The following is a 57,671-nucleotide window of genomic DNA, read 5'->3' as shown; positions in this document are numbered from 1 at the left end:
TGTCGCGGTTGAGCGCCAGCAGGCGACGCAGATCGCCGCGCCAGGCCTGGCGTAGCATCGGCAGGGTAATACCGCGCAGGCGCATCACCCGCCACGCCAGCCACAGGCCGAGCAACAGCGTGGCGTATTCGGCGATGGCGGTGGCCGCCGCCGCCCCTCGCACGTTCCAGCCCAGGCCCATCACCAGCCAGATATCCAGTACGATATTCAGCAGGTTGCCGACGATCAGCAGGATCACCGGCGCCCGCACGTACTGCACGCCGAGCAGCCAGCCCAGCAGCACCAGATTGGCCAGCGCCGCCGGGGCGCTGAGCCAGCGGATCTCAAGAAAACGCCGCGCCTGTTCCAGCACTTCGCCATCGCCACCGACAATCCGCAGCGCCAGTTCGATCAGCGGATAACGCAGCAGGACGATCGCCGCTCCGGCCAGCAGCGCCAACAGCAGCGGTTGCATAAAGGCGCGCGCCAGCGCCTGCGGGTTCTGTGCCCCCAGCGCCTGCGCCGCCAGGCCGGTGGTGCTCATGCGCAGGAACAACAGCAGCATGAACAGGAAGCTGGTCGCCACCGCGCCGATCGCCACGCCCCCCAGATAGATCGGGCTGTCGAGGTGGCCGATCACCGCAGTGTCCACCAGCCCGAGCAGCGGCACGGTAATATTGGAGAAAATCATCGGCAGGGCCAGGCGCCACAGAGCTTTATCGGTGTCGCTGGTAAAGGCGGAAATCAAGCGCATGATGAGACGTTCCCGTAGCGGTGGCGAATGGCAAGGTCAGAAACAAAAACGCCCCAGAACAGGGGCGATTGATACAGGAGGCGGCACTGAGGGTGCGACGATTAAATCCAGTCGCCGTTGCGGATCACGCCGACCGCCAGCCCTTCGATAGTGAAATTCTGCTGACGCAGATCGACCACGATAGGTTGGAATTCGTTGTTCTCCGGCAGCAGTTCAACCACGTTGCCGTGCTTTTTCAGGCGCTTGACCGTCACTTCGTCTTCGATGCGCGCCACCACGACCTGGCCATTGCGCACGTCTTGCGTTTTGTGTACCGCCAGCAGATCGCCATCCAGAATGCCGATGTCGCGCATCGACATGCCGTTCACCCGCAGCAGGAAATCGGCGCTCGGTTTAAACAGGGAAGGATCCACCTGGTAGTGCCCTTCGATGTGCTGCTGCGCCAGCAGCGGCTCGCCGGCGGCGACGCGGCCGATCAGCGGCAGCCCCTCTTCTTCTTCCATCAGCAGGCGGATACCGCGCGAAGCACCGGAGACGATTTCGATCACGCCTTTGCGTGCCAGCGCCTTCAGGTGTTCTTCGGCGGCGTTAGGCGAACGGAACCCCAGACGCATCGCGATCTCGGCACGCGTTGGCGGCATGCCCGTTTGCGAAATGTGCTCGCGAATCAGGTCGTAGACCTCTTGCTGTCTGGTAGTTAGTGCTTTCATTCCGCCCCCTGTTTGTTTATACAGTCTTGCTGTGAGTATATACAGGTAAGCGCGGATTGGGAACCGAAGATTAAATAAAAATCAGTCAGTAGGCGCTTTTCGTCAGCCGAAGTGCTGCCATAAGACCGTGCCCCAAACGAACAGCGCCAGCACGATCGCCAGCGACACCGCCGCCGATCCCATGTCCTTGGCCCGGCCGGACAGCTCGTGATGTTCGCTGCCGATGCGATCCACCACCGCCTCGATCGCGCTGTTCAGGATCTCGACGATCATCACCAGCGCTACCGATCCGATCAATAAAATGCGCGCTATCGCACCCACATCCAGCCAGACAGCCAGTATGATAGCCAGGAGGGTGACCACCAGTTCCTGGCGGAACGCCGCTTCGTGTTGCCAGGCGGCGGAAAGCCCTTTATAGGAATAGCCGGCGGCCTTGATGATGCGGGTCAGGCCGGTTGCTTGGTTTGCCATGTTTTCGTGCCTTTCTCAGAGGTCGGTCATAATAAAAAGAGTCTAGAACAGTCCGCGCTGACGGCTCTCGGATTTCGAACACCACAGATCTGCTACCCGGTTTCTGGTATGCTTGCGGCGCATTGCTAACAAGAGGCTTCACGTTGTTATGTCAGGTTGGCGTAAAATTTATTATAAAATATTGAATTTACCACTTAAATTGTTGGTAAGAAGTAAGGTCATCCCTTCAGATCCGGTTACCGAGCTAGGGTTGGATCCCTCACGGCCGATTTTGTATGTTTTACCTTACAATTCCAAGGCGGATTTGCTGACGCTGCGCACCCAGTGCCTGGCGCAGGATCTGCCCGATCCGCTCAACTCGTTGGAGATCGACGGCACCGTGCTGCCGAGCTACGTGTTCATTCACGACGGCCCGCGCGTGTTCCGCTATTACACCCCGAAAGAAGAGTCGGTAAAGCTGTTCCACGACTATCTGGATCTGCATCGCAGCAATCCGGATCTCGACATTCAGATGCTGCCGGTTTCGGTGATGTTCGGCCGCTCGCCGGGCCGCGAAGGCCACGGTACGCCGTACCTGCGTCTGTTGAACGGCGTGCAGAAATTCTTCGCCGTGCTGTGGCTCGGCCGCGACAGCTTCGTGCGTTTCTCCAACACCGTTTCGCTGCGCCGCATGGCCACCGAACACGGAACGGATAAAACCATCGCGCAGAAACTGGCGCGCGTGGCGCGCATGCACTTTTCGCGTCAGCGCCTGGCCGCCGTGGGCCCGAGCCTGCCGGCCCGTCAGGATCTGTTTAACAAGCTGTTGGCGTCCAAAGCGATCGAAAAAGCGGTCGAGGACGAAGCGCGCAGCAAGAAGATCTCACACGAGAAGGCCCAGCAAAACGCCATCGCGCTGATGGAAGAGATCGCCGCCGATTTCTCCTACGAAACCGTGCGCCTGTCCGACCGCGTGCTGAGCTGGACCTGGAACCGGCTGTATCAGGGCATCAACGTCACTAACGCCGAGCGCGTGCGCCAGCTGGCGCAGGACGGCCACGAGATCGTCTACGTGCCCTGCCACCGCAGCCACATGGACTATCTGCTGCTGTCCTACGTGCTGTATCACCAGGGCCTGGTGCCGCCACACATCGCCGCCGGCATCAACCTCAACTTCTGGCCGGCCGGCCCGATCTTCCGTCGCCTGGGCGCGTTCTTCATCCGCCGCACCTTCAAGGGCAACAAGCTGTACTCGACGGTGTTCCGCGAATACCTCGGCGAGCTGTTCACCCGCGGTTACTCGGTGGAATACTTCGTGGAAGGCGGCCGTTCCCGCACCGGGCGCCTGCTGGAGCCGAAGACCGGCACCCTGTCGATGACCATCCAGGCGATGCTGCGCGGCGGCACCCGTCCGATCACGCTGGTGCCGATTTACATCGGTTACGAGCACGTGATGGAAGTGGGTACCTATGCCAAAGAGCTGCGCGGCGCCACCAAGGAAAAAGAGAGCCTGCCGCAGATGCTGCGCGGCCTGCGCAAGCTGCGCAACCTGGGCCAGGGTTACGTCAACTTCGGCGAACCGCTGCCGTTGACGGCTTACCTCAACCAGAACGTGCCGCAGTGGCGCGAGTCGATCGATCCGATCGAAGCCCAGCGCCCAAGCTGGCTGACGCCGACGGTCAACGATCTGGCCGGCCAGATCATGGTGCGCATCAACAACGCCGCCGCGGCCAACGCCATGAACCTGTGTTCCACCGCGCTGCTGGCCTCGCGTCAGCGTTCGCTGACCCGCGAGCAGCTGATCGAACAGCTCGAGTGCTACCTGCAGCTGATGCGCAACGCGCCTTACGCGCGTGACGTCACCGTGCCGACGCAAACGCCGGACGAGCTGCTGGATCACGCGCTGAACATGAACAAGTTCGAGGTGGAGAAGGACAGCATCGGCGACATCATCATCCTGCCGCGCGAGCAGGCGGTGCTGATGACCTATTACCGCAACAACATCCACCACCTGCTGGTGCTGCCGTCGCTGATCGCCAGCATCGTGATGCATCACCGCCGGGTATCGCGCGCCGAGCTGCTGCGCCAAATCGGCATGATCTATCCGATGCTGAAAGCCGAGCTGTTCCTGCATAACGACAAGGAACAGCTGCCGGAGGTGCTGCGGCCGGTGATCGACGAGCTGATCCGTCAACAGCTGATCTGCGACAAAGGCGACGAGCTGGTGCTGAACCCGGCGCGCATTCGCCCGCTGCAGCTGCTGGCCGCCGGGGTGCGCGAAACCCTGCAACGCTACGCCATCACCATGTCGATCCTCAGCGCCAACCCGAGCATCAACCGCGGCGCGCTGGAGAAAGAGAGCCGCATCATGGCGCAGCGTCTGTCGGTGCTGCACGGCATCAACGCGCCGGAATTCTTCGACAAGGCGGTGTTCTCCACCCTGGTGGCAACGCTGCGCGAAGAAGGCTATATCAACGACAGCGGCGATGCGATCCGCGAGCACACCCTCGAGGTGTACAACATGCTGAGCGATCTGATCACGCCGGAGATCAAGCTGACCATCGAAAGCGTCAACATGCCGGAAGAGACCAACGCCCTGCCGCAACCCGATGCGGAAGAAGAGAAAGACGAGTGATTTCGCCCGGCGCGGAAACACAAAAGGCACCCTCGGGGTGCCTTTTTTCTTGCGGAAGGGAAGCGTTACGTCGGCAGATAGCTCAGCGCGATGCCGATGAACACCACCAGCCCCACATAGTTGTTCTGCAGGAAGGCCTTGAAGCAGGCCTCGCGCTCGCGGCCGGCGATCTGTTTCTGCTGGTGAATGAACAGCGCGCCCGCCAGCAGCAGCGACCAGTAAAACGCCCCGCCGAGCTGCGCCAGATAACCGACCCACACCAGCAGCAGCAGCGTCGCGAACTGCAGCAGCCCGACGATCAACTTGTCATAACGGCCGAACAGGATAGCGGTGGATTTGATGCCGATCTTCAGGTCATCGTCGCGGTCGACCATCGCATACAGCGTATCGTAGGCCACCGTCCAGCAGATGTTGGCCAGCAGCAGCAGCCAGCAGCTGAGCGGCAGCGATTCGCTGACCGCCGCATAGCCCATCGGAATGCCCCAGCCGAACGCGGCGCCCAGCACGAACTGCGGCAGGTTGGTCACCCGCTTCATAAACGGGTACGCCCAGGCCAGCGCCAGCGCCGCCAGCGACAGCCAGATGGTCATAGCATTCAGCGTCAACACCAGGCAGAACGAGATCAGCACCAGCACCACGAACAGCACCTTGGCCTCTTTCGCGCTCACCCGGCCGCTCGGCATCGGCCGCCCGGCGGTGCGTTTCACGTAGCCGTCCACCGCGCGATCGGCGTAATCATTCACCACGCAGCCGGCGGCGCGCATCAGGAACACGCCGAGCACGAACACCAGCAAAATCGACAGCGGTGGCACGCCTTTCCCGGCCAGCCACAGCGCCCACAGCGTCGGCCACAGCAGCAACAGCGTGCCGATCGGTTTATCAATGCGCATCAAATGGCTGTAAGCCCGCCATTTACTTTGAGTCACGCTTCCCTCCAAGGTCTTGCTCTCCTCTCTTATGCAGGAACCGCTGAATACAGCGGCGAAGCCGGTAAAAACAGTTCGGTCAGCAACAGCGGTTTGCCCGCCAGCCGCAGCCGTGAACGGCGCGCCCACAGCGCGTCCTGTCGGCCGATATGGATATAGTCGCGGGTCAGCTCGCCGCTGCTGAACAGGTAGCGCCCCAGCGGCAGCGTGCCCAGATCCACCAGCGCCTGGTCGGGGCCGGTCAGCGTATTTTCCGGGATCACCGTGCGCCCCAGCAGCCAGGGCTGGTCATCGCCCAGCAGCACCACTTCGCGCAGCCAGTAGCGCGGGCTGTCGGGCAGGTGCTTCGCCTCGTCGCCCAGCGCCTCGCGCGTGACGAAGCATTCGCGCTGCGGTTCGACGCGCACCTGGGCGCAATGGCGTTCAAATCGGCGGGTCATGGAGCCTAACTCCATCAGCCAGTCGCTGACGGTGGCGGGCGCCGGAGGATCCTGTTCGGACAACCACTCCAGCGGCGGCAGGATGGAATCCCTGATGCCAGACATTGCTTTACTCCTCGCCTGAACCGCAGCCGGTACGGCGCGCCAGACGATACAAACTGTTAACAGGCCCCCATTGTAGCGCAGAAATGCGAAAGCGGCAGGCTGATTCGTGGCGAAAACGGCAGGCCTATCGGCCGGAAAAACCGGGGTTCTGTCATCTTTTTGCCATCCGTATTCTCTATCTTCGTTCCCCGGCACGATGACGATTTTGTGATCGCCTGCAAAGTTTCATCTTTGTCGCGTTGTTTTATCTACGCGCGTAGATACTCTGACACCGCAGCGTTGAATCGCCATGCGTCCGACATCATTTGTCGGCACACCTTTGTTGCCGGCACCAGGGAAACCATCTTTAACCGCGCCCCTCCAGGCGCAGAAAAAAAGAGGATAGCACCGTCATGAGCGAAACAACGCTTGCCACTCCACAGACCGCCGACGCCGCGCTGGCGGCCGATGAACGCCTGGCAACCAAAGAGGGGCGCAGCCAATTTTGGCGCGCCACCTTCTCCTGCTGGCTCGGCACCGCCATGGAATACGTCGACTTCGCGCTGTACGGCCTGGCGGCCGGCATGGTGTTCGGCGATGTGTTCTTCCCCGAGGCCACGCCGCTGGTCGCTCTGCTGGCCAGCTTCGCCACCTACTCAGTCGGTTTCGTCGCGCGGCCGATCGGCGCGCTGGTGTTCGGCTGGATCGGCGATCGCAAAGGCCGCCGCGTAGTGCTGATCACCACCGTGGCGCTGATGGGCATTTCCACCACGCTGATCGGCCTGATCCCGTCCTATGCGCAAATCGGCGTCTGGGCGCCCACCTGCCTGGTGATCCTGCGCTTCGCGCAGGGGTTCGGCGCCGGCGCGGAGCTGTCCGGCGGCGCGGTGATGCTGGCGGAATACGCGCCGGCCAAGCGGCGCGGGCTGGTGGCCTCGATCATCGCCATCGGCTCCAACAGCGGCACCCTGCTGGCGTCGCTGGTATGGCTGCTGGTGCTGCAACTCGACAAGGAAGATCTGATGAGCTGGGGCTGGCGCATTCCGTTCCTCGCCAGCATTCTGATCGCCGGGGTGGCGCTGTACCTGCGCCGTCACGTGCGCGAAACGCCGGTGTTCGAGCGCGAGCTGCAACAAAACCACCAGCGCATGCTGGACGCCGCTCAGGCCGCGCCGGACTCACGCAGCTACCTGCAGCGCACCAAAGCGTTCTGGGTGATGCTCGGCCTGCGCATCGGCGAAAACGGCCCCTCCTATCTGTGCCAGGGCTTTATCGTCGGCTACGTCGCCAAGGTGCTGATGGTCGATAAATCGGTGCCGGCGCTGGCGGTGCTGATCGCCTCGCTGTGCGGTTTTCTGGTGATCCCGCTGGCCGGCTGGCTGTCCGATCGCTTCGGCCGCCGCGTCACCTACCGCTGGTTCTGCCTGCTGCTGGTGCTGTACGCCTTCCCGGCGTTCTGGCTGCTCGACAGCCGTGAACCGGCGATCGTCATCTCGGTGATCGTGGTCGGCATGTGCATCGCATCGCTGGGGATCTTCGGCGTGCAGGCGGCCTACGGCGTCGAACTGTTCGGCGTGAAGAACCGCTACTCCAAGATGGCGTTCGCCAAGGAGCTCGGCTCGATCCTCTCCGGCGGCACCGCGCCGCTGATCGCCACCGCGCTGCTCTCCGGCTTCGGTCACTGGTGGCCTGTCGCCGCCTATTTTGTTGTAATGGCGGGCATCGGCTTAATCACCACCTTCTTTGCTCCCGAAACCCGCGGCCGCGATCTCAACCTGCCGCAGGATGCCGCGTAGCGAGAAGGCGAACAGGATCTCAATTTGGATAATCACTCCGCGCGACGCGTTACCCGCGCCGACGTGGCCCGCGTAGCGGGCACCTCCGTCGCCGTGGTCAGCTACGTGATCAACAACGGCCCGCGCCCGGTGGCGGAAGCCACCCGGCTGCGCGTGCTGGCGGCGATCGAGCAGACCGGCTACCGGCCGAACGACATCGCGCGGGCGCTGGCCTCCGGCAGCACGCAAACCTACGGGCTGGTGGTGCCGGATATTTCCAACCCGTTCTTCGCCACTCTGGCGCGGGCGCTGCAGCAGGAAGCCTTCAGCCGCGGCCGCGTGCTGCTGCTGGGCGATGCCGGCGACGATCGTCAGCGCGAGTATGAGCTTATCAACAACCTGCTGCGCCGCCAGGTCGACGGCCTGCTGTACACCAGCGTCGATCGCCACCCGTGGTTCGATCTGATCCGCGCTTCCGGCACCCCCTGCGTGATGATAGACACCATCGACAGCCAGGCCGGCGTCTGCGCCATTCGCGTCGACGAACGCGACGCCGCCTGCCAGGCGACCCGCCATCTGCTGCAGCACGGCTATCGCGACATCGGCATTTTTATCGGTCCGCTGACCATGCTCAACGCGCAGGATCGCCTGAACGGCTGGCGCGATGCGCTGCTGGAGGCGGGCATCGCGCCACGCGACGCGTGGATTTTCGAAGCGCCCTACACCCGCCAGGGCGGTTACCAGGCCACCCAGCGCCTGGTGCAAGGCCCGCGCCCGCGCGCCGTTTTCACCTCCAACGAGCAGCAGGCGCTCGGCTGCCTGTCGGCGCTGGCGGAGCATGGGCTGCGCGCGCCGGACGATCTGGCGCTGATCTGTTTTAACGGCACGCAACAATCCGAATTCAGCGTGCCGCCGCTCAGCGCGGTCGAGCAGCCGATCGACGCCATGGCCAAGCGGGCCATCGCCATGCTGGCCGCCGGCGCCGCGCCCGCCGAGCTGCATGAATTCGCTTTTCAACTGCGCATCCGCCGTTCGTGCGGCTGTTAGCGGTTTTTCAGGACACCTTATATGCGTTTAATCATTGATTGCGATCCCGGCAACGGCGTTCCCGGCGCCAACGTCGACGACGGCCTGGCGCTGGCCCTGGCGCTGGCGGCCAAACCGCAGCTGCAGCTGGAGTTGATCAGCATCGTGGCCGGCAACACCCCGCGTGAAGTGGGCTTCGCCGTCGCCACCGATCTGCTGGCGCAGAGCGGCTATCAGGTGCCGGTCGCCCTCGGCGCGGCGCGCGCCCTGAGCGAACCGCCGGAGCCGTGGCGCGCACACCTGGACCGCCCGATCGCCGATCCTAAGCTGGCGGCGCTGTGGCGTGACCTGCCCGCGCCCTCGCTGGCCAACGCGCCCGCGCCGGACGCCGCCATCGCCATCGGCGAACTGATCTGCCGGCATCCCGGCGAGATCACGCTGGCGGCGATCGGCCCGCTGACCAACGTTGCGCACGCCATGCAGCTTTACCCGCAGATGGCGCAGGCGGTGAAAGAGATCGTGATCATGGGCGGCGTGTTCAACGTTGAGGGATATATCAAGGACACCAATTTCGGCCTGGATCCGGAAGCGGCGCGGCTGGTGTTGAACAGCGGCGCCGCTATCACGCTGGCGCCGCTGGATGTCACCACTCAGACCATGCTGACCCAGGCGGATCTGGCCGCGTTGACCCAGCCGGATACCCCGCTGTGCCGCTATTTGCGCGCCACGACGCAGCCGTGGATCGACTATTCGCGCCATACGCGGCGCCTGCCGGGCTGCTGGATCCATGATGCGCTGGTGATCGCCTGGCTGCTGGCGCCGCAGCTGGTCACCACCGAGATGTTTCATGTGGATGTGGCGCTGGAAGGGGCGTTGACGCGCGGCAGCTCACGCCGCTGGCGGCCGGACAGCCTGCGCCTGACGGTCGGCATGCCGGCGCCGCAGGGCAAGCCGGTGCGCGTCATGCAGCAGGTGGACAACGCCCGTCTGCTGGCGTTGATCGGCGCAACGCTGGCCCGCGGATGAAAAAAGGTGCGCCAAAGCGCACCAATCATCGAGCCAGCATCGGCAGCGCCGGGTGTTACCCCTTGCCTTTAACGCTGCTGATAAACGTTTTACGCGCGGTGGTCGAGCCCAGTTTCTCGGCCTCATTCATCAGCTTCAGCGCCTTGTCGATATCGCCCGCCTTCACCGCCTGCTTGATGCCGTTATTGAAGTAGCTTTCGGTATCGTTGAGCATCGGCTCCGCCGGTTTCTCCGGCGCAGGCGCAGGCGCCGCCACGGCGGCCGGTGCGGTCGAGCCCACCACCACCGGCGCCACGGTCGGCGCAGGCTGCAGCATGCCGATCATCACGTTGCCGGTGCCCTGTTCCGCGGTGACCTTAAGCTTCAGCGTGCCGGTCGTCGCGTGGCCGGCGATCGGATCCGGGATATCCGGCACCGCGTTGCCCACGCCCTGCGCATAGGCCTTGGCCGGGTTGGTCAGCTGCGTGGTTTTCGCCAAGTCCTGGCGGGTGGTGTACACCAGCAGGTAAATCTGTTTTTGACCGAGCGCCGGCGTCAGTTTCAGCGTGCCTTCGAGGCGATCGGAGGACATCGCCCCCGGCGGCTGATACGGGAAATAGCTGCTCGGGTAATACGCCGCCGGGCGCAGATGCTCGTCCAGCACCAGCACGCTCGGCGCGTACAGCGAATTGTTTTTGGCGAGGCTGCTCAGCGTCACTTCCAGCGAACCGCGATCGGCCGGCAGCGTATAGGCGGCGATCGCTCCCTGAATCTCGCCCTGATTGAGCTGCGGGCTGACGGCGTCGAGCTTCACCTCTTGCGACACCGGCGGCTGCAGCGGCTGCCACGGCAGGCTTTGCAGCGTGGCGGCGCTGATGGCCGGCGCGACGGAAACGTTGGCCGGCGTGTCGGCGTTGGCCGCCAAAGGCGCGCCGACGGTCAGCGCCAGCGACAGGCAGAGTGACAGCAGATTCTTTTTCATCGTTATATCCTCTTTCAGCGCCGCGGCGGATCAGGCAAGAGATCCGGCCGCGGCGAATGCGGTTGGGGGAGAGCCGATAGCCCTCCCCGCCCTGTCGTCGTTACCACCAAATTTCCATCTGGGCGCCGAAGGTGACTTCGTCATCCTTGCCGCGGCTGAAGGTATGCATGCTGGTGTCGTTGTAAGCGGTGCCGGTGTTATACCCGGTGTCGTCACCGGTGGCGTAGCCCCACTTCTCATCCCACTTGGCGTAGGTGGCGAACAGGCGGATGGCCGGACGCGACCAGATGCTGTTGCCCGCCTGCCACTGCTGCGCCAGGGTCACTTTATACTGGCCGTTGCGATCGCCGGTGCGTTGGGATTTGACGTTGTCATAGCCGGCTTCCAGCAGGGTGCTCATGATCGGCGTCCATTTGTACATCGGGCGCACGCCCACGGTGTACCAGGTGGTGCCGTTGTTGTTATCGCGGTCGATGTCCTGGAACATGGCGACGTACATCAGCGCCCATTGATCGTTGAAGTCGATGGCGCCGTGATCCAGCACGCGGATCATCTTGCCGTTGTTATCGATGGTGGCGCCTTCGTTGCGGCCGTTGTTCTGCGAGGTCATCGAGTCGGTGGCGTACTGCAGCACGAATTTGTTGTAGCCGCTCAGGATGCTCTGCGTGTGTTCCGCGGTGAACATCCAGCCGTCTTTGCTGGCGCCGTCGGCCAGGCGATAGTTATCCTGCGCATTGGCGCGGCCGTAGTCCACGCCCAGCTCCAGGGTGCCGCCCGGGTTCAGCTCCAGGCCGGCCAGACGCAGGTCGAAGGTGTCGTTGACGGTTGGGCGCTGTTTCCATTCGTTATCCAGGTAGCCGTAAGAGCCGCCGGATTCGGAGTTGCGGGTCACGGCGGCGGACAGCTTGCCGAAGCCCAGATCGATGTTTTCCAGACCGGCGCCCGGGCCGGAGATATCCCAGTAGTAGAAGTCGATCATGTGAACGTCATGACGCTGATAGAAGCGCTTACCGGCCCACAGCGTGGAGCCCGGCAGCCAGTCGATCAGGTTTTTACCCTGCACGTTGACTTCGCGGAAGCCCGGGGTCACGTCTTCCCAGTCGGAACGTTGCGAGACCGAATAGGCCAGGTTGGTGTCGAAATAGAAGCTCTTGTCGCCTTCTTTCCACACTTCCTGCCCCAGTTTCAGTTCGGCGTAGGTTTCGCATTCGTTGCCGAGACGGTATTTGCTCGCGGCACCGGTGGCCTTGAAGCACTGTTGCTCACCGCCGCTGCCGGTCCAGCCGATGCCGGAACGGGCGTAACCGTGAAAATCCACGGCCAGCGCCTGGGTAGAGAGAACACCGGCGGCGACAGCCAGTGCCAGAGGAAGTTTGCGCAGAGTAGTCATCATTATTCTCCTGTTATACCGACTTTGATGCTTTAAACGCCCGGCTCCTGGTGCAGCCGTTTACATGCCGTACCGTCTTCACGGAACAGGTGGCAACGATGAGGCGGCAGGCCGATGGCGAATGTGGCACCTTCTTCTACCAGCACCACGTCATTCTGGCGGTACACCAGGTTTTGACGGATGGCCGGGATTTGGATGTGGATTTGCGTCTCGTTGCCGAGCTGCTCCACCACCTGTACGTCGCCGGTAAGCCGCACTTCTGAGGCTTCGCCGGGCAGCAGATGTTCAGGGCGAATGCCCAGTGACAGGTTGGCGCCGGGCTGAACGCCCTCACCTTCCACCGGCAGCCAGACCAACTGGCGGTTGGGCAGTTCGACCTGCACCTGTTGCGGCTGCGCCGCGGTCACCTTGACCGGCAGGAAGTTCATCTTCGGCGAGCCGATAAACCCGGCGACGAAGCGGTTGGCCGGGTAGTGATACAGCTCCAGCGGCTTGCCGACCTGCGCCACGCGACCGGCGTCGAGCACCACGATCTTGTCGGCCAGCGTCATCGCTTCAACCTGATCGTGGGTGACGTAAATCATGGTGCGCTGCAGGCGCTTGTGCAGACGGGAAATCTCGATGCGCATCTGCACCCGCAGCGCGGCGTCGAGGTTGGACAGCGGTTCGTCGAGCAGGAACACGTCCGGCTCGGCCACCAGCGTGCGGCCGATCGCCACGCGCTGACGCTGCCCGCCGGACAGCGCCTTCGGCCGCCGATCGAGCAGGTGCGCCAGCTGCAACACCTCGGAAACCTGATTCACCCGTTGATTGATTTCCGCTTTCCTGGCGCCGGCCAGCTTCAGGCCGAACGACATGTTGTCCGCCACCGACAGGTGCGGATACAGCGCGTAGGACTGGAATACCATGCCGATGCCGCGCTCGGAAGGCGGCACCTCATTCATGCGTTTATCGCCGATCAGCAGGTCGCCGGAGGTGATGTCCTCCAGCCCGGCGATCATGCGCAGCAGCGTCGATTTACCGCAGCCCGACGGCCCGACAAACACCACAAACTCGCCGTCTTCGATGGTTAGATTGACGTCTTTGGAAATCACGGCCTCACCGAAGGCCTTATAAACGCTGCGCAGTGTCACGCTAGCCATGCGTTACTCCCCTGCTTTCGCAGTTAACATGTCGTGTGAAAATGGCGGAGGCAAAGCCCGCCAAAACCCATTGATGACCCTCTTGCTGCGCGCCGTGCTGCCATGCCAACGGCAAGGTCGCCTCAGACGGCGCGGCCGCCTGAGTATAAGGCTGCAGGTTTATCAGCGCTTCAAGGCATTGATCCTGATGGGTAATAAGTAAGCGCACCATGCCGTCCCGCTGGCTGATCGCGTTCAATTCGCCGCGCTGGATGAGCGGCGAACGGCGCAGGGCCAACAGCGCCTGGCAGTAACGTAAGGTGGAGTGGCTGTCGTGCTGTTGGCGGCTGATGGCCAATGCGCGGTGTTCGATCGCCACCTGTTGATACCAGCTGATTTCGCCGGCGGTGACCTGTTCGGGGGCTTCATGCCACGGCATCGGCGTTTGCGCGCCGCGCGGATCCTGCAGCCCGGCGGCATGCGGCAGCCCCAGCTCCTCGCCCTGGTACAGGCAGATCGGCGCCGGCAACATCGCCAACAGCGTCAAAAAGGCGGCGGCGGAACGCAGGTCGCCCTGCCCCCAGCGGCTGACCACTCTTGGCTGATCGGCGTCGCCGGTGCTCCACAGGCTGTCCGCCAACGTGGCGCGGCGGGCGTGCAGCACCGCCACCAGCTTCTCCGCGCTGAACGGCATCACGTCCAGCGCCAGCGCGCCGTGGACGAACCGCTGTGGCGCGACGGCATTGCGAACGCGGTTGGCTTCATCGCCGTACCACAGCGTCAGCCCTTCGGCCGTCACCGTCGTCTCGGCCTCCGGCGCCAGCGTCTGCGGCAGCAACAGGCCGTCGATCGACAGCGCTTTCAGGTACGGCAGCGCCGCCAGCATGCCGTGCGCGTCGCCCACGCCGTCCCCGTTTCCGTCACGGAAACTGGCCGGATGGATCCGGTACAGGGTGGGCTGAGTGGCGATAGGCATTGACGACATAAATCCGGTATCCCTGCTGCGCGTGGCGTTAAAAATCAATGGGCCGATAGTGCGGGAGTCGCCGGAAAGGGTAATCATCCGTAACAGGATTTTTCATGGGGGAGGAGGCGGGAGGATGAGAGAACGACCGCGGCGATGAGAAGTTCCGCGCTTAAGGCAAATCTGTGATCCGTCTGGCAAAAATCGCCCCCCTATTTTGTGCCTGACGCCACAGAATAGAGCGCAACGTTAACTGGATCACACTCCTCATCTCAGGGGCGTAGAGGGGGGGAGGATGAGAATATGTCGCGTTGTGACCCACTATTACCGCGAAACGTCACTCCTTGATTTATGTGCCCACAAAAAGAAGGACTGGATTATGACTCGCAGCATTACCCTCGCCCGCACGCTGGCGCTCTCGGCACTGGCCACCCTGGTGCTCTCTTCTTCCGCCTTCGCCAAGATCGAGGAAGGCAAACTGGTTATCTGGATCAACGGCGACAAGGGCTATAACGGCCTGGCCGAAGTCGGCAAGAAATTCGAAAAAGACACCGGCATCAAGGTTACCGTCGAACACCCGGACAAGCTGGAAGAAAAATACCCGCAGGTGGCCGCCACCGGCGACGGCCCTGACATCATTTTCTGGGCCCACGACCGCTTCGGCGGCTATGCGCAGTCCGGCCTGCTGGCCGAAATCCACCCGTCCAAAGCCTTCCAGGACAAGCTGTTCCCGTTCACCTGGGACGCCGTGCGTTATGACGGCAAGCTGATTGGCTACCCGATCGCCGTCGAGGCGCTGTCGCTGATTTACAACAAAGACCTGGTCAAACAGCCGCCGAAGACCTGGGAAGAGATCCCGGCGCTGGATAAACAGCTGCGCGCCAACGGCAAGAGCGCCATCATGTGGAACCTGCAGGAACCCTACTTCACCTGGCCTATCATCGCCGCCGACGGCGGTTATGCCTTCAAGTATGAAAACGGTAAATACAACATCAAGGATGTCGGCGTCGCCAACGCCGGTTCGCAGGCCGGCCTGCAGTTCATCGTCGATCTGGTGAAAAACAAGCACATCAACGCCGATACCGACTACTCAATCGCCGAAGCCGCGTTCAACAAAGGCCAGACCGCGATGACCATCAACGGGCCGTGGGCCTGGAACAACATCGAGCAGAGCAAAATCAACTACGGCGTGACGCTGCTGCCGACCTTCAAAGGCAAACCGTCCAAGCCGTTCGTCGGCGTGCTGACCGCCGGCATCAACGCCGCCAGCCCGAATAAAGAGCTGGCGACCGAGTTCCTCGAGAACTACCTGCTGACCAACGAAGGGCTGGCGGACGTCAACAAAGACAAGCCGCTGGGCGCGGTGGCGCTGAAGTCCTACCAGGAAACGCTGGCCAAAGATCCGAAGATAGCGGCCACCATGCAGAACTCGCAAAACGGGGAAATCATGCCGAACATCCCGCAGATGAGCGCCTTCTGGTACGCCGAACGCAGCGCGGTGATCAACGCCGTCAGCGGCCGTCAGACGGTGAAAGCCGCGCTGGACGACGTGCAGACCCGCATCACCAAGTAACGACGTCGTGCGGGGTGCCACGGTGCCCCGCCGTTGCTTCACAGAAAGGAACGCCCTATGCAATTCGCTCACGCCGGGACGCCTGCGCGTAAAAAATCGAAGTGGTGGCAAAGCGACGCGCTGAAATGGCTGGTAGTCAGCCTGTTCAGCCTGGTGACCTGCTACCTGATTGTGTTGATGTATGCACAGGGTGAATACCTGTTCGCTATCCTGACGCTGATCCTGGTCAGCGCCGGGCTTTACGTCTTCGCCAACCGCCGCGCCTACGCCTGGCGCTATGTGTATCCCGGCGTCGCCGGCATGGGGCTGTTCGTCCTGTTCCCGCTGATTTGCACCATCGCCATCGCCTTCACCAACTACAGCAGCACCAACCAGCTGACCTTCGAGCGCGCGCAATCGGTGCTGATGCAGCGCCAGTTCCAGAGCGGCAAAACCTTTACCTTCGGCCTCTACCCGGCGGAAAACCAGCAGTGGCGCCTGCAGCTGACGCCGCCGGACGGCGAAGCACCGCTGATCTCCGAGCCTTTCCGCCTCGACGCCGCCGCGCCGCAAACCCTGAAACTGATGGCGCAGAGCGCCGCGCCGCAGGGCGAGCGCGCCACGCTGCGGGTGATCACCCAGAACCGGCAGGCGCTGAGCCAGTTGGTGGCGCAACTGCCCGACGGCGGTGAATTGCGCATGAGCTCCCTGCGCCAGTTCTCCGGCACCCGCCCGCTGTATGCGCTGGACCAAGACGGCAGCACGCTGACCAATAACCAGACCCAGGTGCGCTACCGGCCGAACGGCGACACCGGCTTCTATCAGGCGATCAACGCCGACGGCGGCTGGGCGCAGGAAACCCTGAGCCCGGGCTATACCGTCACCACCGGCTGGAAAAACTTCCTGCGGGTGCTACAAGACGAGGGCATCAAAAAGCCGTTCGTGTCGATCTTCATCTGGACCATCGTGTTCTCGGTGATGACGGTGATCCTCACCGTGGCGGTCGGCATGGTGTTGGCCTGCGTGGTGCAGTGGGAGGCGCTGAAAGGCAAGGCGCTCTACCGTGTGCTGCTGATCCTGCCCTATGCGGTGCCGTCATTCATCTCGATCCTGATCTTCAAAGGTTTGTTCAACCAGAGCTTCGGCGAGATCAACATGATGCTCAGCCATCTGTTCGGCATCAAACCGGCCTGGTTCAGCGATCCGCTCACCGCCAAGAGCATGATCCTGATCGTCAACACCTGGCTCGGCTACCCGTACATGATGATCCTGTGCATGGGGCTGCTGAAGGCGATCCCGGACGATCTGTACGAGGCCTCGGCGATGGACGGCGCCAACCCGTGGCAAAACTTCTTCCGCATCACCTTACCGCTGCTGATCAAGCCGCTGACGCCGCTGATGATCGCCAGCTTCGCCTTCAACTTTAACAACTTCGTGCTGATCCAGCTGCTGACCAACGGCGGCCCGGACATGATCGGCACCACGACGCCGGCCGGCTATACCGATCTGTTGGTCAGCTACACCTACCGCATCGCCTTCGAAGGCGGCGGCGGGCAAGACTTCGGGCTGGCGGCCGCCATCGCCACGCTGATCTTCCTGTTGGTGGGCGCGCTGGCGATCCTGAATTTGAAAGCCAGCAAGATGAACTTCGATTAGGGAGAATGACGATGGCCATGGTTCAACCCAAATCCCAGCGCCTGCGCCTGTGGATCACCCATATTTTGATGCTGTGCTTTATCGCCCTGATCATGTTCCCGCTGCTGATGGTGGTCGCCATCTCGCTGCGCTCCGGCAACTTCGCCACCGGCAGCCTGATACCGGAAACCCTCTCCTGGGATCACTGGCGGCTGGCGCTCGGCTTTAGCGTCACCCACGCCGACGGCAGCGTGACGCCGCCGCCGTTCCCGGTGCTGCTGTGGCTGTGGAACTCCATCAAGATCGCGGCGATCACCGCCATCGGCATCGTGACGCTGTCTACCACCTGCGCCTACGCCTTTGCCCGCATGCGCTTTCGCGGCAAGAGCACGTTGCTGAAAAGCATGCTGATCTTCCAGATGTTCCCGGCGGTGCTGTCGCTGGTGGCGCTGTACGCCCTGTTCGATCGCCTGGGCCAGTACATTCCGTTTATCGGCCTGAATACCCACGGCGGCGTGATCTTCGCCTACATGGGCGGCATCGCGCTGCACGTCTGGACCATCAAGGGCTATTTCGAAACCATCGACAACTCGCTGGAAGAGGCGGCGGCGCTGGACGGCGCCACGCCGTGGCAGGCGTTCCGTCTGGTGTTGCTGCCGCTGTCGGTGCCGATTCTGGCGGTGGTGTTCATTCTGTCGTTTATCGCCGCCATCACCGAAGTGCCGGTGGCATCGCTGCTGCTGCGCGATGTGAACAGCTACACGCTGGCGGTGGGAATGCAGCAATATCTCAACCCGCAGAACTACCTGTGGGGCGACTTCGCCGCCGCCGCGGTGCTGTCGGCGATACCGATCACCGCCGTGTTCCTGCTGGCGCAGCGCTGGCTGGTTGGCGGCCTGACGGCCGGCGGCGTGAAGGGGTAATTTGTGCCACTGCAGTGCGTTTGATGTCTTTCCTTATCTTTTACCCTATGGATTTCAAGTTACAGCGAGTGCAGTCAACAACGCTGTAGCTTGAAAGACGTCGGGTAATGATATCCTGTGTCTTTGGCGGCCATTGGCCGCCATTTTTATCGCTACTCCCGTTTCAGCCGGTCGGTATTAGCCAGATAAAGCGTCACCACCAGCACCAATATCGCCGCGGCGTAGATCAGGGTATCGATAGGGTTTTTGTGATCCACGATAATCAAACGAATAATCGCGGTAATGCCAATGTAAATAAAATAGCGCAGCGGGAAATGATAACCCGACTCAAAATACTTGACGATCAAGGCGATAAATTCAAAGTACAGGAAATAAATCACAATGCCTTCAATCAACAGGTAAGAGGACGACTCTTCGCTGTTGATAAATAACACCTTCGCCAGATGGAGGGTTTCCTTGACCAGAAACACCACCAGAATGGCCGCCAGCAGCAGCAAGCCCACGTTCAGCACCCGCTGCAGCCCCTTCGCTATCATTATCGAACGCGACGTTTTTGCCATAAAACCTCTCTCTGAATACCGCGTATATGATTCAACCGTGCCAATATAGGCATTGTCCTAAAAATTCCGCCCCTCGCGAAAGCACTTTAAACCCCATTTAATTCATCACGTTATAATAAGATGTTTCTGACCTATAGATTTGTAGCAAATCGAAATGTCAACTATCATGGGACACAGAGATCTTTACATAAAACCAATAACCTCGAATTAACAAGGGAATTCTTTATGCGCGCTAAACTTAACGGACTGGTCGCTGCGGGCCTGTTTACCTGTGCATTGTCCGGCCACGCCGCCGGCCTGGTAGCCCCTGACAACGATCTGCGTAACGATCTCGCCTGGCTGTCTGACCGCGGCGTCATCAACGTCAGCCTGTCCACCTGGCCGCTGAGCCAGGAAGAGATCAGCTCCGTTATCGCGCAGGCCAAGCCGGTGACCAACACCGAGAAAAACGTTATCGACCGCGTACAACGCCGCGTCGATGCCCTGAAAGCCAACATTCGCGTCAGCGGTTACGCCTCGACCGATAAACCCGGCACCCCGCAGGGCTTCGGCCAAAACGAATACGCCGACGATCGCCTGACCATCGGCGCCGGCGCCAACGGCGAGTTCTGGGACGTGCGTCTGCAGGGCTCGGTGGAAGGCGATCAGCGCGTCAGCGACGGCTCCAAATTCAACATGAACGGCTCCTACGGCGCGGTGAAAATCTGGAACCAATGGCTCTCCTTCGGCGAGGTTTCCCAGTGGTGGGGCCCGGGCTACGACGGCAGCCTGATCCGCTCCGACGCCGCGCGCCCGGTGGCCGGCTTTATGCTGCAGCGCGCCGACCAATCGCCGTTTGAAACCCCGTGGCTGTCGTGGATCGGCCGCTGGCAATACCAGTTGTCCGCCGGCCAGCTGTCGCAGTACAGTTCAGTCCCGCACACCAAACTGATCGGCGGCCGTTTCACCATGATGCCGACCGACTTCCTGGAGCTGGGCGCTTCACGCATCATGATGTGGGGTGGTGAAGGCCGACCGCAGTCGTGGAGTTCGTTCTGGGACGGCTTTACCGGTAAAGATAACGATGATTCAGGTAAAGGCAACGATCCAGGCAACCAGCTCGCCGGTTTCGACTTCAAACTGAAAATGCAGCCGCTGATCGGCCTGCCAGTCAGCCTGTATGGTCAATTGGTGGGTGAAGATGAGGCAGGCTATCTGCCATCGCAAAACACCTATCTGCTCGGACTGGAAGGCCACCCGGAATGGGGCCCGACGACCATCAACTGGTATATCGAAGGGTCAGACACCCGTTCGGATATGAGCCGCAAAAACTATGTGTACACACACTATACCTATAAAGGCGGCTACTACCAGCAAGGTTACCCGCTGGGCCATGCGATGGGCGGCGACGGCCAGATGTTGTCCGGCCGCATAGAGCTGGTGCTGGACGACAGCCAGCGTTGGAGCACCCGCGTGGTTTACGCCAAGGTGAACCCGCTGAGCCAAAGCATCAACCAGGCCTTCCCGAAATCCGATACGCTGAAGGGCATTCAGGTCGGCTGGGGTTACACCTTCCCGTCACAGGTTAAGTTCGATACCAGCCTGTGGTACACCGACAACGATCACAGCACCGCCGACGACGTGGGCGCCGGCGTCAGCTTCGAAGTGCCGATCAACCTGTAATTTTTTGCAGACGTAAAAAAACCCGCCGCGGCGGGTTTTTTATTGGCTTCAGCTCAGGCGCTTAGCGCCATTCCTTGAAGCGGTTGATCAGCGCATTGGTCGAGCTGTCGTGGCTGCTGATTTTCTCGCTGCCCGCCAGCTCCGGCAGGATGCGGTTAGCCAGCTGTTTGCCCAGCTCCACGCCCCACTGATCGAAGGTGAAGATGTTCAGGATCGCGCCCTGGGTGAAGATCTTGTGCTCGTACAGCGCGATCAGGCTGCCTAGGCTGAACGGGGTGATTTCGCGCAGCAGGATCGAGTTGGTCGGGCGGTTGCCTTCAAACACTTTGAACGGCGCCACGTGCTTGACCTGCTCAGGGGTTTTACCCTGCGCCGCGAACTCGGCCTCCACCACGTCCAGCGACTTGCCGAACGCCAGCGCTTCGGTCTGAGCGAAGAAGTTGGACAGCAGTTTGGCGTGATGATCGCCCAGCGGATTATGGCTGATGGCCGGCGCGATGAAGTCGCAAGGCACCAGCTTGGTGCCCTGGTGGATCAGCTGGTAGAACGCATGCTGGCCGTTGGTGCCCGGCTCGCCCCAAATGATAGGGCCGGTCTGATAATCCACCGGATTGCCGTTGCGATCGACGTACTTGCCGTTGGATTCCATGTTGCCCTGCTGGAAGTAAGCGGCAAAACGGTGCATGTACTGATCGTACGGCAGAATGGCTTCGGTTTCGGCGCCGAAGAAGTTGTTGTACCAGATACCGATCAGCGCCAGCAGCACCGGCAGGTTCTTCTCCGCCGGCGTTTCGGCGAAGTGCTTGTCCATGGCGTGCGCGCCGCTCAGCAGCTGCTCGAAGTTGTCATAACCGATGGACAGCGCGATCGACAGACCGATCGCCGACCACAGGGAGTAACGGCCCCCTACCCAGTCCCAGAATTCGAACATGTTGTCGGTATCGATGCCGAACTCGGCCACCGCTTTGCCGTTGGTGGACAGCGCGGCGAAGTGCTTGGCCACGTGTTGTTGATCGGCGGCGCTGCTCAGGAACCAGTCGCGCGCGCTGTGGGCGTTGGTCATGGTTTCCTGAGTGGTGAAGGTTTTGGAGGCCACCAGGAACAGCGTGGTTTCCGGGTTCAGCGGCTGCAGCGTTTCGGCGATATGGGTGCCGTCGACGTTGGAGACGAAGTGCATGTTCAGGTGGTTTTTATACGGGCGCAATGCTTCGGTCACCATGTAAGGGCCGAGATCCGAACCGCCGATGCCGATGTTCACCACGTCGGTGATCGGTTTGCCGGTGTAGCCTTTCCACTCGCCGCCGATGACGCGCGCGCAGAACTGTTTGATCTTGGCCAATACCGCATTCACTTCCGGCATCACGTCTTTGCCGTCGACCAGGATCGGGCTGTTTCTGCGGTTGCGCAGGGCAATGTGCAGCACCGCGCGATCTTCGGTGCGGTTGATTTTCTCACCGGCGAACATCGATTTGATGGCGCCTTGCAGATCGGTTTCTTTCGCCAGCGCCTGCAGCTTCTCCAGGGTTTCCTGCGTGATACGGTTCTTGGAATAGTCCACCAACATTTGGTCGTTGAAGGTCGCGGAGAACCTGGAGAAACGATCGCTGTCCTGGGCGAACAGGTCGGCGATCCGTACGTCTTTCATCTGTGCATAATGTTGCTGCAGGGCTTGCCAAGCAGCGGTTTGACTAGGATTGATATTTTTCATAGCAACACTCTTAGGCTTGAGAATAAAAATGACGCGTTGTCCGATTGTAGCCTGTTCGACTGTGATTATGATCTCTTTTCTTGCGATAGGCGCTAACTGTCAACGCAGTGCCGCCTCGTTTCAGCTTTCACTCTATACTTTTGGCTAACGGCCTGTTATCGGGGTTGCCGAATTGTCATCAGGCTGTGTCATCGTTGCTTATTTCGTCATTTGAAAGGGATCTCGCTTATGGAATTATCTGCCCCGCTCATGTTGGTGCTTATCGGCCTGGCGTCGCTGCTCGCGCAGTGGCTGGCCTGGCTGCTGCGCCTGCCGGCTATTTTGCCGCTGTTGCTGTTCGGCATCGTGCTCGGCCCGACGGTGCATCTGGTGCAGCCGGATCTGCTGTTCGGCGATCTGCTGTTTCCGCTGGTGTCGCTGTCAGTGGCGATCATCCTGTTCGAAGGGGCGCTGACGCTGCGTTTCGAGGAGATACGCGGCCTCGGCGGCGTGGTGCGCAATCTGGTCACCGTCGGCATGCTGGCCACCTTTCTGGTCATCAGCCTCGCCAGCTGGTGGCTGCTGGATTTCCCGCCGGAGCTGGCGGCGCTGATCGGCGCGGTGACGGTGGTGACCGGGCCGACGGTGATCGCCCCGCTGATGCGCGTGGTGCGGCCGAACGCCAACATTAACCAGGTGCTGCGCTGGGAAGGGATCGTCATCGATCCGGTCGGCGCCATCTTCACCCTGCTGGTGTTCGAATTCATCGTGCTGAAACAGAATGCGGAGTCCTATACCCATCTGTTTTGGACGCTGGGCATGACCGCCGCCGTCGGCCTGATCGCCGGCGCACTGTTCGGCTACCTGCTCGGCCTGGCGCTGCGCCGCGTCTGGCTGCCGCGCTACCTGCAGAACCTGGCGGTGCTGGCGATCATGCTGACCGCCTTCGGCGTTTCCAACGCCATCGCCGACGAATCCGGCCTGCTGACCGTCACGGTGATGGGCATCTGGCTGGCCAACATGCGCGACGTGGACACCAGCGATATTCTGGCGTTCAAAGAGGAGCTGTCGGCGATCCTGATCTCGGCGCTGTTCATCATTCTGGCGGCGCGGCTCGATATCCAGGCGCTGTGGAACATGGGCTGGCCGCTGCTCCTGCTGCTGCTGGTGGTGCAGTTCATCGCCCGGCCGCTGTGCATCGCGGTGTCGACCTGGCGCTCTTCCCTGCACTGGCGCGATCGGCTGCTGCTGTGCTGGATCGCCCCGCGCGGCATCGTCGCCGCGGCGGTCAGCTCGCTGTTCGCGCTGACGCTGCAGCGCAGCGGCTACCAGGGCGCCGACCGGCTGGTGACCGTGGTGTTCGCCATCATCATCGGCACCGTGGTGCTACAAAGCCTGACCAGCGGGATGATGGCGCGCTGGCTGCGGGTGCAGCAGCAAAAGCCGCGCGGCGTGCTGATCGTCGGCGCCAACAGCGTGGCGCGCATGCTGGCGCAGGCGCTGATCAAGCTGAACGTGCCGGTGATCGTCACCGACAGCAGCTGGGAATACTACCGCCAGGCGCGCATGGAAGGCATCCCGGCCTACTATGGCCACGCCTACTCCGAACACGCCGAGAACTATCTCGATCTGAGCAATATCGCCCAGGTGCTGGCGCTGTCGCCCAATCGCCACCAGAACGCGCTGGCGGTCTACCACTTCGGCCATCTCTTCGGCGAGGATCACGTGTTTGCCATCCGTTCGGGTGCGCCGCTGAAAGGGCGCGGCGCCAGCGCGGAAAGCTCGCGTTTCCGCCGGCATGAAATTTTATTTAATCAGGAAGCCACCTACGGCCGCCTGAGCAGCCTGCTCGCCAGGGGAGCCACCATCAAAGCGACCAAATTGAACGAAAATTTCGGTTGGCTGGAGTATTTGGAGAAACATCAGGGCGTTATTCCGTTATTCAGCCAAAAGGAAGACGGTTCTCTGCAACCGATTGGCGCCGGTTCCACGCCCGCGATGCCCTGTACGCTTATCGCGCTGGTGCAAGATGAAAATCCCTCACCGTCTGTACGTTGACAGAATGGCGATAACCGGCTATTCCTAACAGCCTACTTGCGCACCCGGTGCGCAAGCCAGAAGAGGCGCGTCGCCCAGGTAGAGTGTCAGAGGAGCCGTTTCTCCGTTGACGGCACCCGAGGGGGAGCGACGCCGAGGTAGGGTAATGGCCGGCCATTATCCTATCGACTACAGGGGCTGAATCCCCTGGGTTGTCACCAGGGGATCGCCCGCAGGGCGATCGACAAGGTGGGGCGCTTCTGGGTGTATCGTAGCCTGACCTCTACGCCTGCCCCCTGTTTACCGCTCTCCCCTTGTGCCAAGGCTATGGAATTACAGTGCCCCCAAACGGGCATCCCTGACACGAGGTTTCTAGATGAACCAAGCAGCACCCCAGAATTCCACCGTGGTAGCCAAATTCGGCGGCACCAGCGTCGCCGACTTTGAAGCCATGAACCGCAGCGCCGACGTCGTGCTGGCCAACCCGCAGGTCCGCCTGGTGGTGTTGTCCGCCTCGGCGGGCGTCACCAACCTGTTGGTCGCCCTGGCCGAAGGTTGCGAGGCCGACAAGCGCAACTACCGGCTTGATGAGATCCGCCGCATCCAGTACGCCATCCTCGATCGCCTCACGGCGCCGGCGGTGATCCGCGAAGAGATCGACCGCCTGCTGGAAAACATCGCCATGCTGTCGGAAGCCGCGTCGCTGGCCACCTCGACGGCGTTGACCGACGAACTGGTCAGCCATGGGGAGCTGATGTCCACCCTGCTGTTCGTTGAAATCCTGCGCGCCCGCAACGTGCAGGCCGAATGGTTCGATGTGCGCAAAGTGATGCGCACCGACGATCACTTCGGCCGCGCCGTGCCGGACAGCGCCGCGCTCAGCGAACTGGCCCGGGCGCAGTTGCAGCCGCGCCTGCAGGAAGCGCTGGTGGTCACCCAGGGCTTTATCGGCAGCGAGCCGAAAGGCCGCACCACCACGCTCGGCCGCGGCGGCAGCGACTATACCGCCGCGCTGCTCGGCGAGGCGCTCGGCGTTGGCCGGGTAGATATCTGGACCGACGTGCCGGGCATCTACACCACCGATCCGCGCGTGGTGCCGGCGGCCAAGCGCATCGACAAAATCGGTTTCGAAGAGGCGGCGGAAATGGCCACCTTCGGCGCCAAGGTGCTGCATCCGGCCACCCTGTTGCCGGCGGTGCGCAGCGACATTCCGGTGTTCGTCGGCTCCAGCAAGGATCCGGCGGCCGGCGGCACGCTGGTGTGCAACACCACCGAGAATCCGCCGCTGTTCCGTGCGCTGGCGCTGCGTCGCAAGCAAACGCTGCTGACGCTGCACAGCCTGAACATGCTGCACGCGCGCGGCTTCCTGGCGGAGGTGTTCAACATTCTGGCGCGCCACAACGTCTCCGTCGATCTGATCACCACCTCGGAGGTCAGCATTGCGCTGACCATGGACACCACCGGCGCCACCTCCGTTGGCGGCAGCCTGCTGACCACCTCGCTGCTGACCGAGCTGTCGTCGCTGTGCCGGGTGGAAGTGGAAGAAAACCTGGCGCTGGTGGCGATCATCGGCAACCAGCTGTCGCGCGCCTGCGGCGTGGGCAAAGAGGTGTTCGGCGTGCTCGATCCGTTCAATATCCGCCTGATCTGCTACGGCGCCAGCAGCTATAACCTGTGCTTCCTGGTGCCGGGCGAAGAAGCCGAACAGGTGGTGCGTACCCTGCATCACAACCTGTTCGAATAAGTCATTATCCCCGATTGCGGGCGCAGCACGCTGCGCCCCTGCGTCTAAAAAATCCGTTCAAAACCGGCAGGGGTTCAGCATGTTGAACCCGCAAAAAACACAACCACACCCACCGTTCTCAATCTGGCTAAGGAAAACCTGCATGTTGGCATTACTCACGCGTTTATTCCCCCTGTGGGCGATACTGCTGTCCGTCGCCGCCTATTACACGCCGACCACCTTTACCGGCATCGGCCCCTACGTCAGCCCGCTGCTGATGCTGATCATGTTCGCCATGGGCGTTACGCTGCGGCTGGACGACTTCAAACGCGTGCTGGCGCGCCCCGGCCCGGTGGCGGCCGGCATCTTCCTGCACTATCTGATCATGCCGCTGGCGGCCTGGATCCTGGCGATGCTGTTCCGCATGCCGCCGGATCTGTCCGCCGGCATGGTGCTGGTGGGCAGCGTGGCCAGCGGCACCGCCTCCAACGTGATGATCTACCTGGCCAAGGGCGACGTGGCGCTGTCGGTGACCATCTCGGCGGTCTCGACGCTGGTGGGCGTGTTCGCCACGCCGCTGCTGACCCGTTTGTACGTCGACGCCGAAATCAGCGTCGATATCATGGGCATGCTGCTGAGCATTCTGCAGATCGTGGTGATCCCGATCGGCCTGGGCCTGATCGTCCACCATACCCTGACCAAAACGGTGAAACGCATCGAGCCGCTGCTGCCGGCGCTGTCGATGGTGTGCATCCTGGCGATCATCAGCGCGGTGGTGGCGGGCAGCCAAAGCCATATCGCCTCGGTCGGTCTGGTGGTGATCGTCGCGGTGATCCTGCACAACGGCATCGGTCTGCTGAGCGGCTATTGGGGCGGCAAGCTGTTCGGCTTCGACGAATCCACCTGCCGCACGCTGGCGATCGAAGTCGGCATGCAGAACTCCGGGCTAGCGGCCACGCTGGGCAAAATCTACTTCTCGCCGCTGGCCGCGCTGCCGGGTGCGCTGTTCTCGGTCTGGCACAACCTTTCCGGTTCGCTGCTGGCGGGCTATTGGTCCGGCCGCCCCATCAAGAAAAAATAAACCGCCTGTAGGGACGCAAACAATTGCGTCCCTTTTCTTTCCTGAGAAATTTCGTATTTCCCACTGGTCGGATTGTCATAATTCCCCTCATCCCCTATCATCCGTGAAAAATAAAAATTCAGATTCTTCCTAGCTATGCCGATAATGTTGGCAAGAGGAAGAGACGTTCTACTTTTTTTAATTAATTAAGTCGCCAGGGTTGCCCGCCACAAAAGAAGCAGCCTAATTATTATTTAGATATATACCCACCGTCTTATTTGCCGCGGCAAATCAAGATACCTCGCAATGTGCATGTCGCTCATTATTTCGGGCCGGCCGTCGGCCGCCCGTGGTTAACCTCATGGATTGGGCTGGCTGCCCCGGCGGCCTCTCATAATGGATTACAATGATAAAAAAAATCACCGCTTTGACGCTGTTGGTCAGCACGGCCCTTTCCGCCGAAACCCTGCCGGACGCCCACATGATGCGGGATATGTCGATGGGGGAGTCGCGCCGCGCGCTGCAAGACAGCACGCGTGAAGTCAACCAGTTGATTGAGCAACGCCGCTACCAGCAGCTGAAGCAGCAACGCTTGCTGGCGGAGCCGGAACCGGCCGCGCCCGCCCTGCCGCAGTCCGCGCAGTGCCTGCCGATCGCCGGCGTTTATCTGCAGGGCGTCACCCTGCTCTCGCCGGCCGATTTATCCGCCCTGAGCGCGCTGCCGGAACAGTGCATCAGCAGCAACGATATCAATCGCCTGACCCGTGAATTAACGCGCCTTTATGTGCAAAAAGGCTATATCACCGCGCGCGTGCAAATTGTTCGCCCTAATTCACAGGGAGAATTGGGATTAAGCGTCACCGAAGGATTTATCGAGAAAATAGAAGGCGGCGATCGCTGGGTCAACAGCCGTTTATTATTTCCAGGGCTGGAAGGCAAGCCGTTGAAATTAACCGAGCTCGACCAGGGATTGGATCAGGCCAACCGTTTGCAATCGAATACCACCAAGCTGGATATATTGCCCGGCCGCCAGGTTGGCGGTTCGGTCATTCGTTTGCGCAATCAGCATGCCAAGCCCTGGCTGATGACCGTCGGCACGGATAATTACGGCCAAAAAAGCACCGGCCAGTGGCTGGCTCGCGCCACCGCCACGCTGGACAGCCCGTTCGGCCTGTCGGACTTCGTCAGCCTGAACGCCAACAGCACGCTGGAAAACCCGGCTCACCGCTACAATCGCGCCTATACCCTGCTCTATTCGCTGCCGTACGGCGCGTTCACCTTCAGCGGGTTCGCCAGCTTCTCGTCCTACGAGAACCACCAGCAGCTGCCGCACAACCTGGTCAAACTGCACGGCCAGACCCAGCAGTATGGTCTGCGCAGCGACTACGTGTTTTACCGCGATCGCGATCAGATAGACAGCCTGAGCGGCCAGTTGACCTACAAGCGCATCGACAACTACTTCGAAAGCGTGCGCCTCGAGGTCAGCAGCCCCACCCTGACCCTGGCCGAACTGAGCGCCAGCCACCTGCAAATTCTGCCCAACGGGGTGTTCAGCGCCAACCTCAGCGTCGAACAGGGCCTGCCGTGGCTGGGGGCCGGTCGCCACCCAAGCTCGGTGCACCTCGACAGCCAGTTCACCAAAGGCAAGCTGTTCGCCAACCTCAGCCAGCGGCTTCACCTGGGTGACGCCACCTATCAGCTCAACAACCTGTTCTACGGCCAGTACAGCCGCGACCCGCTGCCCGGCGTGGAGTGGCTGAGCCTTACCGATCGCAGCGCCGTGCGCGGCTTCAGCCGCAGCACCCAGTCAGGCGACAACGGCTGGTATCTGCAGAACACGCTGTCGCGCAGCTTCAATCTGGGTGCCACCACGCTGACGCCGCGCCTCGGCGCCGACGTCGGCCGCATTTTGCCGCGCCAGGACAGCTCGGGGTGGCGCAGCAGCGCCGGCCTGAGCAGCGGCGCCACGTTGCGCTATCGGCAGGCGCTGGTCGATCTCGAGGTCAGCCGCGGCTGGATCTTGTCGAATCACGCCACGCCGGAAGATCCCGTTCAGGTACTGGCGCGCTTTTCTTACACCTTTTAATCAGCAGTTTTGCAGGACCCCACGGCAATATACGGAGAAACATGGATGAAAAATAATAACTTCAGGCTTTCAGCAGCGGGCAAACTGGCCGCCGCGCTGGCGATTATTCTCGCCGCTTCCGCCGGCGCCTACGCCGCGGAGATCGTGGCGGCCAACGGCGCCAACGGCCCCGGCGTTTCCACCGCCGCGACCGGCGCGCAGGTGGTCGACATCGTCGCGCCGAACGGCAACGGGCTGTCGCACAACCAATACCAGGACTTTAACGTCAACCAGCCCGGCGCCGTGCTGAACAACTCCCGCGAAGCGGGGCTGTCGCAGCTGGCCGGCCAACTGGGCGCCAACCCCAATCTGGGCGGGCGCGAAGCCAGCGTGATCCTCAATGAAGTGATCGGCCGCAACCCGTCGCTGCTGCACGGCCAGCAAGAGATCTTCGGCATGGCGGCCGATTACGTGCTGGCCAACCCGAACGGCATCAGCTGCCAGGGCTGCGGGTTCATCAACACCAGCCGCTCCTCGCTGGTGGTCGGCAACCCGCTGGTGGAGAACGGCCTGCTGCAGGGCTACAGCACCCTGGACAACCGCAATACCCTGAGCCTCAACGGCGTCCTGAACGCCGGCGGCGTGCTGGATCTGATCGCGCCGAAGATAGACAGCCGCGGCGACGTGATCGTGCAAGACTTCACCCATCGCAACGGCAGCGTGACGCCGGCGGCGATCAACGCCATCAGCGGCCATAACCGGGTGGCGCGCGACGGCAAGGTGCTGGCCAGCGTACAGCCGACCACTGCGCTGGACAGCTACTACCTCGGCAGCATGCAGGCCGGGCGCATCAACATCATCAACACCGCGCAGGGCAGCGGCGTGAAGCTGGCCGGCACGCTGGCCGCCGGCGACGAGCTCAAGGTGAAAGCCTACGATATTCGCAGCGAAAGCCGCGTTGACGACGCCAGCAGCAACCGCAACGGCGGCGACAACTACCAGAACTACCGCGGCGGCATCTACGTCAACGATCGCAGCAGCAGTCAGAAGCTGACCCGCACCGAGCTGAAAGGCAAGAACATCAGCCTGGTGGCGGATAACCACGCGCACCTCACCGCCACCGATATTCGCGGCGAAGACATCACGCTGCAGGGCGGCAAGCTGACGCTCGACGGCCAGCAGTTGAAACAGACCCAGGGCCACACCGACGACCGCTGGTTCTACTCCTGGCAATACGACGTCACCCGTGAGCGCGAGCAGCAGCAGCAGGCGGGCAGCACCGTCGCCGCCGGCGGCAACGCCACACTCGTCAGTACCCGGGAAGACGTGAACCTGTTGGGCGCCAACGTCAGCGCCGATCGGGCGCTGAGCGTCAAAGCGGCGCGCGACGTGCACCTCGCCGGGCTGGTGGAGAAGGATAAGTCCACCGAACGCGGCTACCAGCGCAATCACACTTCCAGCCTGCGCACCGGCAGTTGGAGCAGCAGCGACGAAAGCGAGAGCCTGAAGGCCAGCGAACTGCGTAGCCAGGGCGAACTGACCTTGAAAGCCGGCCGCAATGTCACTACCCAGGGCGCCAAGGTCCACGCCCAGCGCGATCTGACGATCGACGCAGACAGCCAGATCCAGGTCGGGGTGCAGAAAACCGCCAACGCCAAAGCGGTACGCGATGACAAAACCTCCTGGGGCGGCATCGGCGGCGGCGACAACAAAAACAACAGCAACCGCCGCGAGATCAGCCACGCCTCCGAGCTGACCAGCGACGGCACCCTGCGCCTGAACGGCCAGCAGGGCGTCACCATCACCGGCAGCAAGGCGCGCGGCAAGGAAGGCGGCCTGGTCACCGCCACCCAGGGCGGCCTGCGCATCGACAACGCGCTGAGCACCACCGTAGACAAAATCGATGCGCGCACCGGCACCGCCTTCAACATCACCAGCAGTTCGCACAAGGCCGACAACCGCTACCAGAGCAGCACCGCCAGCGAGCTGAAGTCTGACACCAACCTGAAGCTGGTCAGCCGTAAGGATACCGACGTGATCGGCAGCCAGGTCGCCAGCGGCGGCGAGCTGAGCGTGACGTCGCAGACCGGCAACATCAACGTCAAGGCCGCCGAACAGCAGCAAAAAATCGATGAGCAGAAGACCGCGCTTACCGTCAACGGCTACGCCAAAGAAGCCGGCGACAAGCAATACCGCGCCGGTTTGCGCATCGAACACACCCGCGACAGCGAGAAAACCACCCGCACCGAAAACCGCGCCTCGACCCTCAGCGGCGGCAGCGTGAAGCTCGAGGCGGAGAAGGACGTGACCTTCAGCGGCTCCAAACTGGTCGCCGACAAAGGCGACGCCAGCGTCAGCGGCAACAAGGTTTCGTTCCTGGCGGCCGACGATAAAACCACCTCGAACACCGAGCAGACCAAGATCGGCGGTGGTTTCTATTACACCGGCGGCATCGACAAGCTCGGCAGCGGCGTGGAAGCCGGCTACGAGAACAGCAAAACGCAGGCGCAGAGCAGCAAGGCGGTCACCTCCGGCAGCGACGTCAAAGGCAACCTGACTGTCAACGCCCGTGACAAGCTGACCCAGCAAGGCGCGCAGCACAGCGTCGGCGGTGCCTATCAAGAAAACGCCGCGGACGTCGATCATTTGGCCGCCGCCGACACCGCCAGCAGCACCACCAGCAAAACCGACGTCGGTGTGAACATCGGCGCCAACGTCGATTACAGCGCCGTGACCCGCCCGGTCGAGCGCGCGGTCGGCAAGGCGGCCAAGCTGGACGCCACCGGCGTCATCAACGACATCGGCGGCATCGGCGCGCCTAACGTCGGCCTGGATATCGGCACGCAGGGCGGCAGCAGCGAAAAACGCAGCAGCAGCTCGCAGGCGGTGGTCAGCTCGGTGAAAGCCGGCAGCATCGACATCAACGCCAAAGGCGAAGTGCGCGATCAGGGCACGCAGTATCAGGCGAGCAAAGGCGCGGTCACGCTGACGGCGGACAGCCACCGCAGCGAAGCCGCGACGAACCGCCAGGAAGAGCAGAACCGCGATACCCGCGGCAGCGCCGGCGTACGCGTCTACACCTCCACCGGCAGCGATCTGACCGTAGACGCCAAGGGCGAAGGCGGCACCCAGCGCAGCAGCAGCAACGCCAGCCAGGCGGTGACCGGCACGATCGACGCGGCCAACGGCATCAACGTCAACGTGAAACAAGATGCGGTCTATCAGGGCACCGCGCTGAACGGCGGCAGCGGTAAAACCGCCGTCAACGCCGGCGGCGATATTCGCTTCGATCAGGCCAGCGATAAGCAGAGCGAAAACCACAGCGGTTTCAACGTCAAGGCCTCGGCGAAGGGCGGCTTCACCGCCGACAGCAAAAACTTCGGCGCCGGCTTCGGCGGCGGCACCAACAACGGCGAAAGCAACAGCAGCACCGCGCAGGTCGGTAACGTCAGCGGTCAACAGGGCGTGGAGCTGAACGCAGGCCGCGATCTGACGCTTAAAGGCACCAACGTCAAGAGCCAGGGCGACGTCACCCTGAGCGCGGGCAACAAGGTTGCGCTGCAGGCGGCGGAATCGACCCAAACGCGTAAGGAGAACCAGCTGTCCGGCAATCTCGATCTGGGCGCCGGCAGCAGCGACAGCAAGGAAAAAACCGGCGGCAGCCTCTCCGCCGGCGGCGCCTTCGACATCGCCAAGGTGAATGAGTCCGCGACCGAACGCCAGGGCGCCACGCTAGCCTCAGACGGCAAGGTCACCCTGTCCGCCAACGGCAAAGGCGATGACGCGCTGCATCTGCAGGGCGCCAGGGTCAGCGGCGGCAGCGCCGCGCTCGAGGCGAAAAACGGCGGCATCCTGCTGGAGTCCGCCAAGAACGAGCAGCACAAGGACAACTGGAGCCTGGGCATCAAAGCTAACGCCAAAGGCGGCCAAACGTTCAACAAGGACGCCAACGGCAAGGTCGATCCGAACACCGGCAAAGACACCCATACGCTGGGCGCCGGTCTGAAGGTCGGCGTGGAACAGCAGGATAAAACCACCCACGCCAACACCGGCATCACCGCGGGCGACGTGGCGCTCAACAGCGGCAAGGATACCCGCCTCGCCGGGGCGCGCGTCGATGCCGACAGCGTACAGGGCAAGGTGGGCGGCGATCTGCGCGTTGAAAGCCGCAAGGACGTCGAGAAAGGCGTGAAGGTGGAGGTGGATGCCGGCCTGAGCCACAGCAACGATCCGGGCAGCAGCATCACCTCCAAGCTGTCGAAGGTGGGCACGCCGCGCTACGCCGGGAAAGTGAAAGAGAAACTGGACGCCGGGGTGAATAAAGTGGCCGACGCCACCACCGACAAGTACAACAGCGTGGCGCGTCGTCTCGATCCGCAGCAGGACACCACCGGCGCGGTCAGCTTCAGCAAGGCCGACGGCAAAGTGACGCTGCCGGCAACGCCGGCCGGCGAGAAGCCGCAGGGCCCGCTGTGGGATCGCGGTGCGCGCACCGTCGGCGGCGCGGTGAAAGACAGCATCACCGGGCCGGCGGGTCGCCAGGGACAGCTCAAGGTCAATGCCGACGTGGTGAACAACAACGCGGTCGGCGAGCAGTCGGCGATTACCGGTAAGCACGGCGTGGCGCTGCAGGTCGGCGGCCAAACCCAACTGACCGGCGGCGAGATCCGCAGCCAGCAGGGCAAGGTGGAACTGGGCGGCAGCAAGGTCAGCCAGCAGGACGTCAGCGGCCAACGCTATCAGGGCGGCGGCCGCGTCGATGCGGCGGCCACGGTAGGCGGGCTGTTAGGCGGCGCGGCGAAACAAAGCGTCGACGGCAACGTGCCGTTCGTCAGCGGCCATGCTTCGACTCAGCAGGCGGACGCCAAAGCCGGCGTGTTCAGCGGCAAATAACGCACCTCTCCTGCACAACGCCCCCGATGAAAACCGGGGGCATTTTTTTACAGCGTGCTCGGGGTGTCTTCCCAGTCGCGATCGTCGTCCTTGGCATCCTGATCCAACACGTTGTAAGCCACGGCGCAGAACAGCGAGTTCAAACGCTTCATGTCCCCCAACAATCCCAAATGCAACGAACTGGTCTCGATGCTCTGCACGTTTTGCTGGTGCAAACGATCGACGTGCGCGTGCGCGTAGCGGCGATCCAGAATGCGGAAGCGATGCTTGGAACGGCGCAGGCGCTTGGCGCTGGTGACGTCGCCGGACAGGAACACCGACAGCCCCAGGCGCAGGTTGCCGATCAGCCGCTCATGCAGCCCGTCCAGTTCCGCCAATCCTTCCGCCGAGAAGGCGCGGCGCGCGGCGTGCGACTTGGCGCCCACGTCGCCGGCCATGCGCTCGATGATGTCGCCCGCCTGTTCCAGGTTAAGCGCCATTTCGATGATTTCCGCCCAGCGGCGCGAGTCTTCCTCGCCCAGATCTTCCTTCTGGATCTGCGCCAGATACAGCTTGATGGCGGTGTACAGCACGTCGACGTCATCGTCGAGGCGCCGCACCTCTTTATCCACGCCTTGCTTGCCGTGTAGCACTTCGCGCTGCAGGATCATCATGTGTTCCACCACGTCGCCCATGCGTAACGTTTCGCGCGCCGCATTGGCCAACGCCAGCGTCGGCGTGTCCAGCGCGCTGGCGTCCAGATGGCGCGGACGCATGCGCGGATCGTCGGCCGCCACGTCGACGATCAGCCGCTCGCACAGCGTCGCCATCGGCCCGGCCAGCGGGATCATCACCAGACAACGGATCAGGTTGTAGAACACGTGGAAATAGATCACCAGCTCTTCGCTGCCGCCCGGCAGCTGAGCCATCACATCCGCCAGATAGGAAACGAACGGCAGCACCAGCACACAGCCCACCAGCTTGAACAGCAGGCTGCCGAGCGCCACGCGCCGCCCGGCGGCGTTCTGGCCGCTGGCGTTGATCATCGCCAACAGGCCGCTGCCGAGGTTGGCGCCGATCACCAGGCAGAGCGCCACCTTCAGCGAAATCACGCCGGATGCGGTCAGGGTGGCGGTCAGCAGCACCGCCGCCAGGCTGGAATAGCTGACGATGGCGAACAGCGCGCCGGTCAGGGCGTCCAGCATCACGTCGCCGGTCAGCGACGAGAACAGCACTTTCACCCCGGCCGCCTGGGTGATCGGCGTGGCGGCGGCCACGATCAGCTCCAGCGCCAGCACGATCAGCCCAAGGCCGATCAGGACGCGCCCGATCTGGCCGATCCGCATCTGCTTGCGGCTGAGGAACAGGAAGACGCCGATCAAGATCAGCAGCGGCGACAGCCAGGAAAGATCGAAGGTCAGCACGCGCGCCATCAGCGCGGTGCCGACGTCGGCGCCGAGCATGATCACCAGCGCAGGCGCCAGCCCCACCAGCCCCTGCGCAACGAAAGAGGTCACCAGCAGCGCCGTGGCGTTGCTGCTCTGTACCAGCGCGGTCACGCCGATGCCGGAAACGAACGCCAGCGGCTTTTTCTCAACGCTGTCGCTCAACACGCGCCGCAGATTGGCGCCGTAAACCCGCATGATCCCGGTGCGCACGATGTGGGTGCCCCACACCAACAGCGCCACGGAGGAAAGCAGGTGAAGAAGGGTCAGCACGGAAGATACGCTCCATTAACGCCCGGCCAAAGGAGGCTGGTACCCGATGCCTGTCAGGCGGTGCGGAAAGACGGAACGGTTCTGTTCGCCTTAGCCGCAGCCGGTAGGCCAAAAGATGACGGGTACAGCGCGCGGTCCCGCCTGCCGGGCGTAGGTCTGGCAGGACAGCGGGCGGGCGGCAGACCGCAGAAGAGAAGGGTTAATGCGGCGGCGGAAAGGCCCCGGCGCCGCGCTGCGAAGTCATGCAACTTCCCGCAATACAACAGGTTCCAAGTGTAGCCCAATTTGCTCGCCGTCGGGCCGCAGGTCGGCCACCGACCGGTTGAGCACGTCAACCAGCAATTCTACACCGCGAACCTGAATCCGATAGCGTACCACATTCCCGAGCAAACTGTGGCCCAGGATCACCCCGCCGATCCCCTGCCCGGCCGGCAACAGGCCGATCGATTCGGGCCGGATCGCCACCTTGCCGACATAGCTGCGCCCGGTCAGCTGGGCGGCCTGTTCGGCGGTCAGCAGGTTATAGTTGCCGATAAACCCGGCGGCGAAGGCATCCGCCGGCTGGGTATACAGGGTTTCCGCATCGCCGCTCTGCACGATCTGCCCCTTGTTCATCAGCACGATGCGATCCGATAAGGTCAGCGCCTCTTCCTGATCGTGGGTGACGAAGATCGCCGTCAGGTTCAGCTCGCGTTGAATGCGCCGGATCTGCTCGCGCAGGTGTTTGCGGATGCGCGCGTCCAGCGCCGACAGCGGTTCGTCGAGCAGCAGCAGCCGCGGGCGAGTGACCAGCGATCGCGCCAGCGCCACGCGCTGACACTGGCCGCCCGACAGCTGATGCGGATAGCGCTTCGCCAGGTCGCTCAGCTCCACCAGCGCCAGCACCTCCTGCACCCGCTGGCCGATCTGCCCGGCCGCCAGCTTCTGCATTTTCAGCCCGAAGGCCACGTTGCCTTCCACCGTCATATTGGGAAACAGCGCATAGCTTTGGAACACCATGCCGATGCCGCGCTTTTGCGGCGCCAGCGGCACCAGATCCTGACCCTGCAACAAGATTTGCCCGCTGTCGACCGGGGTCAGGCCGGCCAGACAGCGCAGCAGCGTCGATTTTCCGCAGCCGCTCGGCCCCAGCAGGGTGACGAACTCCCCCTCTTCGGCGGTGAAATCGATATCCTGAAACACCTGGGTCTGGCCATAGTGTTTGTTCAGGCGGGTGACGTTGAGATAAGCCATCGGGTTAACCCTTGTTTTTATTCAGCAGGTTCGCCAGCCAGGTGACGAGCAGCACCACGGCGAAATAGGAGATGACCAGCGCGCTGGTGAAGTGCCCGCTGCCGTTGCGCATGTTGTACAGGTAGACCTGCAGCGTTTCATACTGGCTGCCCACCAGCAGGTTGGCGAACACGAACTCGCCGATCAGGAACGAGAACGACAGCAGCACGGCGATCGTTCCGCCCTTGCGCAGGTTCGGCAGCACCACCCACAGCGCCGCCTGCCAGGTGCTGGCGCCGAGCAGGTGCGCGGCGTCCATCAGATCGCGCAGGTTGATCGCCTGCATGTTGTTGCTGATGGCGCGGTAGATAAACGGCAGCGCGATGGTGAAATAGCAGCCCACCAAAATCCAGGGAGTGCCGAGCAGCGGCAGCGGATCGGCGGCGAACAGCTGCATCAGCCCCACTGCCGACACCACCGGCGGCACGGCGAACGGCAGCAGAATCAGCACGTTCATCACCGCGTCCAGTTTGGGGAAGTAGTAAGCGATCACAAACATCGCCGGCAGGATCACCACCACCGACAGCAGCAGCGTGCCGAAACAGATCAACAGCGAGTGCCACAGCGCCTGCAAAAAGCGCGGGTCGCTCCACAGCGCCGTCAGCCACTTCAGGGTAAAACCGTCCGGCAAAATGGTGGCGCCCCACTGGGTGGCCAGCGCATAAATCAGCGTCGCCGCCAGCGGCAGCAACAGGATCAACAGCAGCAGGCCAGTCACCGTGCGATGGTACAGGTGTTCAGCACGCGACATGAGCATTCTCCATCCGATTATGAGCGCGCATTGAGGTAGCTCCTGCGCAGCATCCATTGGTGGATCACCGTGATAAACGCCATCATCACCACCAGCAGCATCGCCAGCGCGCTGGCCAGGTTCGGATCGAGGGAGATGTCCCCTGCCACCAATGCCGAGATGCGGATCGGGATCACGTTGAAGTTGCCGGTGGTCAGCGCGTACACCGTGGCGTAGGCGCCCAGCGCGTTGGCCAGCAGGATGACGAAGGTGCCCATCAGCGCCGGCGCCAGCACCGGCAGGCCGATATGCCGCCAGTAGCGCCAGGGGCCGGCGCCGAGCAGCGCCGCCGACTCGCGCCAGTCGGCGCGCAGCGCGTCGAACGCCGGATACAGCAACAGCACCCCCAGCGGGATCTGGAAATAGGTATACAGCACGATCAGGCCGCTCTTCGAATAGAGATTGAAACTCTCCATCAAACCGTATTTGCGCAGCAACAGCGTCAGGCAACCGTTCAACCCCAGCAGAATGACGAAGGCGAACGCCAGCGGCACCCCGGCGAAGTTGCTGGTCATGTTGGTGAACGACATCACGAAGTCATGAAATCGGGTCTGGCCGAGCTGGCGCAGCGAGTAACTGCCCACTAACGCAATCAGCAAGCCGTAGACGCTCGACCACAGCGAGATCTCCAGCGAGAACTGAAAGGCCTGCAGGTAGAACGGCGAGGTGAGGATATCGACATAGTTGCCCCAGCCCCAGCCGCTGCTCTCGCTGAAAAAGCTGTGAACGGCGATCCACACCAGCGGGGCGATCTGAAACGCGCCGAACAGCACGATAAACGGCAGCAGGCACAGCGCGGCGATCCATTTGGTTTTGCCGTTCATCGCGCATCCTGCGCCAGCAGCGCCCGGCAGCGCGGCTTGTCATGCGGCACCTGCAGCAGATCGCAGATCGTACCGCACAGCTCGGTTTGCTGCGGATCGGCGTCGTCCTGGCTGAAGCCCGAGCCGAACACGAACAGCGGCACCTGGCGCTCTTCCGGCAACACGCCGCCGTGGCTGCGATCGTCGTTCATGCCGTGATCGGCGGTGACCAGCACCTGATAACCGGCCTCCAGCCACTCGGGCAGATAGCGCGACAGCGAGCCGTCGGCGCGCCGCGCCGCGTTGCGGTACTGCGGCGAAGAGAGGCCGAAGCGGTGCCCGGCGTCGTCGATGTTCATCGGGTGGATCAGCAGGAAATCCGGCTGATGCCGCAGGCGCAGGCTTTCGGCGTCGTCGAACAGATGGCTGTCGGGATAGCCGTCGTCGTAATAGAAATGCCCGTGCTGGATCGGCAGCTCGGGGGCGTCGGTATGGCGGTCGCGCGCGGCGTCGAACGGCGTGCGGTTATACAATTCGCTGAACCAGTGGTAAGCGGCGGCGGCGGTGGTCAACCCGGCGGCGCGCGCGTAATGAAACACGCTTTGTTGATGAGAAAGGCGCGAGACGTGGTTGTGCACCACGCCGCTCTCCGCCGGCGTGACGCCGGTGAGGATGCATTCATACAGCGGCCGGGAGAGCGAGGGCAGCTCGCTCTCCAACAGGTACAACCGTCCGCGTCCCGCCGCGCATTCGGCCTGCAGATAGCCCATGGCGTCGTGCGCCACCCGGTAGTTGAGGCCGTCCAGCAGCACGAGGATCGTTTTCATGGTGCGTTAACTCACTGCTGCATAAACATAATGACGTTTTCCTGCCACAGACGCGGCAGCGCTTTGGCGCTCTGTTCCCAGGCCGCCGGATCGGCGATCGGGTGCGCGTTCTTGTACTGCTCGGCCGGCAGCAGCTTGGCCTTGACGTCGTCCGGCAGCGTCAGATGCTCGGCGCGGATCGGGCGCGCATAGCCGCGCGCCAGGTTGATCTGGCCGGCGTCGGAGAAGATGTATTCGCGCGCCAGCTTGGCGGCGTTCGGGTGCTTGGCGTATTTGTTGATGATGGTGGTGTAGCCGGAGGTGATCGAGCCGTCCGACGGGATCAGCACTTCAAAACGGGTTTTGTCGATCTGATCGCGGTAGTTCAGGCCGTTGAAGTCCCACACCACGCCAACCTGCACTTCCCCTTTCTCCAGCGATGCGATCACCGGATTGCTCAGGCTCAGACGGCCGGCCTTGGCCAGCTTGCCGAAGAATTCCAGGCCCGGCTTGAGGTTTTTCTCGTTGCCGCCCATGGCGTAGGTGGCCGCCAGCACGCCGCTGGCCGCCTGCGACGCGGTGCCGACGTCGCCGATGGTGACCTGATAGCTGCCCTTCAGCAGATCGGCCCAGCTGTGCGGAATGTCTTTCACCTGCTGTTTGTTGATGATGAAGGCGATGGTGCCGGTGTAAGCCAGCGCCCAGTGGCCGTCTTGGTCTTTCGCCCACTCCGGCACCTGATCCCAGGTAGAGGGTTTGTACGGCTGCGTTACGCCCTTCTGCACCGCCACCGGGCCGAAGGCCGCGCCGACGTCACCAATGTCCGCCGTGGCGTTGTTCTTTTCCGCATCGAATTTGGCGATCTCCTGCGCGGAGCTCATGTCGGTATCGACATGCTTCAGGCCATATTTGCTCAACAGATCTTGCCAGGTGCCTTTCCAGTTGGCCCAGCTGTCTGGCATGCCGACGCTGTTGACTTCACCTTCTTTCTTCGCGGCCTGCTCCAGCGCCGCCAGATCGGTATCCGCGGCCCAGCTCATCTGGCTGGATAACACGATGGCACTGGTTAACACAGAAGCGCACAAACGTTTCATAACTGATGCTCCAGGTGGTAGTGTGGGGAGGGCTGGACTAGTCCAGCAAGGACCAAACCAATCTAACGGACGAATGTGATAATTATATGTCAGCTTAAAAAAGCGACGGTTTTATCACCCATTGCAACGGCGAAAACGCGACGCTGGTCTACCTTAAGGGAGGCCAAACGCACTGAAACGGGACACCCGCTGTATGAGTGAAGCACCGACGACCGTAGCCACCATCTGCCAAACGCTGAACGCGCGCATCGCCGCAGGCGAGTTCGCCGTGGGCGGCAAGCTGCCCTCCGAACGCGCCCTGAGCGAACAGTTCGCCACCACCCGCATTACCTTGCAGGAGGCGCTCGGCCAGTTGGAGGCGCAGGGGGTCATCTACCGCCAGGTGCGGCGCGGCTGGTTCATTTCGCCCCCGCGTCTGATCTACAACCCGCTGCAGCGCAGCCATTTTCACGCCATGGCGCAGCAACAGGGGCGCGCCGCCCATACCGAGGCGATCGACAGCGCGGTAGTCACGCTCGACGCGCCGCTGGCCGGCCGCCTGGCGCTGCCCCCCGGCGCCGAGGCCTATCGCATTCGCCGGCTGCGCTACATCGACGGGCGCGCGGTGCTGTACTGCGAGCACTACCTCAACCCGGCCTACTTCCCCGGCATACTGGACGAAGATCTGACCCAGTCGCTGACCGCGCTGTACGCCGCGCGCTACGGCATTCACTACGGCCGGGTGCGTTTCGACATGCTGCCCACCCTGCTGCCGCAGCAGGCCGCCGCCATGCTGAAGGTGACCTACGGCAGCCCGGCGCTGTTCATTACGCGGGTGAACCGCGATCAGCACGACCGGGTGATCGATTGCGACCTGGAGTATTGGCGTTACGATGCGCTGCACATCGACGTGGAAGCGCAGTAAATGACAAGGACGCATCGCTGCGCCCTTAAAGAGGAAATCAGTCGGCGTCGTAGCCGAGGTTAGGCGCCAGCCAGCGTTCGACCTCGCTCACGCTCATCCCTTTACGCGCCGCGTAGTCTTCCACCTGATCGCGCTGGATCTGCGCCACCGCGAAGTACTTGCTTTCAGGATGGCTGAAGTACCAGCCGGACACCGCCGCCCCCGGCCACATGGCGAAGGACTCCGTCAGCTCCATGCCGGTGTGGCGGTTGACGTCCAGTAGCTGCCAAATGGTCGCTTTCTCGGTGTGTTCCGGGCAGGCCGGGTAGCCCGGCGCCGGCCGGATGCCCTGATAGTTTTCGCGGATCAGCTCTTCGTTGCTCAGGCTCTCGTCGGCGGCATAGCCCCAGTGCAGCTTGCGCACCTGCTCATGCAGGTATTCGGCGAAGGCCTCCGCCAGGCGATCCGCCAGCGCCTTGACCATGATTTTGTTGTAATCGTCGTGCTGCGCGTCGTACGCCGCCGCCAGCGCGTCCTCCTCCAGCCCGCCGGTCACCGCGAAGGCGCCGAAGTAGTCGGCCTTGCCGCTGCTTTTCGGCGCCACAAAGTCCGCCAGGCAGTAGTTCGGGAAGTCGGTTTTTTCCGTCTGCTGGCGCAGATGGCGGCTCACCGCCAGCACCTCGTCACGCTGTTCGTCGCGGTACACCTCCACGTCATCGCCGACGCGGTTGGCCGGGAACAGACCGTAAACGCCGCGCGGGTTGAGGCTGCGCTCGGCGGCCAGCCGATCCAGCATCTGATTGGCGTCGTGGAACAGGCGCTTGGCCTCTTCCCCCACCACCTCGTCTTCCAGGATGCGCGGGTATTTGCCCGCCAGCGACCAGGTCATGAAGAACGGCGTCCAGTCGATGTAGTGGCGCAGCGTCTCGATGCCGGCCGCCACCGGGAACACGCCGAGCTGCCGCGGCACAGGCGGCTGATAATCGGCCCAGTTCAGCGCCATGGCGTTAGCGCGCGCCTTCTGCAAATCGACCGGCGGCGTGCGCGGCTTTTTGCGCGCATGCTGAATGCGCACCGTTTCATACTCTTTGCGGGTGCGCGCCACAAACTCGTCGCGCTGGGTGGCGGACAGCAGCGCCGACACCACGCCCACGGTGCGCGAGGCGTTTTGCACGTAGGTGGTCGGGCCGCTGTAGTTCTGCTCGATTTTCACCGCGGTGTGCGCCTTGGAGGTGGTGGCGCCGCCGATCAGCAGCGGCAACGTAAAGCCCTGGCGCTCCATCTCTTTGGCCACGTTGACCATCTCGTCCAGCGATGGCGTGATCAGGCCCGACAGGCCGATGATATCCACGTTCTCCTCGCGCGCGGTGCGCAGGATTTTCTCCGTCGGCACCATCACGCCCAGATCGACGATTTCATAGTTGTTACACTGCAGTACCACGCCGACGATGTTCTTGCCGATGTCGTGCACGTCGCCCTTCACCGTCGCCAACAGGATTTTGCCCGCGGCGGTGCCCTGCTGCTTGCTGGCCTCGATGTAGGGTTCCAGGTAGGCCACCGCCTGCTTCATCACGCGGGCGGATTTCACCACCTGCGGCAGGAACATCTTGCCCTCGCCGAACAGATCGCCGACCACGTTCATCCCCGCCATCAGCGGCCCTTCGATCACTTCGATCGGGCGTTCGGCCTGCTGCCGCGCTTCTTCGGTGTCCAGCTCGATAAATTCGGTGATGCCCTTCACCAGCGAATACTCCAGCCGTTTCTCCACCGGCCAGCCGCGCCACTCCGCCTGCTGCACCGCCACGTCATTATCTTTGCTGCCACGGTACTTTTCCGCCAGCTCCAGCAGGCGTTCGGTGCCGTCCTCGCGACGGTTGAGGATCACGTCCTCCACCGCGTCGCGCAGCTCGGCGCTTAAATCGTCATAAATCGCCAGTTGCCCGGCGTTGACGATGCCCATGTCCATGCCGTTGCGAATGGCGTGATACAGGAACACCGCGTGGATCGCTTCACGCACCGGATCGTTGCCGCGGAACGAGAACGACACGTTGGACACGCCGCCGGAGATCATCGCGTGCGGCAGGTGGGTTTTGATGTCGGCACAGGCTTCGATAAAGTCGACGGCGTAGTTGTTGTGCTCTTCGATACCGGTAGCGACGGCGAAAATGTTCGGGTCGAAAATGATGTCTTCCGGCGGGAAGCCAACGCGCTCGGTCAGAATGTTATAGGCGCGGCGGCAGATCTCGAACTTGCGCTCGCGGGTGTCCGCCTGCCCCACTTCGTCGAACGCCATCACCACCACCGCGGCGCCATAACGGCGCACCAGTTTGGCGTGATGGATAAAGGCCTCTTCGCCCTCCTTCATCGAGATCGAGTTGACGATGCCCTTGCCCTGGATGCATTTCAGGCCTTTCTCGATAACGGACCACTTGGAGGAGTCGATCATGATCGGCACCCGGGCGATATCCGGCTCACCGGCGATCAGGTTAAGGAAGCGTACCATCGCCGCTTCGGCGTCGAGCATCCCCTCGTCCATGTTGATGTCGATGATCTGCGCGCCGCTCTCGACCTGCTGGCGCGCCACGTCGAGCGCCTCATTGTATTTCTCTTCTTTGATCAGCCGTTTGAATCGTGCCGAACCGGTGACGTTGGTGCGCTCGCCGACGTTGACGAACAGGGTGTTGGCATCGATGGTCAGCGGCTCCAGGCCCGCCAGGCGGCAGGCGACCGGGATCTCCGGCAGCCGGCGCGGCGGCACGCCCTCGACCGCCTTGGCCATCGCGGCGATATGTTCCGGCGTGGTGCCGCAGCAGCCGCCGATGATATTGAGGAAGCCGGCCTGCGCCCACTCCCCGACCTGGCGCGCCATCTCGGCCGCATCCAGATCGTACTCGCCGAAGGCGTTCGGCAAACCGGCGTTCGGGTGCGCGGTGACGTAGGTCTCCGAGATGCGCGCCAGCTCGGCGACGTACTGACGCAGTTCGTCCGGGCCCAGGGCGCAGTTCAGGCCGAAGGTCAGCGGCTTGACGTGGCGCAGCGAATTGTAAAACGCCTCGGTGGTCTGGCCGGACAAAGTGCGGCCGGAAGCGTCGGTGATGGTGCCGGAAATCATGATCGGCAGTTCCACCCCCAGCGCTTCGAATTCGGTTTCCACCGCAAAGGCGGCGGCCTTGGCATTCAGGGTGTCGAAGATGGTTTCGATCATGATCAGATCGACGCCGCCCTCCACCAGCGCACGGGTCGATTCGCGGTAAGCCGTCACCAGCTCGTCGAACGAGATGTTGCGGAACGCCGGATCGTTGACGTTCGGCGAGATGGACGCGGTGCGGTTGGTCGGCCCCAACACCCCGGCGACGTAGCGCGGTTTTTCCGGCGTGCGCGCCGTCCATTCGTCGGCGCAGGTGCGCGCCAGGCAGGCGGCCTGATAGTTAATCTCGGCGGACAGCGACTCCATGTGGTAGTCGGCCATGGCGATGGAGGTGGAGTTGAAGGTATTGGTTTCAAGGATATCGGCGCCCGCCTCGAGATAGGCGTAATGAATGGCGGCGATCACTTCCGGCTTGGTCAGCACCAGCAGATCGTTATTGCCTTTCAGATCGCTGCGCCAGTCGGCAAAACGCTCACCGCGGAAATCGCGCTCATCCAGACGATAGCTCTGGATCATGGTGCCCATGCCGCCGTCCAACACCAAAATGCGCTGCGCTAACTGGCGGCGCAGTTGTTCTACTCGATTCGTCACTGTAACCCCTTCCATTGCCATCCAGCCCATTGCTCAACTGCCGCAAAAACCAACGAGTCATCCTAGCACAGCTTGTAAGGACAAAGGGCCAGACGACAATTGAGAGTTTTTCAGGTTGTGCGCCAACACCTCCGATGAGCTGACGGCGACTTGCAATTCATCGACAAAAAACGAAAATGAATTCCATCATACGGAAAAAGGAATCTCACCCATGGCCACCCCTGCTCCCGCCAAACGCGGCAAGAAGCCCCGCGCAGCAGCCCCGGCCGCCAGTGCGGCGACCGGTCAGGTACAATCATTGACCCGTGGCCTGAAGCTGTTGGAGTACATTTCGGAAGCCCAGGGCAACGTGGCGCTGACCGATCTGGCCCAGCAGGCCGGCCTGCCGAACTCCACCACTCACCGCCTGCTCACCACCATGCAGCAGCAGGGATTCGTGCGCCAGGTCGGCGATCTCGGCCTGTGGACCATCGGCTCGCACGCCTTTGTGGTCGGCAGCAGCTTCCTGCAAAGCCGCAACCTGCTGGCGATGGTGCACCCGACGCTGCGCCGCCTGATGGAAGAGTCCGGCGAAACCGTCAACCTGGCGGTGCTGGATACCAGCGAGTACCAGGCGATCATCATCGATCAGGTGCAGTGTACGGCGCTGATGCGCATGTCGGCGCCGATCGGCGGCAAACTGCCGATGCACGCCTCCGGCGCCGGCAAGGCGTTCCTCGCCACCCTGCCGGACGATCAGGTGACCAAACTGCTGCACAAGAAAGGCATGCACACCTACACACCGCACACCCTGACGCCGCACAACCTGAAAGAGGGGCTGGCGCAGATCCGCAAACAGGGCTTCTCCTTTGACGACGAAGAGCACGCGCTCGGCCTGCGCTGCGTGGCGGCCTGCATCTTCGACGAGCACCGCGAAGCCTTCGCCGCCATCTCCATCTCCGGCCCGGTGTCGCGCATCACCGACGATCGCGTGATCGAGCTGGGGGCGCTGGTGATCCACGCGGCGAAAGAGATCAGCCTGGCCTACGGCGGCGTGCGCTGATCCCACCCCTCCGAGGGGCGCCCCTGCGCGCCCTCTCTCCTGATTCCTTGCTCTGTTGTCAGCATGTAACAGGCTATCGGCATCCTGTGTAGCGCACGGGAAAAAAGCTTGAAGCCGATCACAGTTAGCGATCCTCACGGCGAAAGCCCATTGCAACCGCTCTAACTTCCTTCGACAATGTTACCGATAACATGTTACCGGTAACAAACAAGCTGAACGAAGGTAACGTCACCCGGTGTTTTGGAGCCAAGCCATGACCAACAATCAAAATCGCATTTACGTCGTTATGGGCGTTTCCGGCAGCGGCAAGTCCGCCGTCGCCGCCGCCGCGGCCCGCCAACTCTCCGCCGGCTTCCTCGACGGCGACTTCCTGCATCCGCGCAGCAACATCCTGAAGATGGCCGCCGGCGAAGCGTTGAACGACGACGATCGCGCCCCGTGGCTGGCCGCGCTCAACGACGCCGCCTTCGCCATGCAGCGCACCAACAACGTGTCGATCATCGTCTGCTCGGCGCTGAAAAAGCAGTATCGCGACCGCCTGCGCGCCGGCAACGGCAACCTGTCGTTCATCTATCTGCACGGCGAGTTCCCGGTGATCGAATCCCGCCTGGCGGCGCGTAACGGTCACTTCTTCAAACCGCAGATGCTGGTCACCCAGTTCGCCGCGCTGGAGCAGCCCGGCGCCGACGAGAACGACGTGATGGCGATCGACATCAACCAGCCGCTGGACGCGGTGATCGCCGATACCGTGCGCCATATCCAGAGCTTCCGGCCGCAGGACGTGTGCGCGTGAGTACCGTAACGCTGGTCGGTACCGCAGTCGGCTCGGTTTTACTGCTGTTATTCCTGGTGATGAAGGCGCGCATGCACGCCTTCGTCGCGCTGATGCTGGTGTCCATCGCCGCCGGCATCTTCTCCGGCATGCCGCTGGACCATATTGCCGACACCATGCAAAAAGGCATGGGCGACACGCTGGGCTTCCTGGCGATCGTGGTGGCGCTCGGGGCGATGTTCGGCAAGATCCTGCATGAGGTCGGCGCGCTCGATCAAATTGCGGCGCAATTGCTGAAACGATTCGGACAAAGCAAGGCGCACTACGCGCTCGGCATCGCCGGCCTGATCTGCGCGCTGCCGCTGTTCTTCGACGTGGCGGTGGTGCTGCTGATCGGCATCGTGTTCGCCGTGGCGCGCCGCACCGACGGCAATATCGTCAAGCTGGCCATTCCGCTGTTCGCCGGTGTGGCCGCCGCGGCGTCCTTCCTGCTGCCGGGGCCGGTGCCGATGCTGCTGGCTTCGCAGATGAAGGCCGACTTCGGCTGGATGATCGCCATCGGCCTGGTGGCGGCGGTGATCGGCATGCTGATCGCCGGCCCGCTGTACGGCAGCTTTATCAGCCGCTTCGTCAACTGGCCGATGCCACCGGAAGAGAACGAGCCGACGTTGACCAAGGGCAATTTGCCGTCGTTCGGCTTCAGCCTGGCGCTGGTGCTGTGCCCGCTGGTGCTGGTCGGCATGAAGACCATCGGCGCGCGGCTGGTCACCCCCGGCTCGCAGCTGCAGCAGTGGCTGGAGTTTATCGGCCACCCGTTCACCGCCATTCTGCTGGCCTGCCTGATCGTGATTTACGGCCTGGCGAAGCCGCGCGGCATGAGCAACGAACAGACGCTGGCCATCTGCTCCGCCGCGGTGCAACCGGCCGGGATCATCCTGCTGATGACCGGCGCCGGCGGGGTGTTCAAACAGATCCTGGTGGATTCCGGCGTAGGGCCGGCGCTGGGTGACGCGATGATCGGCGCCGGCCTGCCGATCGCCGTGGCCGCCTTCGCGCTCTCCGCCATGGTGCGGGTGATTCAGGGCTCGGCCACCGTCGCCTGTCTGACCACCGTCGGCCTGGTGCTGCCGGTCACCAGCCAGCTCGGGCTGAACGGCGGGCAGCTGGCCGCGCTGGCTATCTGCATCGCCGGCGGCTCCATCGTGCTGAGCCACGTCAACGACGCCGGTTTCTGGCTGTTCGGCAAATTCACCGGCGCCAACGAACTGCAAACGCTGAAAACCTGGACGGTGATGGAAACGATTCTGGGCAGCGTCGGCGGCGCTATCGGCATGATTGCATTCACGATGTTTTAAATCCTAAATCGCCCCCGGCCTTGCACACCAGGGCTGCAAATCATCCCCGGGGGCACCGCCACAGGCGGCGACTATAACAACAGCAATGTGAGGAAGGCATGATTAACCCAACCTTGTCCCGTGTCACGCAGCGCATCATCCACCGTTCCCAGGCCAGCCGCGCCGCCTATCTGGCGCGCATCGAGGCGGCCCGTTCCCAAACCGTCCACCGCGCGCAGCTGGCCTGCGGCAACCTGGCCCACGGCTTCGCCGCCTGTCAGCCCGATGACAAGACGGCGCTGAAAAACATGGTGCGCAGCGATATCGCCATCATCACCGCCTACAACGACATGCTGTCGGCCCACCAGCCGTACGAACACTACCCGCAGCGGCTGAAGCAGGCGCTGAAGGCGGTGGGCGCCGTGGGCCAGGTGGCCGGCGGCGTGCCGGCGATGTGCGACGGCGTGACGCAGGGGCAGGACGGCATGGAGCTGTCGCTGATGAGCCGTGACGTGATCGCCATGTCGGCCGCCGTCGGCCTGTCGCACAATATGTTCGACGGCGCGCTGTTCCTTGGCATCTGCGACAAGATCGTGCCCGGGCTGGTGATGGCCGCCCTCTCCTTCGGCCACCTGCCCGCGCTGTTCGTGCCGGCCGGCCCGATGAGCAGCGGCCTGCCGAACAAGGAAAAGGTGCGCGTGCGCCAGCTGTACGCCGAGGGCAAGGCCGATCGTCTGGCGCTGCTGGAAGCCGAGGCCGCCTCCTATCACGGCATCGGCACCTGCACCTTCTACGGCACCGCCAACACCAACCAGATGGTGATGGAAGTGATGGGCCTGCACCTGCCGGGCGCCTCTTTCGTGCATCCGGATACGCCGCTGCGCGACGCGCTGAACGACGCCGCTGCGCGCCAGGTGACGCGACTGACCGACACCGCCGGCAACTACCTGCCGATCGGCCGCCTGGTGGACGAGAAAGTGGTGGTGAACGGCATCGTCTCGCTGCTGGCCACCGGCGGCTCCACCAACCTGACCATGCATCTGGTGGCGATGGCGCGCGCAGCGGGCATCATCATCACCTGGGACGATTTCTCGGAGCTGTCGGAGGCGGTGCCGCTGCTGTGTCGCATCTACCCGAACGGCCCGGCCGACATCAACCAGTTCCAGGCCGCCGGCGGCGTGCCGCTGGTGGTGCGTGAGCTGTTGCAACACGGGCTGTTGCACGAAGACGTGCACACCGTGGCCGGTTTCGGCCTGCACCGCTACACCCAGGAACCGTGGCTGGATAATGGCCAGCTGGTGTGGCGCGAAGGCGTAGCCGGTTCGCTCGACGCCAGCGTAATCGCCAGCGTCGCTCAGCCGTTTGAGCATCACGGCGGCACCAAAGTGATGGCCGGCAATCTGGGGCGCGCGGTGATGAAAACCTCGGCGGTGCCCGCCGACAATCAGATCATTGAAGCCCCGGCGGTGGTGTTCGACAGCCAGCACGACATCGTGCCGGCGTTTGAAGCCGGCAAGCTGGATCGCGATTGCGTGGTGGTAGTGCGCTTCCAGGGGCCGCAGGCCAACGGCATGCCGGAGCTGCACAAACTGATGCCGCCGCTGGGCGTGCTGATGGATCGCGGCTTCAAAGTGGCGCTGGTGACCGACGGCCGCCTGTCAGGCGCCTCCGGCAAGGTGCCTTCCGCCATCCACGTCACCCCGGAAGCCTATACCGGCGGCCTGCTGGCGAAAGTGCGCGACGGCGATCCGATCCGCGTCAACGGCCGCAGCGGCGAGCTGCAGGTGCTGGTCGACGCCGACGAACTGGCCCAGCGCACGCCGTGCCAACCCGATCTGAGCGCAGAACACATCGGCTGCGGCCGCGAGCTGTTCGGCGCACTGCGCAGCCAGCTGTCCGGCGCCGAGCAGGGCGCCTGCTGCATCACATTTTAATCGATAGCCTGGCCGCATCGCCGCCTGGCGGTGGCCACAAAGGAGAACGTCATCATGAACAAGTGGAAAACAAGCGCCGAGCAGATCCTGACGGCGGGGCCGGTGGTGCCGGTGATCGTGATCAACAAGCTGGAACATGCGGTGCCGTTGGCGAAAGCGCTGGTCGCCGGCGGCGTGCGGGTGTTGGAAGTGACGCTGCGCACCGCCTGCGCCATGGACGCCATTCGCGCCATCGCCCAAGAAGTGCCGGAAGCGATCATCGGCGCCGGTACCGTGATCAATCCGCAGCAGCTGCGTGAAGTGACCGAGGCCGGCGCGCAGTTCGCCATCAGCCCGGGGCTGACCGACGAGCTGCTCAAGGCGGCCACCGCCGGGTCCATTCCGCTTATTCCGGGCATCAGCACCGTTTCCGAACTGATGCTGGGCATGGATTACGGCCTGCGCGAGTTTAAATTCTTCCCGGCGGAAGCCAACGGCGGCGTAAAAGCGCTGCAGGCGATCGGCGGCCCGTTCCCGCAGGTGCGCTTCTGCCCGACCGGCGGCATCTCGCCGGACAACTACCGCAGCTATCTGGCGCTGAAAAGCGTGCTGTGCATCGGCGGCTCCTGGCTGGTGCCGGCGGACGCGCTGGAAAGCGGCGACTACGCGCGCATCACCGAACTGGCGCGCGCCGCCGTCGCGGGCGCCCAGGCCTGATTTACATCGCAGCGGTGGCGGCCGGCAGCGCCGCCCCGCTGCGCTGGCTGAACCGCTGCTTCTTGCGGTAAGCGAACACGTCTTCCACGTGCCCCTCGCGGATGCGCTGCTGTAACCCGCGCCAATACTCCGCGGTAAACAGATCGCTGTGCAATTCTTCAAACACCTGCCGAATGCGCCGATCGCCGCACAGGAAGTGGCGGAACTCCTCCGGGAACACGTCGTTGGGCGCGATGCTGTACCACGGCTCGCTGGCCAGCTCGTCCTCCGGATAGCGCGGCGGCGGAATGTCGCGGAAGTTGACCTCGGTCATGTAGCAAATTTCGTCGTAGTCGTAGAACACCACCCGCCCGTGGCGCGTCACGCCGAAGTTCTTGAACAGCATGTCGCCGGGGAAGATATTGGCGGCGGCCAGCTGCTTGATGGCATTGCCGTACTCTTCGATCGCATCGCGCATCTGCTGGTCGTTGGCCTGCTCCAGATACAGGTTCAGCGGCGTCATGCGCCGTTCCATATACAGATGTTTGATCACGATGCGATCGCCGAGATCTTCCAGCTTGCCCGGCACTTCACGCTGCAGCTCCGCCAACAGCGCCGGGCTGAGGCGCGCCTTGTCGACGACGAAATTCTCGTACTCCTGGGTATCCGCCATGCGCCCGACGCGGTCATGCTCTTTCACCAGCTGATAGCAGGCCATCACCTGCGCCTGCGTCACCTCTTTTTGCGGGGCGAATTCGTCTTTAATCACTTTAAACACCCGATCGAAGGATGGCAGGGTGAACACCAGCATCACCATGCCCTTCACCCCCGGCGCGATAATGAACTGCTCCTGCGACTGCGCCATAAAGGTCAGGTATTCGCGATAGCATTCGGTTTTGCCGTGCTTCTGGCAGCCGATCGCCATGTACAGCTCGGCGGTGGTCTTGCCCGGCAGGATCTCGCGCAGCCACTCCACCATCGCCGCCGGCAGCGGCGCATAGACCATGAAATAAGATCGGGCGAAGCCGAAGACGATGCTGGCCTCGGCCTTACCGGTCAGGCAGGCGTCGATAAACAGCGCGCCCGACTCGCTGTGGTGGATAGGCAGCAAGAACGGATAAACGCCGTCGGCCAGACGCAGCTTGCCGACCAGCCAGGCGGCCTTGTTGCGGTAGAACAGTTCGTTGGCGATCTGGAAGGTTGCCCCCGCCAGCTGCTGTGCGCTGAAGGCGCGTTGCAGCGCCTGAGTGATGTAGTGAATATCGCGCGTCAAATCCTCCCACGGCAGCCGCAGCGGCAGATCGCTCAGCACGCTGCGCAGCATCGCCGGCAGATCGCCATTGGGGGTGAAATCGCGCGCCAGCGGACGCGGAATGTCGCGAAAGCGCCGCTCCGGCTGCGAACTGAAGACGAACAGCTTGTCCGGCGTCAGATCGCGGTGCTTGAACAGCCGGCAGTAGACCGAGTTAAAGAAGCTTTCGGCGATCTCGAAGCGCGGGTAGTCCGGCAGCAGGTCGATATAGACCGCTTTGACCCGGCTGGGGAAGTCGGCGTCGAAGTATTTCTGCCCGGTGATGCATTTGAGCTGCTCCACCACCAGGCCGACGTGATGGTCATACAGATGGATGCGCTTTTTCATCGCCCGCTGCACCGCCGGCCAGTCCGCCTGCTCGAAGCGCTGCTGCGCGCCGGCGGTCACTTCCAGAAAGCGACCGTACTGCGCATCGAAGCCCTGCAGGATCGTCTGTGCGATCAATAACTCCAGTTTTGCCGCCATCCTTACCCCCGCCAGAAAAAGAAGCCTGCGCATGCAGGCTTCGGATGAAACGTCTTCAAGCTTGCCGCATCAGAACTGCTGTTCTTCCGTCGAACCGGTCAGCGCAGTGACCGAAGAAGCGCCGCCCTGAATAATGGTGGTGACCTTGTCGAAGTAGCCGGTGCCCACCTCTTGCTGGTGCGACGCGAAGGTGTAACCGCGATCCACCGCGGCGAACTCCGCCTGCTGCACCTTCTCGACGTAGTGTTTCATGCCCTCGCCCTGCGCATAGGCGTGCGCCAGGTCGAACATGTTGAACCACATGCTGTGGATGCCCGCCAGCGTAATGAACTGATACTTGTAGCCCATGTCCGACAGCGCCTGCTGGAAGCGGGCGATGGTCTGGTCGTCGAGGTTCTTTTTCCAGTTGAACGACGGCGAGCAGTTGTAGGCCAGCAGCTTGCCCGGGTATTTGGCGTGGATGGCGTCGGCGAAGCGCTGAGCAGCATCCAGATCCGGCGTTGAGGTTTCGCACCACACCATATCTGCATAGGGGGCGTAAGCCAGGCCGCGGCTGATCGCCTGCTCGACGCCCGCATGGGTGCGGAAGAAGCCTTCCGCCGTGCGCTCGCCGGTGACGAAGGCGCTGTCATACGGATCGCAATCGGAGGTCAGCAGGTCGGCCGCATCGGCGTCGGTGCGGGCGATCACCAGCGTCGGCACGCCGAGCACGTCGGCCGCCAGGCGCGCGGCGACCAGCTTCTGAATCGCTTCCTGCGTCGGCACCAGCACTTTGCCGCCCATATGGCCGCATTTCTTCACCGCCGCCAGCTGATCTTCAAAGTGCACCCCGGCGGCGCCGGCGGTGATCATCGCTTTCATCAGCTCGAAGGCGTTCAGCACGCCGCCGAAGCCGGCTTCCGCATCGGCGACGATCGGCAGGAAGTAATCGGTATAGCCTTTGCTGCCCGGCTCAATCTGGTTCGCCCATTGGATCTGATCGGCGCGACGGAAGGTATTATTGATGCGCTCGACCACCTTCGGCACCGAGTCCACCGGATACAGCGACTGGTCAGGGTACATGGCCGCCGCGCTGTTGGCGTCCGCCGCCACCTGCCAACCGGACAGGTAGATAGCCTCGACGCCGGCCTTGGCCTGCTGCAGCGCCTGGCCGCCGGTGAGCGCGCCCAGGCAGTTCACGTAGCCTTTGCGCGCCTTGCCGTTCAGCAACGCCCACAGTTTGGCGGCACCGTTTTGCGCCAGAGTGCATTCCGGGTTGACCGAACCGCGCAGGTTGATCACGTCTTCGGCGCTGTAAGGGCGGGTGATGCCTTCCCAACGGGCCGATTTCCATTCCTGTTCCAGCTGCTGAATCTGTTGAGAGCGAGAGGTAGACATAATTTTTATCCTTTCAGTCGTGTAGGGTTGATTGGGAAAATTCAGGCCAGCAGCTCATAGCCGGGCAGCGTCAGGAAATCGATTAACTCATCTTGCGTGGTGATGCGCTCCATCAGGCGCGCCGCCTCTTCGTACCGGCCGGCGTTAAAGCGCGCTTCCCCCACTTCTTCACGCACCACCAACATCTCTTCTTGCAGCATCTGGCGGAACAGCGCCTTGGTGACCGGGCGCCCGTCGCTCAGGCTCTTCTCGTGGTGGATCCACTGCCAGATAGACGTACGGGAGATTTCCGCCGTGGCCGCATCTTCCATCAAACCGTAAATCGGCACGCAGCCGTTGCCGGAGATCCAGGCTTCGATGTACTGCACCGCCACGCGAATATTGGCGCGCATCCCCGCTTCGGTACGCTCGCCGTCGCACGGTTCCAGCAGCTGTGCGGCGCTGATCGGCGCGTCTTGCTCACGCAGCACCTCCAGCTGGTTTTGGCGATCGCCCAGCGCTTTGCCGAACACTTCCATCACCGTGTCCGCCAGCCCCGGGTGCGCCACCCAGGTGCCGTCGTGGCCGTTGCTGGCCTCCAGCTCTTTGTCCGCCCGTACCTTGTTCAGCACCCAGGCGTTTTTCTCGGCGTCTTTGCTCGGGATAAACGCCGCCATGCCGCCCATGGCGAACGCGCCGCGCTTATGACAGGTTTTGATCAGCAGGCGCGAATAGGCGCTGAGGAAAGGTTTCTCCATGGTCACCGACTGACGATCCGGCAGCACGCGATCGCCGTGATTCTTCAGCGTTTTGATGTAGCTGAAGATGTAATCCCAGCGGCCGCAGTTCAGACCCACGATGTGATCGCGCAGGTGGTAGAGGATTTCGTCCATCTGGAACACCGCCGGCAGGGTTTCGATCAGCACGGTCGCTTTGATGGTGCCGCGCGGCAGATCGAAACGATCCTCGGTAAAGCTGAAGACATCGCTCCACCAGGCCGCTTCTTCCCAAGACTGGGTTTTCGGCAGGTAGAAATACGGGCCGCTGCCCTTGGCCAACAGTTGGCGATAGTTGTGGTAGAAGTACAGCGCGAAATCGAACAGGCCGCCGGGAATGGCTTCATCACGCCACAGTACGTGCTTCTCCGGCAGATGCAGGCCGCGCACGCGAGCGATCAATACCGCCGGGTTCGGTTTCAGCTGGTAGATTTTGCCGGCTTCATTGGTGTAGGAAATGGTGCCGTTAACCGCATCGTGCAGGTTGATTTGGCCGTCGATGACTTTGTCCCAGCTTGGCGCCAGCGAGTCTTCGAAGTCCGCCATAAACACTTTTACGTTGGCGTTAAGCGCATTGATCACCATCTTGCGCTCGACCGGCCCGGTGATCTCGACCCGGCGGTCACGCAGATCTTGCGGAATGCCGCGGATCTGCCAGTCACCTTCACGAATGGAAGTGGTTTCCGAAACAAACCCCGGCAGTTCGCCGCGATCGATATTTTGCTGCCAGCGGACACGCGCCGCCAGCAGCTCGTTGCGCCGCGGCGTGAATTTCCCCACCAGTTCCGCCAGGAATTCAACCGCTTCATCGGTCAACACCTGGCGCTCCGCTGCGGCGAAACCCTGCGTAAACCTTAACTCCGTGCCTGCTATCTGTTGCGTCATGACCTTGCTCCTTCCCATCGTTGCGCCCGCGCGACCGGCGCATTTTCATCAGAAATCACTGTGGATCAGGGCGGATGAAACGATCCTCAACTGGTCAGATCTCATCCCGATAGCTCTAAGAATACTCAACAAAAAATAAAAATCAAAAACCATTTCCATTTTATTATTAAATATTTTATTAACGCTTTATTATCAATTGGTTAGATAAGATAACAATAATGACAGGTAAGGAAATCGCTTCCAGTAAATTGATGAAGACGCACTAACGCCTTGTTGAACAAAGAATTTACTGGAGAAGTGACGGATAAAAAGAGGATCTTGCAGAGAATCAACGGAGCGGCGGCCTCGATTCAGCCGCCGGCAGGCAGAAAAGATCAGTCGAGCGTCGGATTCATATGACGCAGATCGTACGGCGTGATCTGGTAGACGTAATAGTTGAGCCAGTTGGAAAACAGCAGATGGCCATGGCTGCGCCAGGTGGCTTTCGGTGTCAGTGCGGGGTTGTCATCGGGGAAGTAGTTGAGCGGAACGGCGGGATCGAGGCCAGCTTCGTGGTCGCGACAATACTCCCCCGCCAGGGTCAGCGCATCATACTCCGGATGGCCGGTGACGAACGCCAGGCGCTTATCCCTGCTGGCGAACAGGTAGGCGCCCGCCTGTTCGGATTCGGCCAGAATATCCAGGTCGGTATATTGGCGAATCACCTCAGTCGGGAAATCGGCATAGCGTGAATGCGGCGCCAGGAAACTTTCGTCGAAGCCGCGCGTCAGCAACGCATGCTGCTGTAGCGTTTGGTGCGGGTAAACGCCGGAGAGCTTCACTTCGCGCGTCATCTTGGGAATGCCATACAGAATATTCAACGCCGCCTGTACCGCCCAGCACACGAACAGCGTGGAGGTAACGTGGTGCTTGGCCCAGTCGATCACCCGTTCGATCTGCGGCCAGTAGGCAACATCGCAGAAATCGACCAGCCCCAGCGGCGCGCCGGTGACGATCAAACCATCGAAGTTCTCGTTCTGGATATCCTCGAAGTCGCAGTAGAAGTTATTCAGATGCTCGGCCGGCGTGTTCTTCGATTCGCGGCTGTCGATACGCAGCAACTGGATATCAATCTGCAGCGGCGAGTTGGACAGCAGGCGCAGAAACTGGTTTTCCGTTTCGATCTTCTTTGGCATCAGGTTGAGGATCAGCACTTTCAGTGGCCTGATTTCCTGTGTTTTTGCCCGCGAGGATGTCATCACGAAGACATTCTCACCGCGCAAGAAATTGACCGCAGGTAACTCATCAGGAACACGAATCGGCATTGCTTAACCCTCACACATCCATTTATACGTTTAGACTTCTAGATGCCCGAAGATAGCGTTTTTTTCCGTCGCTGTCGAGCATTCAGCGGAAAGGTGAAAATGTTTCATTGCGCGATCTGCGCCAAGATATGAGTAGAGAGAGTAAAAGGACTGAAAAGCAAAAAGGCCATCCTTTCGGATGGCCTCTTGGCTTATTTGATGCTTGGCAGTGTCCTACTCTCGCATGGGGAGACCCCACACTACCATCGGCGCTACGGCGTTTCACTTCTGAGTTCGGCATGGGGTCAGGTGGGACCACCGCGCTATTGCCGCCAAGCAAATTCTTTTTTCTGCCGAACTTCTAAACCCACTTTAAATAAAGTGGTGCTGATACCCAGAGTCGAACTGGGGACCTCACCCTTACCAAGGGTGCGCTCTACCAACTGAGCCATATCAGCACGCTTAATTTGATGCCTGGCAGTGTCCTACTCTCGCATGGGGAGACCCCACACTACCATCGGCGCTACGGCGTTTCACTTCTGAGTTCGGCATGGGGTCAGGTGGGACCACCGCGCTATTGCCGCCAGGCAAATTCTGTTTCATTCCAACCGCTTCACTCTCGTGTCGCCATCAGAACCAATCTCGGAACTTCGCTGAAAATATCTTCGTCTCTAAAACACCTTCGGTGTTGTAAGGTTAAGCCTCACGGATCATT

41 protein-coding genes, 1 tRNA gene, 2 rRNA genes and 1 riboswitch (1 of these 45 running past the window's edge) are annotated in these 57,671 nt (G+C 62.3%); of the genes, 19 read left to right on the top strand and 25 right to left on the bottom strand.

Annotated elements, in window-relative coordinates; genetic code table 11:
* From dinF to ACJ8PI_RS16510, 3 genes are all read right to left on the bottom strand, one after another.
* Positions 1-733 carry the 5' portion of an MATE family efflux transporter DinF gene (gene dinF, locus ACJ8PI_RS16520; protein ID WP_033636205.1) on the bottom strand. 605 nt of this gene lie to the left of the window's left edge, so 733 of the gene's 1,338 nt are visible here — the first part of the coding sequence; its start codon is at positions 731-733; its stop codon lies beyond the left edge, outside the window.
* A gap of 101 nt (positions 734-834) precedes the next feature.
* The gene (lexA, locus tag ACJ8PI_RS16515) at positions 835-1,443 is read right to left on the bottom strand and encodes a transcriptional repressor LexA (RefSeq protein ID WP_004936736.1); all 609 of its coding nucleotides are present in this window, start codon (positions 1,441-1,443) and stop codon (positions 835-837) included.
* Positions 1,444-1,545: 102 nt separating this feature from the next.
* Entirely contained in the window at positions 1,546-1,914 is a 369-nt protein-coding gene (locus tag ACJ8PI_RS16510; RefSeq protein ID WP_015379225.1) for a diacylglycerol kinase, read from the bottom strand.
* 148 nt (positions 1,915-2,062) lie between these two features.
* Between ACJ8PI_RS16510 and plsB the strand changes: the two genes are divergently transcribed.
* Positions 2,063-4,528 (top strand): glycerol-3-phosphate 1-O-acyltransferase PlsB, encoded by a 2,466-nt coding sequence (gene plsB, locus ACJ8PI_RS16505; protein WP_164134859.1) that lies wholly within the window; start codon positions 2,063-2,065, stop codon positions 4,526-4,528.
* Between the two features lie 65 nt (positions 4,529-4,593).
* Here the strand turns inward: plsB and ubiA are convergent, their stop codons facing one another.
* Positions 4,594-5,466: a 4-hydroxybenzoate octaprenyltransferase gene (ubiA, locus tag ACJ8PI_RS16500; RefSeq protein ID WP_033636207.1), complete on the bottom strand. Its 873-nt coding sequence runs from the start codon at positions 5,464-5,466 to the stop codon at positions 4,594-4,596.
* A gap of 17 nt (positions 5,467-5,483) precedes the next feature.
* Positions 5,484-5,999, bottom strand: a complete 516-nt coding sequence (gene ubiC / locus ACJ8PI_RS16495; protein ID WP_033654717.1) for a chorismate lyase — start codon at positions 5,997-5,999, stop codon at positions 5,484-5,486.
* A 392-nt stretch (positions 6,000-6,391) separates the two neighbouring features.
* Between ubiC and ACJ8PI_RS16490 the strand changes: the two genes are divergently transcribed.
* From ACJ8PI_RS16490 to ACJ8PI_RS16480, 3 genes are read left to right on the top strand one after another with little or no spacing between them, the layout of a single operon-like run.
* Positions 6,392-7,774, top strand: coding sequence for an MFS transporter (locus tag ACJ8PI_RS16490; protein WP_033654718.1), 1,383 nt, complete (start codon positions 6,392-6,394; stop codon positions 7,772-7,774).
* 24 nt (positions 7,775-7,798) lie between these two features.
* A complete protein-coding gene (locus ACJ8PI_RS16485) occupies positions 7,799-8,800 on the top strand; it encodes a LacI family DNA-binding transcriptional regulator (protein ID WP_033649706.1) in 1,002 nt (333 codons plus the stop codon).
* Positions 8,801-8,821: 21 nt separating this feature from the next.
* Entirely contained in the window at positions 8,822-9,805 is a 984-nt protein-coding gene (locus ACJ8PI_RS16480; RefSeq protein ID WP_039569666.1) for a nucleoside hydrolase, read from the top strand.
* Positions 9,806-9,860: 55 nt separating this feature from the next.
* Here ACJ8PI_RS16480 and malM read toward each other — a convergent pair whose 3' ends face one another.
* The 4 genes from malM to ACJ8PI_RS16460 form a co-directional block, all read right to left on the bottom strand.
* The gene (malM, locus tag ACJ8PI_RS16475; RefSeq protein ID WP_033636212.1) at positions 9,861-10,766 is read right to left on the bottom strand and encodes a maltose operon protein MalM; all 906 of its coding nucleotides are present in this window, start codon (positions 10,764-10,766) and stop codon (positions 9,861-9,863) included.
* A gap of 100 nt (positions 10,767-10,866) precedes the next feature.
* Positions 10,867-12,159 (bottom strand): maltoporin, encoded by a 1,293-nt coding sequence (locus tag ACJ8PI_RS16470; protein WP_133160409.1) that lies wholly within the window; start codon positions 12,157-12,159, stop codon positions 10,867-10,869.
* A 29-nt stretch (positions 12,160-12,188) separates the two neighbouring features.
* Positions 12,189-13,298 (bottom strand): maltose/maltodextrin ABC transporter ATP-binding protein MalK, encoded by a 1,110-nt coding sequence (malK, locus tag ACJ8PI_RS16465; protein WP_049211617.1) that lies wholly within the window; start codon positions 13,296-13,298, stop codon positions 12,189-12,191.
* Positions 13,291-14,262: an alpha-amylase family glycosyl hydrolase gene (locus ACJ8PI_RS16460; RefSeq protein ID WP_164134860.1), complete on the bottom strand. Its 972-nt coding sequence runs from the start codon at positions 14,260-14,262 to the stop codon at positions 13,291-13,293. Before ACJ8PI_RS16460 ends, malK begins: the two co-directional genes overlap by 8 nt.
* Before the next feature lie 358 nt (positions 14,263-14,620).
* On the opposite strand from ACJ8PI_RS16460, the gene malE reads away from it, so the two are divergent.
* Genes malE through malG form a run of 3 tightly spaced genes read left to right on the top strand, consistent with a single transcriptional unit; the run spans position 14,621 to position 18,351 of the window.
* The gene (malE, locus tag ACJ8PI_RS16455; RefSeq protein WP_033636215.1) at positions 14,621-15,814 is read left to right on the top strand and encodes a maltose/maltodextrin ABC transporter substrate-binding protein MalE; all 1,194 of its coding nucleotides are present in this window, start codon (positions 14,621-14,623) and stop codon (positions 15,812-15,814) included.
* Between the two features lie 57 nt (positions 15,815-15,871).
* A complete protein-coding gene (gene malF, locus ACJ8PI_RS16450) occupies positions 15,872-17,449 on the top strand; it encodes a maltose ABC transporter permease MalF (RefSeq protein WP_164134861.1) in 1,578 nt (525 codons plus the stop codon).
* A gap of 11 nt (positions 17,450-17,460) precedes the next feature.
* On the top strand, positions 17,461-18,351 hold the full coding sequence (gene malG / locus ACJ8PI_RS16445) for a maltose ABC transporter permease MalG (protein ID WP_004936696.1): 891 nt from the start codon (positions 17,461-17,463) through the stop codon (positions 18,349-18,351).
* A 152-nt stretch (positions 18,352-18,503) separates the two neighbouring features.
* Here malG and psiE read toward each other — a convergent pair whose 3' ends face one another.
* A complete protein-coding gene (gene psiE, locus ACJ8PI_RS16440; RefSeq protein ID WP_033636217.1) occupies positions 18,504-18,911 on the bottom strand; it encodes a phosphate-starvation-inducible protein PsiE in 408 nt (135 codons plus the stop codon).
* 225 nt (positions 18,912-19,136) lie between these two features.
* Between psiE and ACJ8PI_RS16435 the strand changes: the two genes are divergently transcribed.
* A complete protein-coding gene (locus ACJ8PI_RS16435) occupies positions 19,137-20,573 on the top strand; it encodes a capsule assembly Wzi family protein (RefSeq protein ID WP_049232861.1) in 1,437 nt (478 codons plus the stop codon).
* A gap of 61 nt (positions 20,574-20,634) precedes the next feature.
* Here ACJ8PI_RS16435 and pgi read toward each other — a convergent pair whose 3' ends face one another.
* A complete protein-coding gene (pgi, locus tag ACJ8PI_RS16430) occupies positions 20,635-22,281 on the bottom strand; it encodes a glucose-6-phosphate isomerase (RefSeq protein ID WP_164134862.1) in 1,647 nt (548 codons plus the stop codon).
* 228 nt (positions 22,282-22,509) lie between these two features.
* Between pgi and ACJ8PI_RS16425 the strand changes: the two genes are divergently transcribed.
* From ACJ8PI_RS16425 to ACJ8PI_RS16405, 5 genes are all read left to right on the top strand, one after another.
* The gene (locus ACJ8PI_RS16425) at positions 22,510-24,318 is read left to right on the top strand and encodes a cation:proton antiporter (protein ID WP_074027355.1); all 1,809 of its coding nucleotides are present in this window, start codon (positions 22,510-22,512) and stop codon (positions 24,316-24,318) included.
* 52 nt (positions 24,319-24,370) lie between these two features.
* Positions 24,371-24,565: riboswitch (Lysine riboswitch) on the top strand.
* Between the two features lie 108 nt (positions 24,566-24,673).
* Positions 24,674-26,041, top strand: a complete 1,368-nt coding sequence (gene lysC, locus ACJ8PI_RS16420; RefSeq protein ID WP_033649702.1) for a lysine-sensitive aspartokinase 3 — start codon at positions 24,674-24,676, stop codon at positions 26,039-26,041.
* A gap of 142 nt (positions 26,042-26,183) precedes the next feature.
* Positions 26,184-27,101 (top strand): ketopantoate/pantoate/pantothenate transporter PanS, encoded by a 918-nt coding sequence (gene panS, locus ACJ8PI_RS16415; RefSeq protein ID WP_025304471.1) that lies wholly within the window; start codon positions 26,184-26,186, stop codon positions 27,099-27,101.
* Positions 27,102-27,486: 385 nt separating this feature from the next.
* Positions 27,487-29,166 (top strand): ShlB/FhaC/HecB family hemolysin secretion/activation protein, encoded by a 1,680-nt coding sequence (locus tag ACJ8PI_RS16410; protein WP_049211607.1) that lies wholly within the window; start codon positions 27,487-27,489, stop codon positions 29,164-29,166.
* Positions 29,167-29,211: 45 nt separating this feature from the next.
* On the top strand, positions 29,212-34,038 hold the full coding sequence (locus ACJ8PI_RS16405; protein WP_164134863.1) for a hemagglutinin repeat-containing protein: 4,827 nt from the start codon (positions 29,212-29,214) through the stop codon (positions 34,036-34,038).
* A gap of 47 nt (positions 34,039-34,085) precedes the next feature.
* On the opposite strand, the gene ACJ8PI_RS16400 is transcribed toward ACJ8PI_RS16405, so the two are convergent.
* From ACJ8PI_RS16400 to ACJ8PI_RS16375, 6 genes are all read right to left on the bottom strand, one after another.
* Complete coding sequence (locus ACJ8PI_RS16400; RefSeq protein WP_033636226.1) at positions 34,086-35,735, bottom strand: Na/Pi cotransporter family protein; 1,650 nt, start codon at positions 35,733-35,735, stop codon at positions 34,086-34,088.
* Positions 35,736-35,975: 240 nt separating this feature from the next.
* Positions 35,976-36,968 (bottom strand): ABC transporter ATP-binding protein, encoded by a 993-nt coding sequence (locus tag ACJ8PI_RS16395; protein ID WP_033649699.1) that lies wholly within the window; start codon positions 36,966-36,968, stop codon positions 35,976-35,978.
* 4 nt (positions 36,969-36,972) lie between these two features.
* Positions 36,973-37,758 (bottom strand): ABC transporter permease, encoded by a 786-nt coding sequence (locus ACJ8PI_RS16390; protein ID WP_164134864.1) that lies wholly within the window; start codon positions 37,756-37,758, stop codon positions 36,973-36,975.
* Positions 37,759-37,775: 17 nt separating this feature from the next.
* The gene (locus ACJ8PI_RS16385) at positions 37,776-38,621 is read right to left on the bottom strand and encodes an ABC transporter permease (protein WP_039569690.1); all 846 of its coding nucleotides are present in this window, start codon (positions 38,619-38,621) and stop codon (positions 37,776-37,778) included.
* A complete protein-coding gene (locus ACJ8PI_RS16380; protein WP_164134865.1) occupies positions 38,618-39,427 on the bottom strand; it encodes an alkaline phosphatase family protein in 810 nt (269 codons plus the stop codon). Before ACJ8PI_RS16380 ends, ACJ8PI_RS16385 begins: the two co-directional genes overlap by 4 nt.
* 11 nt (positions 39,428-39,438) lie before the next feature.
* A complete protein-coding gene (locus ACJ8PI_RS16375; RefSeq protein ID WP_033649694.1) occupies positions 39,439-40,500 on the bottom strand; it encodes an ABC transporter substrate-binding protein in 1,062 nt (353 codons plus the stop codon).
* 193 nt (positions 40,501-40,693) lie between these two features.
* On the opposite strand from ACJ8PI_RS16375, the gene ACJ8PI_RS16370 reads away from it, so the two are divergent.
* A complete protein-coding gene (locus ACJ8PI_RS16370) occupies positions 40,694-41,404 on the top strand; it encodes a UTRA domain-containing protein (RefSeq protein WP_033649693.1) in 711 nt (236 codons plus the stop codon).
* Positions 41,405-41,441: 37 nt separating this feature from the next.
* Here ACJ8PI_RS16370 and metH read toward each other — a convergent pair whose 3' ends face one another.
* Positions 41,442-45,137 (bottom strand): methionine synthase, encoded by a 3,696-nt coding sequence (metH, locus tag ACJ8PI_RS16365; protein ID WP_204350491.1) that lies wholly within the window; start codon positions 45,135-45,137, stop codon positions 41,442-41,444.
* Between the two features lie 196 nt (positions 45,138-45,333).
* On the opposite strand from metH, the gene iclR reads away from it, so the two are divergent.
* From iclR to ACJ8PI_RS16340, 5 genes are all read left to right on the top strand, one after another.
* Positions 45,334-46,164, top strand: a complete 831-nt coding sequence (gene iclR, locus ACJ8PI_RS16360; RefSeq protein WP_004936648.1) for a glyoxylate bypass operon transcriptional repressor IclR — start codon at positions 45,334-45,336, stop codon at positions 46,162-46,164.
* A gap of 253 nt (positions 46,165-46,417) precedes the next feature.
* Positions 46,418-46,957, top strand: a complete 540-nt coding sequence (gene gntK, locus ACJ8PI_RS16355; RefSeq protein WP_049195314.1) for a gluconokinase — start codon at positions 46,418-46,420, stop codon at positions 46,955-46,957.
* A complete protein-coding gene (gntU, locus tag ACJ8PI_RS16350) occupies positions 46,954-48,291 on the top strand; it encodes a gluconate transporter (RefSeq protein ID WP_033649721.1) in 1,338 nt (445 codons plus the stop codon). Before gntK ends, gntU begins: the two co-directional genes overlap by 4 nt.
* A gap of 98 nt (positions 48,292-48,389) precedes the next feature.
* Positions 48,390-50,204 (top strand): phosphogluconate dehydratase, encoded by a 1,815-nt coding sequence (gene edd, locus ACJ8PI_RS16345; RefSeq protein ID WP_041036924.1) that lies wholly within the window; start codon positions 48,390-48,392, stop codon positions 50,202-50,204.
* A 54-nt stretch (positions 50,205-50,258) separates the two neighbouring features.
* Entirely contained in the window at positions 50,259-50,900 is a 642-nt protein-coding gene (locus tag ACJ8PI_RS16340) for a bifunctional 4-hydroxy-2-oxoglutarate aldolase/2-dehydro-3-deoxy-phosphogluconate aldolase (protein ID WP_033649689.1), read from the top strand.
* 1 nt (position 50,901) lies between these two features.
* On the opposite strand, the gene aceK is transcribed toward ACJ8PI_RS16340, so the two are convergent.
* The 7 genes from aceK to rrf (ACJ8PI_RS16305) all read right to left on the bottom strand — a co-directional run bounded on the left by aceK (position 50,902) and on the right by rrf (ACJ8PI_RS16305) (position 57,544).
* Positions 50,902-52,656 carry a bifunctional isocitrate dehydrogenase kinase/phosphatase gene (gene aceK, locus ACJ8PI_RS16335; RefSeq protein ID WP_033649688.1) on the bottom strand — a complete coding sequence of 585 codons (1,755 nt, stop codon included), beginning with the start codon at positions 52,654-52,656 and terminating at the stop codon, positions 50,902-50,904.
* Between the two features lie 69 nt (positions 52,657-52,725).
* Positions 52,726-54,033 carry an isocitrate lyase gene (aceA, locus tag ACJ8PI_RS16330; RefSeq protein ID WP_004936630.1) on the bottom strand — a complete coding sequence of 436 codons (1,308 nt, stop codon included), beginning with the start codon at positions 54,031-54,033 and terminating at the stop codon, positions 52,726-52,728.
* A 41-nt stretch (positions 54,034-54,074) separates the two neighbouring features.
* On the bottom strand, positions 54,075-55,673 hold the full coding sequence (gene aceB / locus ACJ8PI_RS16325; RefSeq protein ID WP_041036926.1) for a malate synthase A: 1,599 nt from the start codon (positions 55,671-55,673) through the stop codon (positions 54,075-54,077).
* Between the two features lie 374 nt (positions 55,674-56,047).
* Positions 56,048-56,977, bottom strand: a complete 930-nt coding sequence (gene metA, locus ACJ8PI_RS16320) for a homoserine O-acetyltransferase MetA (protein ID WP_033654730.1) — start codon at positions 56,975-56,977, stop codon at positions 56,048-56,050.
* Between the two features lie 200 nt (positions 56,978-57,177).
* A 5S ribosomal RNA gene (rrf, locus tag ACJ8PI_RS16315) occupies positions 57,178-57,293 on the bottom strand.
* Between the two features lie 45 nt (positions 57,294-57,338).
* A tRNA-Thr gene (locus tag ACJ8PI_RS16310) sits at positions 57,339-57,414 on the bottom strand.
* Between the two features lie 14 nt (positions 57,415-57,428).
* Positions 57,429-57,544, bottom strand: a 5S ribosomal RNA gene (rrf, locus tag ACJ8PI_RS16305).
* Positions 57,545-57,671: the final 127 nt, after the last annotated feature.

The organism is Serratia sp. CY82433 (assembly GCF_052166535.1).
Taxonomy (GTDB): Bacteria; Pseudomonadota; Gammaproteobacteria; order Enterobacterales; family Enterobacteriaceae; genus Serratia; species Serratia sarumanii.
Note: the sequence above shows the minus strand (reverse complement) of the source record. Positions and strands in the feature narration are given on the sequence as shown.

Excerpts from the sequence above, each read along its gene's own strand:
- lexA (WP_004936736.1), bottom strand. The coding sequence starts at position 1,443 with ATGAAAGCACTAACTACCAGACAGCAAGAGGTCTACGACCTGATTCGC.
- ACJ8PI_RS16510 (WP_015379225.1), bottom strand. The coding sequence starts at position 1,914 with ATGGCAAACCAAGCAACCGGCCTGACCCGCATCATCAAGGCCGCCGGC.
- plsB (WP_164134859.1), top strand. The coding sequence starts at position 2,063 with ATGTCAGGTTGGCGTAAAATTTATTATAAAATATTGAATTTACCACTT.
- ubiC (WP_033654717.1), bottom strand. The coding sequence starts at position 5,999 with ATGTCTGGCATCAGGGATTCCATCCTGCCGCCGCTGGAGTGGTTGTCC.
- ACJ8PI_RS16490 (WP_033654718.1), top strand. The coding sequence starts at position 6,392 with ATGAGCGAAACAACGCTTGCCACTCCACAGACCGCCGACGCCGCGCTG.
- ACJ8PI_RS16480 (WP_039569666.1), top strand. The coding sequence starts at position 8,822 with ATGCGTTTAATCATTGATTGCGATCCCGGCAACGGCGTTCCCGGCGCC.
- malM (WP_033636212.1), bottom strand. The coding sequence starts at position 10,766 with ATGAAAAAGAATCTGCTGTCACTCTGCCTGTCGCTGGCGCTGACCGTC.
- ACJ8PI_RS16470 (WP_133160409.1), bottom strand. The coding sequence starts at position 12,159 with ATGATGACTACTCTGCGCAAACTTCCTCTGGCACTGGCTGTCGCCGCC.
- malK (WP_049211617.1), bottom strand. The coding sequence starts at position 13,298 with ATGGCTAGCGTGACACTGCGCAGCGTTTATAAGGCCTTCGGTGAGGCC.
- ACJ8PI_RS16460 (WP_164134860.1), bottom strand. The coding sequence starts at position 14,262 with ATGTCGTCAATGCCTATCGCCACTCAGCCCACCCTGTACCGGATCCAT.
- malE (WP_033636215.1), top strand. The coding sequence starts at position 14,621 with ATGACTCGCAGCATTACCCTCGCCCGCACGCTGGCGCTCTCGGCACTG.
- malF (WP_164134861.1), top strand. The coding sequence starts at position 15,872 with ATGCAATTCGCTCACGCCGGGACGCCTGCGCGTAAAAAATCGAAGTGG.
- malG (WP_004936696.1), top strand. The coding sequence starts at position 17,461 with ATGGCCATGGTTCAACCCAAATCCCAGCGCCTGCGCCTGTGGATCACC.
- psiE (WP_033636217.1), bottom strand. The coding sequence starts at position 18,911 with ATGGCAAAAACGTCGCGTTCGATAATGATAGCGAAGGGGCTGCAGCGG.
- ACJ8PI_RS16435 (WP_049232861.1), top strand. The coding sequence starts at position 19,137 with ATGCGCGCTAAACTTAACGGACTGGTCGCTGCGGGCCTGTTTACCTGT.
- pgi (WP_164134862.1), bottom strand. The coding sequence starts at position 22,281 with ATGAAAAATATCAATCCTAGTCAAACCGCTGCTTGGCAAGCCCTGCAG.
- ACJ8PI_RS16425 (WP_074027355.1), top strand. The coding sequence starts at position 22,510 with ATGGAATTATCTGCCCCGCTCATGTTGGTGCTTATCGGCCTGGCGTCG.
- lysC (WP_033649702.1), top strand. The coding sequence starts at position 24,674 with ATGAACCAAGCAGCACCCCAGAATTCCACCGTGGTAGCCAAATTCGGC.
- panS (WP_025304471.1), top strand. The coding sequence starts at position 26,184 with ATGTTGGCATTACTCACGCGTTTATTCCCCCTGTGGGCGATACTGCTG.
- ACJ8PI_RS16410 (WP_049211607.1), top strand. The coding sequence starts at position 27,487 with ATGATAAAAAAAATCACCGCTTTGACGCTGTTGGTCAGCACGGCCCTT.
- ACJ8PI_RS16405 (WP_164134863.1), top strand. The coding sequence starts at position 29,212 with ATGAAAAATAATAACTTCAGGCTTTCAGCAGCGGGCAAACTGGCCGCC.
- ACJ8PI_RS16395 (WP_033649699.1), bottom strand. The coding sequence starts at position 36,968 with ATGGCTTATCTCAACGTCACCCGCCTGAACAAACACTATGGCCAGACC.
- ACJ8PI_RS16390 (WP_164134864.1), bottom strand. The coding sequence starts at position 37,758 with ATGTCGCGTGCTGAACACCTGTACCATCGCACGGTGACTGGCCTGCTG.
- ACJ8PI_RS16385 (WP_039569690.1), bottom strand. The coding sequence starts at position 38,621 with ATGAACGGCAAAACCAAATGGATCGCCGCGCTGTGCCTGCTGCCGTTT.
- ACJ8PI_RS16380 (WP_164134865.1), bottom strand. The coding sequence starts at position 39,427 with ATGAAAACGATCCTCGTGCTGCTGGACGGCCTCAACTACCGGGTGGCG.
- ACJ8PI_RS16375 (WP_033649694.1), bottom strand. The coding sequence starts at position 40,500 with ATGAAACGTTTGTGCGCTTCTGTGTTAACCAGTGCCATCGTGTTATCC.
- ACJ8PI_RS16370 (WP_033649693.1), top strand. The coding sequence starts at position 40,694 with ATGAGTGAAGCACCGACGACCGTAGCCACCATCTGCCAAACGCTGAAC.
- metH (WP_204350491.1), bottom strand. The coding sequence starts at position 45,137 with ATGGAAGGGGTTACAGTGACGAATCGAGTAGAACAACTGCGCCGCCAG.
- iclR (WP_004936648.1), top strand. The coding sequence starts at position 45,334 with ATGGCCACCCCTGCTCCCGCCAAACGCGGCAAGAAGCCCCGCGCAGCA.
- gntK (WP_049195314.1), top strand. The coding sequence starts at position 46,418 with ATGACCAACAATCAAAATCGCATTTACGTCGTTATGGGCGTTTCCGGC.
- edd (WP_041036924.1), top strand. The coding sequence starts at position 48,390 with ATGATTAACCCAACCTTGTCCCGTGTCACGCAGCGCATCATCCACCGT.
- ACJ8PI_RS16340 (WP_033649689.1), top strand. The coding sequence starts at position 50,259 with ATGAACAAGTGGAAAACAAGCGCCGAGCAGATCCTGACGGCGGGGCCG.
- aceK (WP_033649688.1), bottom strand. The coding sequence starts at position 52,656 with ATGGCGGCAAAACTGGAGTTATTGATCGCACAGACGATCCTGCAGGGC.
- aceA (WP_004936630.1), bottom strand. The coding sequence starts at position 54,033 with ATGTCTACCTCTCGCTCTCAACAGATTCAGCAGCTGGAACAGGAATGG.
- aceB (WP_041036926.1), bottom strand. The coding sequence starts at position 55,673 with ATGACGCAACAGATAGCAGGCACGGAGTTAAGGTTTACGCAGGGTTTC.
- metA (WP_033654730.1), bottom strand. The coding sequence starts at position 56,977 with ATGCCGATTCGTGTTCCTGATGAGTTACCTGCGGTCAATTTCTTGCGC.